Annotated in this window: 56 protein-coding genes and 3 pseudogenes (1 of these 59 only partly in view); 26 read left to right on the forward strand and 33 right to left on the reverse strand. The window is 64.3% G+C overall.

Features of this window, described 5'->3' with window-relative positions:
- Window positions 1–263 precede the first annotated feature (263 nt).
- The gene (locus tag J8I34_RS25390) at window positions 264–1451 is read right to left on the reverse strand and encodes a 4-hydroxybenzoate 3-monooxygenase (RefSeq protein WP_209807265.1); all 1188 of its coding nucleotides are present in this window, start codon (window positions 1449–1451) and stop codon (window positions 264–266) included.
- A 489-nt stretch (window positions 1452–1940) separates the two neighbouring features.
- On the opposite strand from J8I34_RS25390, the gene J8I34_RS25395 reads away from it, so the two are divergent.
- A complete protein-coding gene (locus J8I34_RS25395) occupies window positions 1941–2831 on the forward strand; it encodes a helix-turn-helix domain-containing protein (protein WP_209807266.1) in 891 nt (296 codons plus the stop codon).
- An 11-nt stretch (window positions 2832–2842) separates the two neighbouring features.
- Here the strand turns inward: J8I34_RS25395 and J8I34_RS25400 are convergent, their stop codons facing one another.
- Together J8I34_RS25400 and J8I34_RS25405 are read right to left on the reverse strand one after the other, a co-directional pair.
- Window positions 2843–3439, reverse strand: coding sequence for a short chain dehydrogenase (locus tag J8I34_RS25400; protein ID WP_029048838.1), 597 nt, complete (start codon window positions 3437–3439; stop codon window positions 2843–2845).
- A gap of 66 nt (window positions 3440–3505) precedes the next feature.
- On the reverse strand, window positions 3506–3934 hold the full coding sequence (locus J8I34_RS25405) for an ACT domain-containing protein (RefSeq protein ID WP_029048839.1): 429 nt from the start codon (window positions 3932–3934) through the stop codon (window positions 3506–3508).
- 203 nt (window positions 3935–4137) lie between these two features.
- Between J8I34_RS25405 and acs the strand changes: the two genes are divergently transcribed.
- The 8 genes from acs to J8I34_RS25445 all read left to right on the forward strand — a co-directional run bounded on the left by acs (window position 4138) and on the right by J8I34_RS25445 (window position 13984).
- Window positions 4138–6195 (forward strand): acetate--CoA ligase, encoded by a 2058-nt coding sequence (gene acs / locus J8I34_RS25410; protein WP_209807267.1) that lies wholly within the window; start codon window positions 4138–4140, stop codon window positions 6193–6195.
- A 318-nt stretch (window positions 6196–6513) separates the two neighbouring features.
- Window positions 6514–6789, forward strand: coding sequence for a ribbon-helix-helix protein (locus tag J8I34_RS25415; protein WP_209807268.1), 276 nt, complete (start codon window positions 6514–6516; stop codon window positions 6787–6789).
- A gap of 3 nt (window positions 6790–6792) precedes the next feature.
- A complete protein-coding gene (hyfB, locus tag J8I34_RS25420; RefSeq protein WP_209774421.1) occupies window positions 6793–8814 on the forward strand; it encodes a hydrogenase 4 subunit B in 2022 nt (673 codons plus the stop codon).
- Window positions 8815–8824: 10 nt separating this feature from the next.
- Window positions 8825–9772, forward strand: coding sequence for a respiratory chain complex I subunit 1 family protein (locus J8I34_RS25425; RefSeq protein WP_209807269.1), 948 nt, complete (start codon window positions 8825–8827; stop codon window positions 9770–9772).
- Between the two features lie 10 nt (window positions 9773–9782).
- Complete coding sequence (locus J8I34_RS25430) at window positions 9783–10442, forward strand: formate hydrogenlyase (RefSeq protein WP_029048844.1); 660 nt, start codon at window positions 9783–9785, stop codon at window positions 10440–10442.
- A 4-nt stretch (window positions 10443–10446) separates the two neighbouring features.
- Window positions 10447–11898, forward strand: a complete 1452-nt coding sequence (locus tag J8I34_RS25435; protein WP_209774424.1) for a hydrogenase 4 subunit F — start codon at window positions 10447–10449, stop codon at window positions 11896–11898.
- Between the two features lie 4 nt (window positions 11899–11902).
- Window positions 11903–13453 carry a hydrogenase large subunit gene (locus tag J8I34_RS25440; RefSeq protein WP_209807270.1) on the forward strand — a complete coding sequence of 517 codons (1551 nt, stop codon included), beginning with the start codon at window positions 11903–11905 and terminating at the stop codon, window positions 13451–13453.
- Between the two features lie 6 nt (window positions 13454–13459).
- Complete coding sequence (locus J8I34_RS25445; protein WP_209807271.1) at window positions 13460–13984, forward strand: NADH-quinone oxidoreductase subunit B family protein; 525 nt, start codon at window positions 13460–13462, stop codon at window positions 13982–13984.
- Window positions 13985–14105: 121 nt separating this feature from the next.
- Here the strand turns inward: J8I34_RS25445 and J8I34_RS25450 are convergent, their stop codons facing one another.
- Complete coding sequence (locus tag J8I34_RS25450; protein ID WP_029048848.1) at window positions 14106–14315, reverse strand: ribbon-helix-helix protein; 210 nt, start codon at window positions 14313–14315, stop codon at window positions 14106–14108.
- Window positions 14316–14453: 138 nt separating this feature from the next.
- Between J8I34_RS25450 and J8I34_RS25455 the strand changes: the two genes are divergently transcribed.
- From J8I34_RS25455 to J8I34_RS25465, 3 genes are read left to right on the forward strand one after another with little or no spacing between them, the layout of a single operon-like run.
- Window positions 14454–14717 carry an HPr family phosphocarrier protein gene (locus J8I34_RS25455; RefSeq protein ID WP_348635764.1) on the forward strand — a complete coding sequence of 88 codons (264 nt, stop codon included), beginning with the start codon at window positions 14454–14456 and terminating at the stop codon, window positions 14715–14717.
- A gap of 14 nt (window positions 14718–14731) precedes the next feature.
- Entirely contained in the window at window positions 14732–15562 is an 831-nt protein-coding gene (locus J8I34_RS25460; RefSeq protein ID WP_209807294.1) for a fused MFS/spermidine synthase, read from the forward strand.
- Between the two features lie 39 nt (window positions 15563–15601).
- Complete coding sequence (locus tag J8I34_RS25465) at window positions 15602–16762, forward strand: DUF1275 domain-containing transporter (protein ID WP_209807272.1); 1161 nt, start codon at window positions 15602–15604, stop codon at window positions 16760–16762.
- Window positions 16763–16839: 77 nt separating this feature from the next.
- On the opposite strand, the gene J8I34_RS25470 is transcribed toward J8I34_RS25465, so the two are convergent.
- From J8I34_RS25470 to J8I34_RS25480, 3 genes are all read right to left on the reverse strand, one after another.
- The gene (locus tag J8I34_RS25470) at window positions 16840–17223 is read right to left on the reverse strand and encodes an ABC transporter permease subunit (protein ID WP_371748134.1); all 384 of its coding nucleotides are present in this window, start codon (window positions 17221–17223) and stop codon (window positions 16840–16842) included.
- Between the two features lie 161 nt (window positions 17224–17384).
- Window positions 17385–18332 (reverse strand): ATP adenylyltransferase family protein, encoded by a 948-nt coding sequence (locus J8I34_RS25475; protein ID WP_245176128.1) that lies wholly within the window; start codon window positions 18330–18332, stop codon window positions 17385–17387.
- A 113-nt stretch (window positions 18333–18445) separates the two neighbouring features.
- Window positions 18446–18823 carry a hypothetical protein gene (locus J8I34_RS25480; protein ID WP_051320586.1) on the reverse strand — a complete coding sequence of 126 codons (378 nt, stop codon included), beginning with the start codon at window positions 18821–18823 and terminating at the stop codon, window positions 18446–18448.
- A 424-nt stretch (window positions 18824–19247) separates the two neighbouring features.
- On the opposite strand from J8I34_RS25480, the gene phaZ reads away from it, so the two are divergent.
- The gene (gene phaZ / locus J8I34_RS25485) at window positions 19248–20471 is read left to right on the forward strand and encodes a polyhydroxyalkanoate depolymerase (RefSeq protein WP_209774428.1); all 1224 of its coding nucleotides are present in this window, start codon (window positions 19248–19250) and stop codon (window positions 20469–20471) included.
- Window positions 20472–20501: 30 nt separating this feature from the next.
- On the opposite strand, the gene J8I34_RS25490 is transcribed toward phaZ, so the two are convergent.
- A complete protein-coding gene (locus J8I34_RS25490) occupies window positions 20502–22025 on the reverse strand; it encodes an amidase (RefSeq protein ID WP_209807273.1) in 1524 nt (507 codons plus the stop codon).
- 79 nt (window positions 22026–22104) lie between these two features.
- On the reverse strand, window positions 22105–23100 hold the full coding sequence (locus J8I34_RS25495) for a Bug family tripartite tricarboxylate transporter substrate binding protein (RefSeq protein WP_209774430.1): 996 nt from the start codon (window positions 23098–23100) through the stop codon (window positions 22105–22107).
- A gap of 190 nt (window positions 23101–23290) precedes the next feature.
- Between J8I34_RS25495 and J8I34_RS25500 the strand changes: the two genes are divergently transcribed.
- The 7 genes and pseudogenes from J8I34_RS25500 (at window position 23291) to J8I34_RS25525 (ending at window position 29156) form a co-directional block, all read left to right on the forward strand.
- Window positions 23291–24214: a LysR family transcriptional regulator gene (locus J8I34_RS25500; protein WP_029048854.1), complete on the forward strand. Its 924-nt coding sequence runs from the start codon at window positions 23291–23293 to the stop codon at window positions 24212–24214.
- Window positions 24215–24354: 140 nt separating this feature from the next.
- A complete protein-coding gene (locus J8I34_RS25505; protein ID WP_209807274.1) occupies window positions 24355–25596 on the forward strand; it encodes an NAD(P)/FAD-dependent oxidoreductase in 1242 nt (413 codons plus the stop codon).
- Between the two features lie 141 nt (window positions 25597–25737).
- Window positions 25738–26026, forward strand: a pseudogene (locus J8I34_RS34855) (ArsR/SmtB family transcription factor).
- A 290-nt stretch (window positions 26027–26316) separates the two neighbouring features.
- Window positions 26317–26952, forward strand: a complete 636-nt coding sequence (locus tag J8I34_RS25510) for a nitroreductase family protein (RefSeq protein WP_029048856.1) — start codon at window positions 26317–26319, stop codon at window positions 26950–26952.
- A gap of 196 nt (window positions 26953–27148) precedes the next feature.
- Window positions 27149–27694, forward strand: coding sequence for a carboxymuconolactone decarboxylase family protein (locus J8I34_RS25515; protein ID WP_029048857.1), 546 nt, complete (start codon window positions 27149–27151; stop codon window positions 27692–27694).
- Between the two features lie 139 nt (window positions 27695–27833).
- Window positions 27834–27947, forward strand: a pseudogene (locus J8I34_RS25520) (glutathione S-transferase); the annotation flags it as partial.
- A gap of 252 nt (window positions 27948–28199) precedes the next feature.
- Window positions 28200–29156 (forward strand): AraC family transcriptional regulator, encoded by a 957-nt coding sequence (locus J8I34_RS25525; protein WP_209807275.1) that lies wholly within the window; start codon window positions 28200–28202, stop codon window positions 29154–29156.
- Window positions 29157–29282: 126 nt separating this feature from the next.
- Here J8I34_RS25525 and J8I34_RS35300 read toward each other — a convergent pair whose 3' ends face one another.
- The 17 genes and pseudogenes from J8I34_RS35300 to J8I34_RS25610 form a co-directional block, all read right to left on the reverse strand.
- Complete coding sequence (locus J8I34_RS35300; RefSeq protein WP_500784437.1) at window positions 29283–29447, reverse strand: AMP-binding enzyme; 165 nt, start codon at window positions 29445–29447, stop codon at window positions 29283–29285.
- Between the two features lie 21 nt (window positions 29448–29468).
- Entirely contained in the window at window positions 29469–30581 is a 1113-nt protein-coding gene (locus J8I34_RS25535) for a branched-chain amino acid ABC transporter permease (RefSeq protein WP_209807276.1), read from the reverse strand.
- Window positions 30582–30591: 10 nt separating this feature from the next.
- Window positions 30592–31458, reverse strand: a complete 867-nt coding sequence (locus tag J8I34_RS25540; protein ID WP_209807277.1) for a branched-chain amino acid ABC transporter permease — start codon at window positions 31456–31458, stop codon at window positions 30592–30594.
- Entirely contained in the window at window positions 31455–32162 is a 708-nt protein-coding gene (locus tag J8I34_RS25545) for an ABC transporter ATP-binding protein (RefSeq protein ID WP_209807278.1), read from the reverse strand. The genes J8I34_RS25540 and J8I34_RS25545 overlap by 4 nt, the downstream gene beginning before the upstream one ends.
- 2 nt (window positions 32163–32164) lie before the next feature.
- Window positions 32165–32887, reverse strand: a complete 723-nt coding sequence (locus J8I34_RS25550; RefSeq protein ID WP_209807279.1) for an ABC transporter ATP-binding protein — start codon at window positions 32885–32887, stop codon at window positions 32165–32167.
- Between the two features lie 26 nt (window positions 32888–32913).
- Window positions 32914–34203, reverse strand: a complete 1290-nt coding sequence (locus J8I34_RS25555) for an ABC transporter substrate-binding protein (protein WP_209807280.1) — start codon at window positions 34201–34203, stop codon at window positions 32914–32916.
- Window positions 34204–34340: 137 nt separating this feature from the next.
- On the reverse strand, window positions 34341–34694 hold the full coding sequence (locus tag J8I34_RS25560) for a Rieske (2Fe-2S) protein (RefSeq protein ID WP_209807281.1): 354 nt from the start codon (window positions 34692–34694) through the stop codon (window positions 34341–34343).
- 3 nt (window positions 34695–34697) lie between these two features.
- Window positions 34698–35009, reverse strand: coding sequence for a YciI family protein (locus tag J8I34_RS25565; protein ID WP_209774444.1), 312 nt, complete (start codon window positions 35007–35009; stop codon window positions 34698–34700).
- A 5-nt stretch (window positions 35010–35014) separates the two neighbouring features.
- On the reverse strand, window positions 35015–35887 hold the full coding sequence (locus J8I34_RS25570; protein WP_209807282.1) for an intradiol ring-cleavage dioxygenase: 873 nt from the start codon (window positions 35885–35887) through the stop codon (window positions 35015–35017).
- A 133-nt stretch (window positions 35888–36020) separates the two neighbouring features.
- A pseudogene (locus J8I34_RS34860) lies at window positions 36021–36179 on the reverse strand (maleylacetate reductase); the annotation flags it as partial.
- Between the two features lie 107 nt (window positions 36180–36286).
- Complete coding sequence (locus tag J8I34_RS25580; RefSeq protein WP_209807283.1) at window positions 36287–37750, reverse strand: aldehyde dehydrogenase family protein; 1464 nt, start codon at window positions 37748–37750, stop codon at window positions 36287–36289.
- Window positions 37751–37800: 50 nt separating this feature from the next.
- Entirely contained in the window at window positions 37801–38826 is a 1026-nt protein-coding gene (locus J8I34_RS25585; RefSeq protein ID WP_371748135.1) for a hydroxyquinol 1,2-dioxygenase, read from the reverse strand.
- 75 nt (window positions 38827–38901) lie between these two features.
- Window positions 38902–39399: a cupin domain-containing protein gene (locus J8I34_RS25590; RefSeq protein WP_209807284.1), complete on the reverse strand. Its 498-nt coding sequence runs from the start codon at window positions 39397–39399 to the stop codon at window positions 38902–38904.
- 125 nt (window positions 39400–39524) lie between these two features.
- Window positions 39525–40454, reverse strand: a complete 930-nt coding sequence (locus J8I34_RS25595; protein ID WP_209774451.1) for a LysR family transcriptional regulator — start codon at window positions 40452–40454, stop codon at window positions 39525–39527.
- Between the two features lie 134 nt (window positions 40455–40588).
- A complete protein-coding gene (locus J8I34_RS25600) occupies window positions 40589–41491 on the reverse strand; it encodes a LysR family transcriptional regulator (protein ID WP_209807285.1) in 903 nt (300 codons plus the stop codon).
- 229 nt (window positions 41492–41720) lie between these two features.
- A complete protein-coding gene (locus J8I34_RS25605; protein ID WP_209807286.1) occupies window positions 41721–41993 on the reverse strand; it encodes an H-NS family nucleoid-associated regulatory protein in 273 nt (90 codons plus the stop codon).
- Entirely contained in the window at window positions 41977–43155 is a 1179-nt protein-coding gene (locus J8I34_RS25610; protein WP_209807287.1) for a DNA-binding protein, read from the reverse strand. The genes J8I34_RS25605 and J8I34_RS25610 overlap by 17 nt, the downstream gene beginning before the upstream one ends.
- A gap of 140 nt (window positions 43156–43295) precedes the next feature.
- Here J8I34_RS25610 and J8I34_RS25615 point away from each other — a divergent pair, with 140 nt between their 5' ends.
- Window positions 43296–44552, forward strand: a complete 1257-nt coding sequence (locus tag J8I34_RS25615) for a tyrosine-type recombinase/integrase (RefSeq protein ID WP_209774453.1) — start codon at window positions 43296–43298, stop codon at window positions 44550–44552.
- 62 nt (window positions 44553–44614) lie between these two features.
- Here J8I34_RS25615 and J8I34_RS25620 read toward each other — a convergent pair whose 3' ends face one another.
- Complete coding sequence (locus J8I34_RS25620; protein WP_209774454.1) at window positions 44615–45619, reverse strand: Bug family tripartite tricarboxylate transporter substrate binding protein; 1005 nt, start codon at window positions 45617–45619, stop codon at window positions 44615–44617.
- A 21-nt stretch (window positions 45620–45640) separates the two neighbouring features.
- The gene (locus J8I34_RS25625; RefSeq protein ID WP_209774455.1) at window positions 45641–46657 is read right to left on the reverse strand and encodes a 1-aminocyclopropane-1-carboxylate deaminase; all 1017 of its coding nucleotides are present in this window, start codon (window positions 46655–46657) and stop codon (window positions 45641–45643) included.
- Window positions 46658–46850: 193 nt separating this feature from the next.
- Between J8I34_RS25625 and J8I34_RS25630 the strand changes: the two genes are divergently transcribed.
- The 4 genes from J8I34_RS25630 to J8I34_RS25645 all read left to right on the forward strand — a co-directional run bounded on the left by J8I34_RS25630 (window position 46851) and on the right by J8I34_RS25645 (window position 51358).
- A complete protein-coding gene (locus J8I34_RS25630) occupies window positions 46851–47396 on the forward strand; it encodes an Lrp/AsnC family transcriptional regulator (protein ID WP_064737468.1) in 546 nt (181 codons plus the stop codon).
- Window positions 47397–47796: 400 nt separating this feature from the next.
- Window positions 47797–48264 carry a (2Fe-2S)-binding protein gene (locus tag J8I34_RS25635; protein WP_245176129.1) on the forward strand — a complete coding sequence of 156 codons (468 nt, stop codon included), beginning with the start codon at window positions 47797–47799 and terminating at the stop codon, window positions 48262–48264.
- The gene (locus J8I34_RS25640) at window positions 48261–49238 is read left to right on the forward strand and encodes an FAD binding domain-containing protein (RefSeq protein ID WP_209774460.1); all 978 of its coding nucleotides are present in this window, start codon (window positions 48261–48263) and stop codon (window positions 49236–49238) included. The genes J8I34_RS25635 and J8I34_RS25640 overlap by 4 nt, the downstream gene beginning before the upstream one ends.
- A complete protein-coding gene (locus J8I34_RS25645) occupies window positions 49235–51358 on the forward strand; it encodes a xanthine dehydrogenase family protein molybdopterin-binding subunit (protein WP_209807289.1) in 2124 nt (707 codons plus the stop codon). Before J8I34_RS25640 ends, J8I34_RS25645 begins: the two co-directional genes overlap by 4 nt.
- Before the next feature lie 147 nt (window positions 51359–51505).
- On the opposite strand, the gene J8I34_RS25650 is transcribed toward J8I34_RS25645, so the two are convergent.
- The 5 genes from J8I34_RS25650 to J8I34_RS25670 form a co-directional block, all read right to left on the reverse strand.
- Complete coding sequence (locus J8I34_RS25650; protein WP_209774462.1) at window positions 51506–51730, reverse strand: DUF2798 domain-containing protein; 225 nt, start codon at window positions 51728–51730, stop codon at window positions 51506–51508.
- Window positions 51731–51852: 122 nt separating this feature from the next.
- On the reverse strand, window positions 51853–52683 hold the full coding sequence (gene tcpC, locus J8I34_RS25655) for a 6-chlorohydroxyquinol 1,2-dioxygenase (RefSeq protein WP_209774464.1): 831 nt from the start codon (window positions 52681–52683) through the stop codon (window positions 51853–51855).
- Window positions 52684–52700: 17 nt separating this feature from the next.
- Complete coding sequence (locus J8I34_RS25660; RefSeq protein ID WP_209774466.1) at window positions 52701–53291, reverse strand: malonic semialdehyde reductase; 591 nt, start codon at window positions 53289–53291, stop codon at window positions 52701–52703.
- Window positions 53292–53361: 70 nt separating this feature from the next.
- Entirely contained in the window at window positions 53362–54915 is a 1554-nt protein-coding gene (tcpA, locus tag J8I34_RS25665; protein ID WP_029048883.1) for a 3,5,6-trichloro-2-pyridinol monooxygenase TcpA, read from the reverse strand.
- Window positions 54916–55079: 164 nt separating this feature from the next.
- A complete protein-coding gene (locus J8I34_RS25670; RefSeq protein ID WP_209774469.1) occupies window positions 55080–55631 on the reverse strand; it encodes a flavin reductase in 552 nt (183 codons plus the stop codon).
- A gap of 151 nt (window positions 55632–55782) precedes the next feature.
- On the opposite strand from J8I34_RS25670, the gene J8I34_RS25675 reads away from it, so the two are divergent.
- Window positions 55783–56013, forward strand: partial view of a LysR family transcriptional regulator gene (locus J8I34_RS25675; protein WP_029048885.1) — the 5' end (the start) only. The gene runs 741 nt beyond the window's last position; only the first 231 of its 972 coding nucleotides appear in the window; it begins with the start codon at window positions 55783–55785; its stop codon lies off the right edge, out of view.

Consider the following 56013-nt stretch of genomic DNA (forward strand, 5'->3'; position numbering starts at 1 on the left):
ATGCAGCGAACTATGGACGCCGCGCTCACCATTCAAGCACTGCGGGAAGAGTCATGACTTCTGTATAAGGAAATGGGATTAGGCGACGTCACGGGCCCAGGAATCAGGCGCGCGCTCACCCCTTTGTTGTCCCCTACACACAACGTGCCCTCTCGCGCCCTGTCGTCGGGCACGAGAGGGGCGAGTGCCGGCGCTCAAGGAACGAGCGTCACTCCCTCCCTCTCGAAGGAGTGCTCTGAAAGATGGAAATCAGGAGGCAGGGTCTACGATGCGCACTGCATCGGCAGACCAACGTAGTTCTCTGCAAGGGATGCAGCGCCGAGCGGAGAACTCGTGACATAGTCGAGTTCTGCCATTTGCATTTGATAGCGAAAGTCGTCGTCGCCTGGGGAACGGTGCATCATCGACGTCATCCACCAGGAGAACCGCTGAGCCTTCCAAATGCGCTGCAGCGCCATTTCGGAGTAGCGAAGCAACGGCTCTGAATTGCCTCGGCGGTAAAACGCATCGAAGCCGTTCGCCAGAACCTGAACATCCGCCGCTGCAAGATTGAGTCCCTTTGCGCCGGTGGGAGGCACGACATGTGCGGCGTCTCCCGCGAGGAACAAACGGCCGTACTGCATCGGGTCCGTCACCAGGCTCCGCATGCCTACTATGACTTTGCTAAAGATCGGTCCTTCCGTAGGCAGCCAGCCATCCCTGGTTTCCAGGCGTGCACGGAATTCAGCCCAAATGCGGTCGTCCGACCAGTTCTCAACCTTCTCTGTGGGACCGACCTGGAAGTACATACGTTGAATTTCCGGCGACCGGGTGGAGGCAAGAGCAAATCCGCGTTCGTGCTGGGCGTATATCAACTCGTCCGAAGAAGGAGGCGCCTTACACAGAATGCCGAACCAACCGAACGGATAGACCTTCTCGTGGGTCTTCAACTTGCCATCTGGGATACTGGCCTTCGATACACCGTGGGTACCATCACAGCCTACGATGTAGTCGCAATGAATTTCTTCTACGGCTCCCTGGCTATTCGCGTACTTCAGCCGCGGCGCGGTTGTGTCGAGGTCGTGGAGTGTGACGTTCTTTACCTCGAAGCGAATGTCGCCGCCCAACCGCAGACGGAGCGCCACAAGATCCTTGATGACTTCATGCTGCGGATACAGGTACACCGACTTTCCGCCAGTCAGCTCGGGGAAATCGATGCGCCGCGTCCGACCGTCGAAGCGCAAATGGATGCCGTCGTGTCGGAAGCCCTCGCGCTTCAGGCGCTCCCCAGCGCCAATGCGCTCCATGAGATCGACGGTGCCATGTTCGAGAATGCCAGCCCGAATCGTGGCCTCAATTGCGTCCCGGCTTCTGGATTCAAGGACGACGGACTCAATACCTGCAAGATGCAAAAGCTGCGATAGCAGCAGGCCCGCAGGGCCCGCGCCAATGATGCCTACCTGGGTGCGCACAGATGTCTCCGGCTGTATTAATAATGGCGGCTTGCGTATCGATCGCGCGGCAGATGCGGATGACCTGCATTCGATGCGAATCTGAGGGGGACGCAGCCTCTTGTGTGTTGATGGATTCTTGCACCCGAGAGCATCAACTGGAATGTACGATCAAGACGAAAACTTGTACTTTTCGTGGCCATACCTACAACCTGAAAATGGCTTGCCGAGCTAGGCGTCCACATGAGGTCTGTCGCTCTCTCGGGACCCAAGGCTTCTCCGAAAATTTCTGAACGGCAAGCCCAAAGCGCCTTCGCGCCCACCTTATGGCGCACTTTCCTGGCCAGATATCGACGGCGTATGCAGGAAGACAGTCACGTTTGTCAGGACGTTCGACTTGCACATTCGACCCAATCACTTGCACTTTTCGAACATCCCAGTACTGGCTTGCCTCGATAGGAGTTATCTTCGTCGGGAAACCGCCGCCAAGATCGGAAACGGAGGAGGAACATGAAAAGCACGCGCGTCCCCATCTACATGCTCTACGGCGAACAGGATGTCTGGCCCATGCCGGATATGATGCATTGCGAGTCTATTGAGGCACGAAGCCGCCTTCACGACTGGCACATCAAGCCGCACCAACACGCTGGTCTGCTGCAGGTTCTCTATCTGCAGCGGGGAATCGCGCAACTCCACTTGGATGGAGAGGAGAGCGATATGGAAAGCGGACGAATGCTCCTCGTTCCGCAAAATTTCGTCCATGGCTTCAAGTTCAGTCCTGACGCGCTTGGTTACGTCGTGACCGTCGCCTATCCGTTCGTCGTCAGACTGGCACAGACAATGGAGGGCGGACCAGGCCGGTTCTCACACCCGGTGCTACACACCGTCGGAAGCGACGAGGACAGCACTTGCCTTACCTCTGCGTTTTCTGCCTTCGTTCGCGAGTATCGAGGTAGCGCACCACACCGGCACTTACTGGTGGAGTCATTGCTCTCCACAGTTATCGTGATGTTGGCAAGGAAAATTCAGCAGTGTCGACCGCAAGGTGCGCGCGGAGTCAAGGATAACCCGCTCTATCTACGCTTCACCGACTTGCTGGACCAGTGGTGGGACAAGCACTGCTCGTTGGACAGCTATGCCAAGGAGCTTGGCATTACCACTGCGCATCTCAACCTTTTGTGCCGCCGCATTGCGCAGAAGTCGGCCCTGGACCTGGTTCACGAACGCTTACTCCTCGAGGCCAAGCGGAGCCTGGCGTACACGTCGATGTCTATCAGCGAACTCTCGTACGCCATCGGCTTCTCAGATCCCGCCTACTTCACCAGGTTCTTTAAACGTGAAGCAGGCGAATCTCCTCGGGATTTCCGTCGGCGCATCGAGCAGCTTAGTGGTGAAGAATAGCGAGCACAGGTTCAGTGGGTAACCGACACCACCTGCCCGGAAATGTCTTCCAGAATACATTTCTGGTAAACCTGTGCAACCACCGCTGCCCGAACTCCCTTGGCAGGGTCGCGTCCCATGGCTTCGAGCGTCTCCCACACCCATCCGGGGCTGACGACATTCACACGAATCTTGCCTTGCATTTCGAGCGCTGCAGCCCGCCCGAACGCCTCGATGCCGGCGTTCACGGTGCTCATGGCAGCACCACCGAGCATTGGATGCTGCGCGAGGGTACCGCTGGTGAGCGTTACCGACCCGCCCTGGGAGATGTAGGGAATCCCATACCGCACAAGGTTGACCTGCCCCATCAGCTTATTGGCGAGGCTGAATGAAAAATCATCGTCGGTCAGGGCGTCCAGTGGGGCAAATTTCGCGGTGCCTCCTACGCAGACCACGGCATCAACCGTGCCCAGTTTTTTGTACATCGCCAGAATCGACTCCTTGTCGGAAATGTCCACTGAGAGCGCCGAAGTGCTACGACTGGCCCCTATCACGTCGTGCTCTTCCGATAGCAAGGCCGTAATTTCTTTCCCAAGGAGCCCTGTGGCTCCTATGACCAGTACGCGCATAAGTCCCCCTGATAACAGATGACGGGATGGCTTGGGATCGCCGTTGTTTCGCGCCGCGGGCAAGCTTCAGCCCTTGCCCAGGATCGCCATTGCCTTGTTCGCATCGTCGAGCGAGTCCATCGACACGTACGCGACAAACTGTACCCCGATGACGGAGGCAGAGAATCCGCGCAAATTGATTCCGCCTTCCGCAAGCTGGCGGGTCAGCTCCGCCACGATGCCGGGCCGGTCCCCGCCCATGATCCGCACCGAGTGCAGGCTGTGCGTGACATTGAAGCCGACCTGGGCAGCTGCACGGATTTCCCTGTCGTTCTGCAGCGGTGTCACGAACACGACACCCTTGCCGGGGTCCTCCGGCGTGCGGCGCGCAATTGCGAATTGCAGGTCCGCGCCGGCATCGCGCAGGGTCTCCAGTACCTCGGCGAGGCCGCCGGGCCGGTCCGGTATGGTTGCCGCCCACACGTCCACGCGTTCCACAAGAAGGTCATTGGCCATTGCTCATCCTCCACGCCCCCTATACGAATCTAGCGTATGGCGGCCGGCAGGCAAGCCCTGATCCAGCGCAGGGCAGGCCGATTTCCTGGCAACTCCCCGTGCCCGGACTTAATATGGACTAGTCGTTATTTCAGGCAGCTATCGCAGGATAGTGGCACCGGCACTACCTGGATGGATGTCATGGGAAGTGAAGGGGAATTGTCATGCCTGAAGGCAAATCGCCACGCCATGCTGCACGGCAGGAATCGGCCGATGTGTCCGAGGCCGAAATCGCGGTCCATTGGCCCGAGGAGGACTATGTCCCTCCGCCCGGCCAGTTCATTGCGCAGGCCAACCTGACTGATGCGCGCATTTTCGAACGCTTTTCCCTCGATCATTTCCCAGAGTGCTTCAAGGAGTTCGCAGACCTGCTGGACTGGTACAAATACTGGGAAACGACGCTTGATACCAGCGCCCCGCCTTTCTGGCGCTGGTTTGTCGGCGGCAGGATCAACGCCTGCCACAACTGCGTGGATCGCCACCTCGCTGCGTACAGGAACAAGACCGCGATTCATTTCGTGCCCGAGCCGGAGCATGAGGCGGTGCATCACCTCACTTACCAGGAGCTCTTTGTTCGCGTCAATGAACTGGCCGCGCTGCTGCGCGAGTTCTGCGGCCTGAAGGCCGGCGACCGCGTCACGCTGCATATGCCCATGGTGGCCGAACTGCCCATCACCATGCTTGCATGCGCGCGCATCGGCGTGATTCATTCACAGGTATTCAGCGGCTTCAGCGGCAAAGCCTGCGCCGATCGCATCGCGGACTCCGAGAGCCGGCTGCTGATCACCATGGACGCCTATCACCGCGGCGGTGAATTGCTCGATCACAAGGAAAAGGCCGACATCGCCGTGGCAGAGGCCACCAGCGCCGGCCAGCAGGTCGAGAAGGTCCTGATCTGGCAGCGCTACCCGGGCAAGTATTCCAGTGCCGCCAAACTGGTGAAGGGGCGCGATGTCATTCTTAATGACGTGCTCGCCGGGTTCCGCGGCAGGCGTGTCGAGCCCGAGCCGATGCCGGCGGAGGCACCGCTGTTCCTGATGTACACGAGCGGCACCACGGGCCGGCCCAAGGGCTGCCAGCATTCCACCGGCGGCTACCTGTCCTATGTGGCATGGACCTCGAAGTACATCCAGGATATCCACCCCGAGGACGTCTACTGGTGCATGGCCGATATTGGCTGGATCACGGGACATTCCTACATCGTCTATGGCCCGCTCGCCCTCGCCGCCTCGTCTGTCGTCTACGAGGGCGTGCCGACCTGGCCCGACGCCGGCCGACCCTGGCGTATTGCGGAAAGCCTGGGCGTCAATATCTTCCACACCTCGCCCACCGCAATCCGCGCGCTGCGGCGCAACGGGCCCGACGAGCCGGCGAAGTACAACTACCATTTCAAGCACATGACCACGGTGGGCGAGCCGATCGAGCCCGAAGTCTGGAAGTGGTACCACCGTGCGGTCGGCAAGGGCGAGGCGGCCATCGTGGACACCTGGTGGCAAACCGAGAATGGCGGCTTCCTCTGCAGCACGCTGCCGGGCATCCACCCGATGAAGCCCGGCAGCACGGGCCCGGGGATCCCGGGCATTCATCCGGTGATCTTTGACGAGGAAGGCAAGGAAGTCCCGGCCGGCTCCGGCAAGGCGGGCAATATCTGCATCCGCAATCCCTGGCCGGGTATATTCCAGACCGTCTGGAAGGATCCGGACCGCTACGTACGCCAGTACTATGCGCGCTACTGCAAGAATCCCGACAGCAAGGACTGGCGCGACTGGCCCTACATGGCGGGCGATGGCGCAATGCAGGCGGCGGACGGCTACTTTCGGATCCTGGGCCGCATCGACGACGTGATCAACGTCTCCGGCCATCGCCTCGGCACCAAGGAGATCGAATCGGCCGCCCTGCTGGTGCCCGACGTCGCCGAGGCGGCGGTGGTGCCGGTGGCCGACGAGGTCAAGGGCAAGGTGCCTGATCTCTATGTGTCGCTCAAGCCGGGACTGTCGCCTTCCACCAAGATAGCAAACAAGGTCTCGGCCTCGGTGGTGTCCCAGATCGGTGACATTGCGCGTCCGCATCGGGTAGTGATTGTTCCCGACATGCCCAAGACACGCTCGGGCAAGATCATGCGCCGCATCCTGGCGGCGATCTCCAACCGGCAGGAGCCTGGCGACGTGTCCACGCTCGCCAATCCTGAGGTCGTCGAGAAGATCAGGGAGCTGGCGACATAGGATGCCGTGGCGGTCAATGCCCGACGGGGTCATTCGCGCGGCCGCCGTGCCGGCTCGCATGCGAAGCCTGATTCCACCCGGCTCCCGGCATCCAGGCCTTTAGCGCGCTCGAGTTGGCTCGCGACCCAGGCACACCGGATCTCGGCCCCGAAAGCCACCCCCAGCATGAGCAAACACGGCGGCGTCGCGCGGCCCAGGCGCACCACCAGCGCCCGGGGCCGGCGGTCAAGTGATGATGGCGTCTAGCCCTTTGGATTCGCATGTGCATCATCTATGATGTGATTCATGTAATCATCGTATTGCCATCTTGAGGCTCCCATGGAGCAAAAGACCGCTCGGCTTACGCTGCTCATCGATCCCAACAAGAAGGCTGCCTTCGAGCGCCTCTGTGCACAGCAGGATCTGACTGCCTCGCAGGTGATACGGCGTCTAATCCGCGACTACCTGGCCCAGCATGGCGTCCAGTATGTTCCCAGCGGCGTGGACATGGACAAGGCGGAAGCCATCGGCAATGAGAAGTCACCGGTGGGAGCGCCGTCGCGGCGCGGTGCGGCATCTCCCGCCAAGCGCCGTGCCACCCGCCGCGGAGCCTGACCCATGAGCGGCGTGCCCCCTCTCACGCAATGGCTCCACCTCGACTGGATGCTGATTGTGGTTGGGGCGTGGCTGCTTGTCGGCGTGGCTGGGATCCTGGCATTGCATCGGCTTGCTCTGGTAGCCCACGTGCTATTCCCCATCGGGGGACTATTAGGGCTGGCGCTCTTTGGTCTGGCGCTCCACGCCGTGCTCGGTACACCTGAGGCTGCCGTGCTGCCCATTGGCCTGCCCGCGCTGCCATTTCACGTCCGGCTCGACAGCCTGTCGGTCTACTTCCTGATGGTAATGGGCGGCGCGGCGGCCGGCATATCGACGTTTGCGGCCGGCTACTTCCGCAAGGGGGAAGGCACGCCGCCGGGCCTGCTTTGTCTTGAATACCACCTGTTCCTTGCCAGCATGGCGGGAGTGATCCTCGCTGATGACGCCTACTCGTTCATGGTGATGTGGGAAACCATGGCACTGTCATCGTTTTTCCTGGTGACCGCCAACCATCGCATCGCCGAAGTGCGTGCAGCGGGCTATCTCTACATCACGATGGCGCACATCGGCGCGATCGCGATCCTGCTGTGCTTTGGCGTGCTGCAGGCCAACACCGGCGACTATACGTTCGCCAACATGCGAGCCCAGGTACTGACGCCGTTCTGGTCCTCGGTCGGTTTCCTGCTCGCCTTGTTCGGTTTTGGCGCCAAGGCCGGCATCCTGCCTCTGCACGTCTGGCTGCCGGAGGCGCATCCGGCGGCGCCCTCGCCGGTGTCTGCAATGATGAGCGGTGTCATGCTCAACACCGCCGTCTATGGCCTGCTGCGGGTGTCCTTCGACCTGCTGCAGGTGCGCCTGTGGTGGTGGGGCGGATTGCTGCTGGCCATTGGATTGGCCACGGCGCTGTTCGGCGTGGTCTTTGCCGCGGTACAAACCGACATGAAGCGGCTTCTTGCTTATTCGTCGATCGAGAACATGGGCCTGCTCTTCGTTGCCATGGGCCTGGCCTTGCTGTTTTCGGCCTACGGTATGAAGCCAATGGCCGCCCTGGCCCTGACGGCCGGGCTCTACCATGTTGCCAGCCATGCCTTCTTCAAGAGCCTGCTCTTTCTGGGAACCGGTAGCGTGCTACATGCCACCGAGCAGAGAAGCCTGGGCAAGCTGGGCGGGTTGATTCGCTATATGCCATGGGTGGGCTGGCTTACGCTGCTGGGCGTGCTGGCTAGCGCCGGGCTGCCGCCGCTCGGCGGTTTCGTCTCGGAGTGGCTGCTGCTGCAGAGTTTCCTGTTCACGCCTGGTCTCCCGGAACCGATATTGACCATGCTGATCCCGGTGGTCGCCGCGCTGATCGCGCTGGTGGCAGCACTGGCCGGCTACACCATGGTCAAGTTCTTCGGCGTGATCTTCCTCGGCCAGCCCCGTGAGCCCAAGCTGGCGCACGCGCACGACGCCGGCCGCTGGGAGCGCGCGGGCATGCTGTGGCTGGGGCTGGGCTGTATCGCGCTTGGCCTGCTGCCGACCCAATTCGTCCAGCTGATCGATCCGGTCACGCAGCAGCTGGTGGCGAGCGGATTCGGCGCCCGGGCTGCGGCCGGCGGCTGGCTGCTGGCGCCGAATGGCCTGGCCCAGGCCAGCTATGGGCCGGTCATTTTCCTGTCAGGCATTCTGGCCAGCTTTGCGCTCGCCTACCTGCTGGTGCGCCGCTTCTATCACGGCCGGCTTCGCCGCAGCCCGCCCTGGGCTTGCGGCTTCCCATGGGGCACTGCGCGCATGCAGGACACGGCCGAGGGTTTCGGCCAACCGATCCGCCAGATCTTTGAGCCGTTTTTCCGGATGCGCCGCGACCTGCCGACACCATTCGATGAGCAGCCGCACTACCGGGTCACGGTGGCGGACCATTTCTGGCGCTGGATGTATGTTCCCGTGATCGATCTGGCGTCGTATCTGGCCCGGCTGATCGGCCTGATGCAACAGGGACGCATCTCGGCATACCTGCTGTACAGCTTCCTGACCCTGGCCGCCACGCTCCTGGCCGTGATGTGATGAGGTTGACATGAACCTGGCCGGTATCCTGTCACAGCTGCTGGAGATTGTGATCTCGATCGCGCTGGCGCCCCTACTGATCGGCTGGGTCAACCAGTGGCGGGCCTGGCTGCAGAACAAGTCGGCGCCCAGCCTCTGGCAACCGTATCGAATGTTGCACAAGCTGTTCAACAAGGAATCGATGGTCGCAGATAACGCGTCGTCGCTGTTCCGTGCCACGCCCTATGTGGTGTTCGGCTGCATGGCGCTCGCCTGCTCTATCATCCCTACCGTTTCCACGGACCTGCCACTGGCACCGGCTGCCGACGCTATCGCCCTCGTCGGCCTGTTCGCGCTGGCGCGGGTCTTCATCTCGCTGGCGGCGATGGACGTCGGCACCGCCTTTGGAACGCTGGGCGCGCGGCGCGAGATGCTGATCGGCTTCCTGGCGGAACCGGCGCTGCTGATGGTGCTGTTCTCCGCCTCGCTGATCTCCAAGTCGACCTCGCTCACCACTATTGTCGAGACGATCGCTCACCGGGATCTGGCCATCTACCCGGGCCTGGCGTTTGCGGGCGTTGCGTTCACCATGGTATCTCTGGCCGAGAACGCCCGCATACCGGTGGACAATCCCGCCACCCACCTCGAGCTGACGATGATCCACGAGGCGCTGATTCTCGAATACTCGGGCCGGCATCTGGCGCTTCTTGAATGGGCGGCCAGCCTCAAGCTGTTCGCCTATTCCTGCATCGGCCTGGCGCTGTTCTTTCCCTGGGGCGTTGCCGAAGCGCACGCTCCCCTGGCCATGCTGCTGGCGCTGCCCGCGCTGCTGCTCAAGCTCATCGTGGGTGGGGTCCTGCTGGCGGTGCTGGAGACGGTGAGCGCCAAGATGCGCATCTTCCGTGTGCCGGAGTTCCTGGCCACCGCCTTTCTCCTGGCTGTGATCGGGATGCTGGTCCACTTGCTGCTGGCTCACTGAGAACACGGCAATGACTGCGCTCCTGACCCAGTTCGTCAACCTCCTTGGCGCGGTGCTGCTGATTCTCGCCTTCGCCATGATCTCGCAGCGACGAATTCTGTCGCTGATCAACCTGTTCACGCTGCAGGGGGCGACCCTGGCGTTGGCCACCGCCGTCGTCGGCTACGTGACCGGTCAGCCGCACCTTTACCTGTCGGCCGGCTTGACCCTGATTCTCAAGGTATTACTCATCCCCTACCTGCTGCACCGCGTTATCGATCGTCTCCAGATCCGCCGGGACGTCGAGACGCTGATCAACATTCCCACCACCATGCTGATCGGCATCCTGGTGGTGATCTTCGCCTTCAACCTCACCATGCCGATCTCGCGGCTGTCTCCGAAGCTCGCGAGCGGCACGCTGGGGATCGCGCTGGCCTGCGTGCTGTTGTCTTTCCTGATGATGATCACGCGGTCCAAGGCGGTGCCGCAGGTCATCGGCTTCCTGGCGATGGAGAATGGCCTCTTCTTCGCTGCCACCGCAGCGACCTATGGCATGCCGATGGTGGTCGAGCTGGGCATAGCGCTCGATGTGCTGATCGGCGTGCTGATCCTGGGTGTGTTCATGTTCCAGATCCGCGAACAGTTCGACAGCCTGGACATCCGTCACCTTGAGAAGCTGAAGGAGGATTGAGTTGATGGCGCTGGCATTCCTGCTCGGATTTCCGCTCGTCGGTGGGCTGGTGCTGGCTCTGACGGGACATCGCGAGCGCGCACGCGACATCAATGTCGCCTTCAGTCTGGGCACATTCCTCTCGGCCTGCGTGCTGACGGCGGAAATCATCGCCGATGGTCCCATGCTGGCATGGGGCCGGGAGTTCTACATCGATGCCCTGAACGTCTTTCTGGTCGCGCTGACCGCGTTCGTGGGCCTGACGACTTCGATTTTTTCGCGGCCGTACATGCGGGTGGAGCACGATCACGGCAAGATGACACTACCGCGGCTGCGCCTGTACCACAGCATGTACCAGCTCTTCACCTTCACCATGCTGCTGGCGCTGACGACCAATAATATGGGCATCGTGTGGGTGGCGATGGAGGCCGCCACGCTGACGACGGTGCTGCTGGTCAGTGTCTACCGCACTGCTGCCAGCCTGGAGGCGGCATGGAAGTACTTCATCCTGTGCGGCGTCGGAATTGCACAGGCGCTGTTCGGCACGGTCCTGCTCTACATGGCGGCCGAGAAGGTTATTGGCCCGGAAGGCGGCGCGCTGCTGTGGACCAATCTGGACGCAGTCAAAAGCCAGCTCGATCCCAACATCATCACGCTGGCGTTCGCCTTTCTGTTTATCGGCTATGGCACCAAGGTCGGCCTGGTCCCGTTGCACAACTGGCTGCCCGATGCCCACGCTGAAGGTCCGACCCCGGTGTCCGCCGTGCTCTCCGGCCTGCTGCTCAATGTGGCGCTATATGCGGTGCTGCGCTGCAAGGTGCTGACCGACGCGGCGCTGGGCAACCAGCTCACCGGCCGCCTGATGATGGGCTTTGGCCTGGTATCGGTGGTAGCGGCCGTCTTCTTCCTGATCCGGCAGCGCGACGTCAAGCGCATGTTTGCGTATTCGTCCATCGAGCATATGGGCATGATGACCTTCGCCTTCGGCATGGGCGGGCCGATCGGCAGCTATGCTGGCCTGTTGCACATGACGGTGCATTCGCTGGTCAAGTCAGCGATCTTCTTCGCGGTCGGCCACGCCGCACAGAAGGCCGGTACGCAAGTCATGGACGACATCCGCGGACTGATTCGCGTCAGCCCCACGGTGGGATGGGGCCTGATGCTGGGGGCGCTCGCCATCCTGGGCATGCCGCCGTTCGGGGTCTTCGCCAGCGAGTTCCTGATCGTCACGACCGCCATGCGCGAGCAGCCGTGGGCCACGCCCTTCCTGCTGATCGCGCTTGGACTGGCATTCGCCGCGGTGTTCAGCCGGGTGCAACCAATGGTCTTCGGCGACACGACGCTCAAGCCGCTGGCGCACCCGCCGGCGCTGGTCCCGGTCTTCGCGCACCTCGCCCTGGGGCTGATACTGGGGCTCTACATCCCGCCCTATCTCGACGCCTGGTACCGCCAGGCGGCCGCAATGCTGGGGAACTGAACCGATGACAGCGTCAGATCTCAGCCTCGACCTGGAACGCCTGCCCGCGCCGCTGCCGGTCTGGCATGGTCAGGTCGGGCAGGACGGCTGGATCGCGACGGCCCGTTCGGTGGCGGACGCGGGCGGCCGGGTCGTTGCGCTGTGGGGCGTCGACCGGCGTGCCATCGGCGGTGTGTTGGCGGCATGCGTGACGTACGCCATGCCGCGGGGACTGATCTGGCTCGAATTGCGGCTGGATGGTGCCGCGCTCGCTGTGCCGGATCTGAGCAGCGTATTCCCATGCGCAGGCCGGATGCAGCGTGCCATGACGGACCTGGTGGGTATCAACGTGCAGGGCTGCCGCGATGTCCGGCCCTGGCTAGACCACGGTCTGTGGCCGCCGGGCGCGCGGCCGCTGCAATGCGGCGCGCAGGCGGCCCCGGCTCCGGCCGGCAGACTCCCCGCCGACTACCCTTTCGTGCGCGTGGAGGGTGACGGGGTCCACGAGATCGCCGTCGGCCCGGTGCATGCCGGGATCATCGAACCCGGCCACTTCCGCTTTTCCGTGGTCGGCGAGAAGGTGCTGCGGCTGGAGGAACACCTGGGCTATACGCACAAGGGCATCGAGCGGCGTTTCACCGAACTGGCGCCGCTCGAGGGCTACCGGCTGGCCAGCCGGGTCTCAGGCGATTCCACCGTGGCTTATGCCTGGGCCTATTGCATGGCGCTGGAGTCCGCCTGGGACAATACGCCCCCGCCACGGGCAAATTGGCTGCGCGCCCTGATGCTCGAACGCGAGCGGGTCGCCAATCACCTCGGTGACCTGGGGGCGCTCGGCAACGATGCGGGGCTGGCCTTCGGCCTGGCGCAATTCTCTCGCCTGCGCGAAGACTGGCAGCGGCTGTCGGCAGAGGCTTTCGGCCACCGGTTGATGATGGATGCCGTAGTGCCGGGCGGCGTTGCGCGGGACGTGACGCCAGCCATGGTTGACTGCCTGCGGCAGCAGTGCGACGTCATCGAGCGGGAAGTACACGTGCTGCGTGCAGTGTACGACGAACACGCGGGCCTGCAGGACCGCTTTCTGGGGGCGGGCCAAGTCACGCCCGAGCTTGCCGCCCGGCTTGGGCTGACCGGCCTGGCCGGACGCGCCAGCGGCCACGCGGCCGACCTGCGCTGTGACCATGCCTGGCTGCCCTACGACAGCCTCGCGGTGAAACTGGTCACGTACCGCGGCGGCGATGTTGCCGCCCGCGTGGCTGTGCGGTTCGATGAGGTACTTGAGTCGCTGCGACTGATTCGTGCGATCTGTTCAGCCCTGCCGGAGGGGGCCACGCGAATCGTGCCACAAGCGCCCGCCGGCGCCGCCATCGGCGCGGGATGGGTGGAGAGCTGGCGTGGGGAAGTCCTGGTCGCGCTCGAACTTGCCGATGACAGCCGCATCCTCCGCTGCCACTGCCACGACCCGTCGTGGCAGAACTGGCCGGTGCTGGAGCATGCCATCATCGGCAACATCGTGCCGGACTTCCCGCTGATCAACAAATCCTTCAACCTCAGCTATTCAGGGCACGACCTTTAGACTCCTATGTGGCAAATCCTCAGGCAGATCGCCCGCACCGGCATCGTTACCGAGCCTGCGCCGCCCAGCGCGGCGGGCGAGGCCGCCACCATCCAGCGCATCCACCAGGAATTGCTCGACATTCTCGGCCAGGCGCTCACGATCCGGCAGGTCGATGCCGGATCGTGCAATGGCTGCGAGCTGGAGATCCACGCACTCGGCAATCCTTACTACAACATCGAGGGCCTGGGCATCAAATTCGTTGCCAGCCCGCGCCATGCCGACATGTTATTGGTGACCGGACCCGTCTCGCGCCATATGGAGGAGGCCTTGCGGCGCACCTACGTGGCAACCCCGGAGCCGAAACTGGTGGTGGCGGTAGGCGACTGTGGCTGTACCGGCGGTATCTTCGGGGAGAGCTACGCCAGTTGCGGCCGTGTCGCCAATGTCATCCCGGTCGATGTCACCGTACACGGCTGTCCGCCGCCACCCATTGAGATCCTGCGCGGAATACTCAGCGCCGTTCGGCGGACCAAATCCGCACGGCCCTAGCGATCTTGCTCGCGAACTGAATGCGGCCACTATGGCGCGACGGGCACCACCGCTGGCCTCCGTGCGCGCCGCAGGCGCGTGCCAGCTCCGGTACCCGGGCGCTGGCCGCTTTCCGACTGCGTTACTGCGTGTCGCCCGTGTTCCCTGCCAGCGCAGGCGCTCCGTGCTTCGGCCTGGTGGCGTAGTCCACCTCGTGCTTCTGCAAGTAGTCGCGAATCATCTGGCGAACGATTTGTGATGGCGTCTGGTCCTGTGCAGCACACAGCGCTTCAAAGGCCTTCTTCTTCACCGGGTCAATCAATACGGTCAGGCGTGCGGTCTTGGATTCCATGCGCTTTGGAGTATCACTGTATAATAATTGTATTATCATACTATACAACTACAATGCTACTGCGCCTCCCGCCGGCGCCGCGCGGCGCCAGATCAGTCCTGAGGTGCACAATTTCTTGATGAGGGTTCAGTGGTAGAAGTGACGATCGAACTGAATGCGAGGGACGCATTTCAGGGACGGAATTCCGCCAGGTTGGCATTCACTGCCAATCAGTTCGAGTGCGAGATCCTGCTCGCCAGCGGCGCCTGGGTCGCAAATGCCAAGGACGTGATGGAGGTCATGCGGCTATCCGCGCGGGCGGGCACGCAAATACGCATCCAGACTGTCGGGCCGGACGAGGCGGCCGCCCTGGTCACCATCGCAGCATTGCTGAGGGGGGAAGCGCTCCCCAAGTCACCCTGATGGAAACCGACAAGATGCACGCCGACCGCTCCTCGTTCGAGGCCTATCTGAAATTCCTGGCCGAGGCGAGCAGCGACGGTACGCCCCAGGTCTTGGAAACCCGGCACGCGCTGTCGCTGCATTTCGACGCACTGGCCACCCAAAGCCTCATGTCGCGCAAGGATCCCGACAAGCTCGTGCTGGGTTACACCCGGACGATGATGGGATTCCTGCTGTTGCACCCTACTCCCGCCAGGATCTCGATGATCGGCTTGGGTGGCGGCTCACTTGCCAAATACTGCTACCGGCATCTGGCCAACACCAAGGTTGTGGTAATTGAGATCAATCCGGCGGTCATCGCCTTGCGCGAGCAGTTCCAGATCCCGCCGGACAACGAACGACTCGAGGTGGTCTGCGCGGATGGCGCCGAGTATGTCGCGAACCAGAATGCACGTCCGGACGTCATCCTGGTGGACGGCTTCCTGGCCGACGGCATGCCGGTACAGCTTGGCACTGCGGATTTCTATGCAGCCTGTCATGCCCGCCTGGCCGATAACGGTGTGCTGGTCGCGAATTTTCTCGATAGCGATCCCGATATCCCGCTTTACCTGGAGGAGGCCGGCACCGCATTCGGCCAGTCGATGTCGCTCTCTCTTGCCGAAGACAGTGCCAACTACACGCTGTTCGCCTGGAAAGGACCGCACAAGCTGCCCTCCCTGGATGCACTGTTGGCGCGTGCGCGCGCCCTGGAAACCGCGCATCCGCTGAACCTGACCGCGGCAGCCCGACGGCTGAAACGCGGCGAGCGCGTTGCCCTGGATCGCGCCTCCTGGCCCAGGCCGGCAAAGCTGCAGATCCGGTATTGACAAGCCCCTTCCTGCGCAAGCCTCCTGACCAACGCAACCATGCCAATCCTGTACTTGCGCAAGCTGACCGGGAAGGAGCGCAATCCCGGAAGCAATCGGCAACTGGCCTGCTATCTGGCCTTTGTTGCCGGAGCGACCAATGCCGGGGGCTTCCTGGCGGTGCACCAGTACACCTCGCACATGTCGGGCATCGTGTCCGCCATGGCCGACAACCTGGCACTGGGCAGTCTCTGGCTGATGCTGGATGGCTTGGGGGCTCTGCTGTCGTTCCTGGCTGGTGCCGCCTGCTCGGCAGTCCTGGTCAACTGGGGCCGCCGCGAGCGCCTGCAAAGCGAATACGCGTTGCCGCTCATGCTGGAGGCCGCGCTGTTAGTGTGTTTTGGCCTGCTTGGAAGCAATCTCGAGCATCACGAATGGCTGTTCGTGCCGGCAACGGTCATGGTGCTCTGTTTCATCATGGGCTTGCAAAATGCTCTGGTCACCAAGTTGTCGAATGCCGAGATCCGCACCACGCACGTGACTGGCATGGTTACGGACATCGGCATTGAACTGGGCAAGCTCTTCTATTGGAACCTGTCCAGAGCCGACTCGAGCAAGCCGCCAGTGCTCGCCAACCGGCTCAAGCTGCGAGTACTCATTACGCTGGTTACCTTGTTCTTCGCTGGAGGCGTCATTGGCGCCTTGGGATTCAAGCACATCGGGTTCAGCGCCACGCTTGCGTTGGCAACGCTGCTGCTCGCCCTCGCGGCAGTCCCGGTGCTGGACGATGTCCGTCAGCATTTATGGCGCAGGGACCTGCTGGCTCATCTGGCCGCACGCTCCCGGCGTTGGGCTCGGGTAGTCAAGAATGAGGCGCACGCCGTGTGGCTGGCTGCACAAGATCCCCGCACGCCATGGCATGCGCAAGCGCTAGCCTTGCTGATCGCCGCCTATGCCTTGTCGCCCATTGACCTGATCCCCGATTTCATTCCCGTGCTCGGCTACCTGGACGACGTCGTGCTGGTGCCTCTCGGCCTGTTGCTGGCAATACGGTTAATTCCGCTTGAAGTGATGCGCCAGCATCGCGCAACGGCCGCAGCGACCCTCAACCGTCCCGTCAGCCACGTTGCAGCGCTGGTGATTGTGACGCTCTGGACCATTGCCGCGGTATCGGCATCGATCTGGCTCGTGCACCATCTGCCGGGGCTGGGAGGCACCTAGAACCATGACCCGATCAGGCAGAGCGATCCTGCTGTCGGTGGCGGCGCGGGGGATCAGCAAGCTCCTCTGGTGCCGGATCACTTGATCGCGCCAACGGTAAACCCGGCCACGAAGCGGTCAAGGAAGCTGTTGTAGAGCGCAGCCACCGGCACGCTGACGATCAGGCACGCACCCATCAGCGAGCCCCAGAAGTACCCATCGCCCCGCACCAGGAAGGTCGGCACGCCAACGCTCACCGTGTACTGCGACGAACTTGTGATGAAGGTCAGCGCATAGACGAACTCCTGCATTGCCAGCGTGGCGCTGAAGATGACCACGGTCAGGATCCCGCTCGACGACCACGGCACCACCACTTTCAGGAAGGCGCCGAAGCGGCTCAGCCCGTCCATCATCGCGGCTTCCTCGATGTCGCGCGGCACCGCCTTGAAGAACCCCATCATCAGCCAACTGCAGAACGGCACCGTGAAGCTGGGGTACTGTTCGGCGAGACCCGCTATGTGCGCTGGATGCGTTCATCAGGGCCAAGGCGATCTCGAGCAGCTTCTGCTGGCCGAACGACCACCAGCGTATTGAGCATTGATGTCGCGCAGCAGCGCGATCAGGCTCTCAATCATCACCAGGTTCACGCCAGCGGTGGGTTCGTATCAGCAGCGTATGGTCCCGCCCCACCCGGCTCTCCGGCTGCCGCGGCACGCCGCAGCAGATTCATCGGGCCAAGCTTCTCAACCGCCCGCAACTGCGCCGCATCTCGGACAAACACCGAACCGGCAAACGCCAGAGCATTGATCGAGATGCCTTCCACGCACTCCCTGGATCTGGGTACCACCAGCAGTCCGGCAGGCATGACCAGCAGGTTGTATGGCGCCGACTGAAGCAATGCGCCATCGACAGGCAGCGCCCGCACGCCAACCGCATCGAGCAATATGCGGTAGCGCTCGTAGGCCGCGTGCGCCATCTCGTGCCGTGGCGCTGCGATCAGGTCCAGCGGCGCGAATGCGTGCGCGAATGCGAGGCCGGGAACCGCGCCGACGGTGCCCGGAGCGCCGGCTTGTGCCGACCGCAGCAAGGTTTCGATCGGCATCGACGGACCATCCCGGGCGAGAGGCAGCGGCACGAGGTGCAGATGTTTGTGCCCCTGGCTCGCTCCCGCGGCGGCTCCGCCGTTATAGAAGCCCAGGCTCGGGAACTCCGCCATGCACGCGAGCAGCGCGGCGAAGTCCGGGACGGTCAGCAACGACTCCTGTGCCTGGAAGCAGCGGGTGACGATCAGCAGGTGATGTTCGACGACGTTGAACTTGTTCAGCAGGACCACATGGTCGTCGGAGATATCCGTGACAAACAGTTCAGCGTCATAGGGCAGGAACGGGTTGCCGCCGGCACTGCCCGGCTTGCGCGCCTTGTCCTTGCTCCGCAGGCTCAACGCTTCGCACACCAGGAAACGCACCCCGCCGTCCTCGATTACGGTCCGGACGGTTTCGATCGGACATAACGCCCCGCTGCGCAAGGCGTGCGCTGTCCGTTGGACGATGGCCGGCCAAAGTGTGCCAGGCTGAAGGTGTGGATGGTGCATGTCCGTGGCGCTCCCACTTCAGCATAGCGTCGCCGGAGAGCCCGCTCAACTGGCGACGCACCCGCGGCGCCGCGCTGCTTGCCGTTGCCACTCAGGCGACAGGCCGGCCTTCTTCAGGCTCCATTGCAAGCGTGATGCTCGGCATTCGCATCCCCGGACCCGACGCGTGTCACTGTGCAGACCTTCGAGATCATGTATCCCACACCGGCGATTCGGTGCTGGTGGCGGGGCGCAAAGGCGTTCAGATGGGCGTTGATGCAACGATCGATCGCTTGACAAGCCGCGGCGTCATCGAACTCTGGCAGGAATGAAATCGAGATACCGGGTAACTGGTAGTCGAGCAAGCGCGCCTCTGCCAGGTGGGTGTAGAGATTGCCGTTGCGGAAATCCGCCGGGATGTCGTCCCATGCCGGCAGCAGTTTCATGGTACTGCACTTCACGTCGTCTTCGGTAATGCTGTCCACTTCAGAGCGCGAGAGCGAATAAGTCATGCTGGTTGCCTCCCTCCAATGATTGCGACACAAGACATGCCGGCAACGCCTCGCGGGGCTGGACCCGCATTGCTTTCGGTCATGGCTTACGTAGCGTAGCCTAACGGCGCCAGGAGGCTGCCCGCCATGCAAAGGATGCCAACAACTTTGCATTACATGCCACCCTGTCGATAGTTGTCCATGAAGCACGTCAGCCGGGCACTTGTGAAGTCGCAGCATGGTTTCGCCTGAACCGGCATCACTCCCCGGATAACGTGGCCCGTGATGATGCAGCCCTTCGCGTACCCGCGCTTACAGGGGAGTCATCAGCTGCACCCGCCTGAACTATGCTGGAGTGGTTCGGAGCCGAGGCATCGCCGGCCGAGCTATGTTCTGCGCTCGTAGCGGTGATTGCCTGGCAAATCAAGTTCGACGTGAGGTCGATATGCTCTATCAGATTGTGGAGTATCAGCGGGCAACAATGGCGGCGTTCGCGATTCAATCGAGCCGTGCGTTTGCCAACCCTCTGAGCCCGTTTTCTTATCTGCCTGGCGCAAGCGACTATTCTGCTTGCTGGGAAATGCTCAGTCGAGTCGGCACGCCCTGCAATGAGCCAACGTTTAGCATTACATCTATTCAACTTCGCGGCCGTGTCGTCCTGGTGAAGGAGACGATTTTTTTAGACAGCCCGTTTTGCCGCCTGCGGCGCTTCGCGGCCGTTACCGCCGAACATGAAGCTGGACAACCTTCTCGGTCAATACTTCTCTGCGCACCGTTGGCCGGCCACCATGCCGTCATGCTTCGCGAGGTCGTGGAGTCGTTGCTGCATGACCATATCGTCTATGTTACGGATTGGAGCAATGCGCGTAACGTACCTCTGAGCGATGGCCCCTTCCATCTGGACGACTATGTGCTTTACATCAAGCGCTTTATTCATCAGATCGAAGCAGAGTCGCTTCATGTCCTCGCCATCTGCCAGGCCACCGTGCCGACGCTGGCCGCCGTTGCGCTGCTGGCGAGCGAGGATGAGCCAACACCACGGAGCTTGACTCTGATTGGCGGCCCAATCGATGCGCGTCGCAGTCCTACTGCAATCGGGAATCTCGCGTCGCGTCATTCCCTGCAGTGGTTTCAACGCAATCTGATTCATGTGGTGCCCGAGCCGTACATGGGCGTCGGACGTCAGGTTTGCCCAAGCTTCGTACAAGTCGCCGGCTTGGCCGCGGCGGAGTCATCCTCCCTGACGACACTATATTGGGACTTCTGCTTCAGTCTCGCGCGCGGCGACGCGGAGCTTGCGCACAGGCATTGGCAAGCCTTGGAGACTTATAGCGCTGTACTCGACATGGCAGCAGAGTTCTACCTGGATACCATCAGCACAGTGTTCCAGAACTTCCACTTGCCCCTCGGGACATGGCAGGTGCAAGGGCATGCCGTGCGACCACAAGACATTCGTACGACCGCATTACTCACCATTGAAGGTGAGTGCGATGAAATCTCTGGCTGCGGACAGACCCATGCGGCCCACGATCTGTGCCAAGGTATCGCCCTGCCAGGCAAGCGCCACGTTACGGTGCCACGTTGCGGTCATTATGATCTCTTTTCTGGCCCTTGCTGGCGTACAGAAGTCTTTCCCAGAATATGCAATATGACGCGACTCGGCACCTAGTGTGCGTGTCGGGCTGTCGCGGGCTCGGCGCTATACAGCTGAAACCCCACCCGCCTGCACCCCTGGGCCATCACCCGGCGGTGCCGTGACAATGGAGCGCAGCGCAGGCGTGGCCGGCACGATCCTGGCCAGATCCGGCACCGGCCGCCTCAATACAGGCGACGCGGCAAACGCTGTCTCCATCCCCTGCGCCGCAGCCAGCGTCTCCAGATCCCCCCGGAAGGGCCCGGTCACCTGCAGCCCGAACGGCATGCCCGCTTCGTCCGTACCACACGGCAGCGAGATAGCCGGATGCGTGGTCAGCGTCACGACATAGGTCAATGCCAGCCAGCGATAGTAGTTCTCCTGCTCCTCGCCATTGATGGTGCCGGCATACAGGCTAGTCCATGCAAACGGCGAAACCGGCGTGGTCGGCGACAGGATCAGGTCGTATTGGTGGTAGGCCTGCTGGAAGCGCTGCAGGATCCGGTTCTGCTCCGCCTGCGCCCAGGAACTGTCGGCCAGCGACATTTTCGCGCCCATCTCGTAGTTCGCCCGCGTATTGGGCCCGAGTGCGTCGGGGTCGCGCTGGTAGGCGTCGTGCAGGCCGGCGACGAAGCTTTCCGCGCGCAGCACGTCGAAGCAGCGGTGCACATCGCCCAGATCGAAGCGGACCTCGTCGCAGCGCTTGAACAGGTGGCGCATCGCGGCGATCTTGCCCCGGAACACGCGGCGGATACCGTCGTCCACGGCGCAGCAGCCGAAGTCCTCGGTATAGCCGACGCGCAGCGTCGACAGGTCCACGTGCGGCGGAAGGCGGAAGGACTCCGCGTCCACCGCGTAGCTCAGCGGATCGGTCACCGACACACCCGCCGATGCGGCGAGCTGCAGGCAGGTATCGGCGACCGTGCGCCCCATCGGGCCGACCACCGAGATCGGCGTCCAGCCCAGCAGCTTGCGCGAATTGGGCACGATGCCGGGCGACGGCCGGAAGCCCACCACGCCGCACTTCGCCGCCGGAATGCGCAGCGAGCCGCCGGTGTCCGAGCCCGTGCACACCGGCAGGAAATCCGCGGCCAGCGCCGCCGCCGAGCCTCCCGACGAGCCGCCCGCGTTGAGGTTGGGGTTGAACGGATTGCCGGTCGCGCCCCAGACCGCATTGCGCGAGTTGGCGCCGGCGCCCATCTCGGGGATGTTGGTCTTGCCCACCACGATGGCGCCGGCCGCGCGCAGCCGCGCCACCAGCACGTTGTCCGACGCCGGCACATGGTTGCGGAACAGCGGCGAGCCATAGGTGGTCAGCAAACCCTCGGTCGCCTCCAGGTCCTTGACCCCAAGGGGCAACCCGTGCAGCAGGCCGAGCGGTTCGTTGCGCAGCACGGCCTGCTCGGCCACGCGCGCCTCCTTGCGGGCGCGCTCGAAGCAGGTCGCCGTGATGGCGTTGATGGCCGGGTTGTAGGCCTCGATGCGGGCGATGCACGCCTCCAGCAGTTCTACCGGCGAGATCTCGCGGGTGCCGATCAGGCGGCGGAGTTCGACCGCGGAAGTCGAGGTCAGTTGGTCTTGCGCGTTCATGGGATCAGAATGTCGGTGGCCATGCCTGCCGCCGCAGCGGGCGGCAGGCATCGGGAGAGATAGGGGGTGGTGATCCAGCTCAGTCCAGCTTGATATGCGCGCGCTGCGCGATGGCGCGCATCTGCGGGATTTCCTTGTCGATCATGGTCGCGACCTGGCTGCCGGGCGCGTAGAACGGTTCGATGCCGCTCTCGGCCAGTTGCTTGCGCGTGGCCGGATCGGCGATGGCGTCGGCCAGCGCCTTCTCCAGCTTCGCCTTGACCTCGGCCGGCATGCCGCGCGGCGCAACCAGCGCGATCCAGGTGCTGGTGTCCATCCCGGGGTAGCCGCTTTCCGCCACGGTGGGCACATTCGGCAGCAGCGCCGAGCGCTTCGCCGTGGTGACCGCGATCGCCTTGATCTTGCCGGCCTTGAGTTGCGGGATCGCCGCGGCCACGGTATCCACGCTGAACGGGATCTGCCCACCCATCAGGTCGGTCATGGCCGGCGCGCTGCCCTTGTACGGGACATGCAGCAGCCTGGTGCCGGTAAGGTTGAGCAGTTCCTCGCCGGCAAAGTGAGCGGTGGTGCCGGCGCCGAACGACGCGTAGGAATACTTGCCCGGCGCCGCCTTGGCCGCCGCCACGAACTCCTTGAGGTTGTTCACCGGGACGTCGCGGTTCGCGAGCAGGATCAGCCCCGTCGAACCGATCAGGCCGATCGGCTCGAAGTTCTTCTGCGGGTCGTACGGCAGCTTGGCGTAGACCGCGGGGTTGACCGTGAACGTCGTTCCCGACGTGGCCATCAGCGTGTAGCCGTCCGGCGCCGACTTGGCCACGTAGCTGGCCGCGACGATGGTGCCGGCCCCGGGCCGGTTCTCGACCACCACGGTCTGGCCGAGGCCCTCCCCGAGCTTGCGCGCGATGGTGCGGCCGACCATGTCGGTGGCGCCGCCCGGCGGAAACGGCAGGACCAGCTGGATCGGCTTGGACGGATACCCGCCTTGCGCGGCGACAGTGGCTGGCGCCAGCGAGGCCACGGCGCAGACGCTGCAGGCAGCAAGCAGGAACTGGGTGCGGGGGACGGGGGATCGCATGTAGATGCTCCGGCAGAGTAGGAATTGGCGCAGCGCAGCAAGACTGCAGGGCGCGGCGTGATTCCATCGTACGACCGATCCGGTGTGAAAATCGTAGCAATGTTTCGAAAGATTGATTGCCAAAAACGCAATCGCTAGAATGATTCTGCCGCGTCCAGCCCCTAGCCGCCCTAGCCGCCCCTACCCACCCATGTCCTACCGCATCCTGCAGGAAACCGCCGTGCGCTACTTCCTTGAAGTGGTGCGCACCGGCTCGGTCAAAGACGCCGCCGTGAAGCTCAATGTGGCGCCTTCGGCGGTCAGCCGGCAGATCGCCAAGCTCGAGAGCGAGCTCGACACGCTGCTGTTCGACCGGCGTGCGCGCGGCCTGGTCCCCAACGCCGCCGGCGAGCTGCTGGCGGCGCATGCCAAGCGAGCCCAGCAGGAGATCGACCGCGTCACTGGCGACATCCAGGCGCTGCGCGGCCTGCGCGTCGGCCAGGTGCGGCTGGCCAGCGTGGAAGGCCTGACGCACGATTTCATCCCCGCCCTGGCGGCGAGCTTTCGGGAACAGTACGGTGGCATCCGCTTCGACCTCGACGTCTGTCCGCAAGGCGACATCGCCCGGCGCATCCGCGATGGCGAGGCCGACATCGGCATCACGCTGAGCGGGTTGCCCGAACTGGATATCGAGGTGGAATTGCGCCATCCCGCACCCATACTCGCGGTCATGGCTCCCACCCATCCGCTGGCCGGCCAGCGCCAGCTGTCGCTGTCCCAGGTCATCGGCTACCCGCTTGCGCTGCCGCCCAAGGACAGTTCGCTGAGGCAATTGCTGGACACCAGCTGCAGCCGCCAGGGCCTGAGCTACCAGACCGTGTTCTCCAGCAATCACCTGGATTCGCTGGTCGGCTTTGCCGCGGCCGGGGGCGAGGTCATCAGCTTCTATGGCGAGCTGTCGGTGCGGCGGCGGCTCAAGGCCGGCATCGTTACCGCGATACCGCTGCGCGACCGCGAAATGAACGAGCGCTATATCGAGATCCAGACGCTGGCCCGGCGCAACCTGCCCCCCGCGGGCCGCGCCTTCGTCCAGCACCTGGCGCAAGCCATCACCCGCATCGATGCCGATAAGTGATCGGCAGGCAATGCAGTATCGATTGCCGAAGCAGCAATCGACCATTCAAATAATTGCTCCCGATGCCAGTTTCGCCCGGCACGCCGGCGCTGCAGAATCGGGGCATCGGATCAACGTTGCAGGAAAGGCAGACCCATCGCATGAGCAAGGACATCCTGGTACTCGGCGCCGGCATGGTCGGCGTTTGCACGGCGCTGGCGCTGCGCCAGCGCGGCCACTCGGTGGTGGTGGTCGACCGGCAGGCGCCCGGCCGTGAAACCTCTTACGGCAATGCCGGCATCATCCAGCGCGAGGCGGTGCAGCCTTATGCCTTCCCGCGCGAATGGACCGCCGTGCTGCAGGTGATGGCGCGCCAGGGCAACGATGTCCATTACCATCCGCTGGCGCTCGCGGGCCTGCTGCCGGCGCTGGCCCGCTACTGGCACGAATCGGCACCCAGCCGCTATGCGGCGACGGTCACCGCATACAGCGCGCTGATCCGGCACTGCCTGACCGAGCACGAACGCCTGATCGCGCTGGCGGGCGCGCAGGACCTGGTCAGCAAGCAGGGATGGCTGCAGGCTTACCGCACCAGCGCGGCGTTCGACCGCGAGGCGGCAAAGGCAGCAGCGGTCTCACGGGAGCACGGCCTCGATTGCCGGATCCTGGACGGCGCCGCCCTCGCCGCCGCGGAGCCAGCCCTGCACGGGTCACTGGCCGGCGCTGTCCATTGGCGCGATCCGTGGACCGTCGCCGACCCCGGCGAGCTGGTCCACCGCTACGCCGCCTGCTACGAGAACGCCGGCGGCATCCTCAGCCGCGGCGACGCCAGCACGCTGAAGCCTGCCGGCAGCGGATGGAGCGTGTCGACGGACGACGGCGTGGTCACGGCGCAGCATGCAGTCATTGCGCTGGGCCCGTGGGCGCCGGCGCTGACCCGGCCGCTCGGATACCGGATCCCGCTGTTCGTGAAGCGAGGCTACCACCGCCACTACGCGGCCCCGGCGATGCCCAGGCTGCCACTGCTCGATACCGAGAATGGCCTTTTGCTGGCGCCGATGAAACGGGGCCTGCGCCTCACCACCGGCGCGGAATTCGCCCGCCACAATGCGCCGCCCACGCCGGTGCAGCTATTGCGGGCCGAGCGCTATGCCGGCGAGTTGTTGCAGCTCGGCGCACCTGTCGAGGACACCCCCTGGCTGGGCGCGAGGCCCTGCGTGGCCGACATGCGCCCGGTAGTGGGCCGGGCCCCGCGCCATCCAGGCCTGTGGTTCCACTTCGGACATGCGCACCAGGGCTTTACCCTCGGCCCCGCCACGGCGCGGCTGCTCGCCGAACTGATCGACGGCGAGACGCCTTATGTGGATGCCCGCCCGTATGATCCGGCCCGCTTCGGCAATTGAGAGCAGCGCAAGCATCGCCGATCGGCCCGCGCGCGCTGGATAGCGTTCGTTCGGCTTCCGCGATCTTGCTGTGTTGCGCATGGCAGCGGCGTTCGAAGCGATGGCTTTGCCCTTGAAGCGCTTGCCGCGCTCGCCCATTCGATACGCCTGTCCGTGTTCCGGATGCTCGTGCAGGCCAGCCCCAGCGGACTTCCCGCCGGCCGCAGCGCCGAGTTGATGGAGATGCCGGCGTCATCGTTGTCCTTTCACGTCAAGGAAACACCGCGCCGGCCTGCTATCCCAGTCGCCAGGACTGGTCGCCCGATCATTTACATGGCCCCATTCCGAGACCATGAATGCGTTGCAGGCTTACCTCCCGGAAACCTGCGGCGGCGGCAAGCCGTGTTCCCCTGTATCGATCTGCTCTGTCGCCTCTGAGTCCCAGTCATGAAACGCCAATACACGGCCTGTATTGGAAATTGCACCCCACACGGGGCGACCACTCCTTCGCACGAGCGACTCGCGACGAGCACATCTGAACAGCACCTGAATCTCGATCTCGATGTCGTTCCCGACGAGGCGACTTGCGCCGCGCCGCGGATGCGGATGCGGATGCGGATGCGGGCTGGATTGCCTCGTTGTTTTGATCCTTTTGAGCATCTTATTGATCAAATATAGTCTCGAAATCCGTACCTGGTGGACCTAAAGTGGAGGCTCTTAACCACCTGACGAAAGATACCCATGACCAACGAAACCACCAGGACCAATGCCGTCATCGAATGCATCCTGAGCCGCAGCGCCGCCAAGTACTACGACCCTGCCGCCACCCTGAGCGACGACCAGGTCCGCGAGCTGGTGCGAATCGGCACCAGCGCGCCGACATCCTTCCACATGCAGAACTGGCGCTTCATCGCCGTGCGCTCGCCTGAAGCCAAGGCTCGGCTGAGTCCGATCGCTTGGAACCAGCCCGCGATCACCGAAGCGGCCGTTACCTTCATCGTCTGCGGCCAGTTGGCCGATTCGAGCGTAATACCAGATCGCCTGGCGCCGCTGGTGGAGGCGGGCGTCATGCCGGCAGAGATGGTGCCGGAATGGGAAATCCCCGCACGCAATCTGTATATGGACTACCCGCAGCGCCAGCGCGACGAGGCAGTACGCACCGGCACCTTCGGCGCGGCGGCGATGATCTACGCGGCCCGCTCGCTGGACCTGGGTTCGACGCCGATGATCGGTTTCGATGCCGAAGCGGTGCACCGCGAGTTCGGGCTGGCCGACGACGAAGTGCCGGTCATGCTGTTGTCCGTAGGGACAGAGCGCCCCGGAAACTGGCCGCAGAAGCCGCGCCGTCCGGTGGCAGATGTGTTGGATTTGGTTTAGGTGCGTCGCCGCGGCAGTGATTACGCCGGACGACTAAGCGGCTGCCAAGTGAGAGGCAAACACGCAAACACAAGGTACCTCCCACTTGAAGGCCTGACCAGCTTCGACCCAAGACCTGGGCACGAAGTAAGCCGAGGGATGGTTCCCACATGGACTATCCCCAATGAGTGAAACCAGTAACTTTACAGAGACTACGATGCCAAGAACTGCTGCTCTAAAGCCGGAACAGGTGCCGGCCGATTCGAAACCGACCCTCGATGCAATCACCAGGAACATCGGGTTCACCCCAAATATGATGGCGACTTTCGCGCAGAGCCCGATCGCGTTCAACTCATGGGCCACCCTGCTCGGCTCCTTGAGCAAGGCGCTCGACGTGAAGACGCGTGACAGCATCGGCCTCGCTGTCTCCGAAGTGAATGGCTGCAACTACTGCCTGACAGTTCACAGCTTTACGGCCGAGCATATGGCCAGGCTGCCGGCCGATGAAATCATTCTCGCTCGGAAGGGGCATGCCAGCGACCCGAAGCGCGACGCCGCCGTCCAGTTTGCCCGCAAAGTCATCGAGGCCCGCGGCAACGTCACTGACGCCGATCTGAAAGCCGTCCGCGAAGCCGGCTACACGGACGCGAACGTCATGGAGATCGTCGCGCTGGTCGCCATGTATTCCCTGACGAATTTCTTCAACAACGTGTTCGATCCCGAGAAGGACTTTCCCGCCGTGACGCCGGCTGGCTCGATCTGAACGCTATCCGGTCGCATCGATCCTCTCCGAAGGTGCTCGGAGGTTTGATGCGAACGTAACACGAAAACCCGGATGCACCCAGGCAAGAAGAGATCCATCCGGGCTTTTCGTATGACCCGACAAGTCAAGGAGAAAGAATGTGACACTCGATCACCCAATTTTCACGCGCTGGCCGGTGCAGTACCCCGATCGGCTGCAACTCTTTTTCTTACCGACGCCCAACGGCGTGAAGGTCGGCATCATGCTGGAGGATCAGGACTCGGTCGCGTATCGTCGTCCTCAGTGATCCTGGCGAGGTAGCGACAGATGGTTGCCGTCGAGCAGCCCGGCCGGTGCGCAACGTCTTTGACGTCGATGCGCACGCGAAGGAATCCCTTGCCGTCCAGTTCCCCCGACGGGCTTAGCGCGCTACGTGTCCGATCGGCTCGAGCACTGAGGCCATGAGCGTCGTACACCCGGTGTGCAATTGCAATATGATGCTTGAGGTTCAAGTTCCCGAGGTCCTATGTCCCAAGTCGACTGGCTGAGCCAACTGCTGCAAATGATCACCATCACTGGCCAGCTGGAGGTCCGTTGCGCCTATGGTGCGCCATGGCGTGTGGCCTGGCCTCAGTCCGCGGCGCACGAGATTCCCTACCACGTCGTGCTCAAGGGCCGGGCCATTATCGAGAGTCCGGAGACGGAGACGACCATGGAGCTGGTGGGTGGAGATATCGTGCTGTTGCCTCACGGGTCGGCGCACGTGCTGCACGATGGCAGCGGACATGCGCCGGGTCTTACCTACAATCGCCAAGGTTCTGCAGGATGGATGCTCAGCCAGAATGATGGCCAGGGCGAGCATCTGGACCTGTTGTGCGGACGATTCTTCATCGAGCCGCCCCATGATCGGCTGATTCACAATTATCTGCCCACGAATCTGGTGGTACGGGCCGTGGACGGCCATGGTGAAGAGGCCATCGGGTCCGCTTCGAACCACCTGGCCAGCCTCGTCGGGCTGATGCGCATGGAATCCGCCAGCGACAAACTGGGCGGATACGCCATGCTCAACGCGCTTACCTCGGCGCTGTTCACACTGGTACTGCGCGCAGCAAGCGAATCCGAGCAGGCCCCGGCAGGCTTGTTGGCGCTTGCCGGCCATCCACGACTGGCTCCGGCCATTTCAGCCATGTTCGCCGATCCGGCGCGACCCTGGAAACTGCCTGATCTGGCCGACTTGTGCAGCATGTCACGTGCCACCTTCATGCGGCACTTCCAGGACAAGCTGGGGCGTTCAGCCATCGAATTGCTGACCGATATCCGGATGAGCCTGGCCGCCAACGAACTGAAGAAGCCGACGATGACCACCGAGGCCGTGGCCGACTCAGTCGGGTATCGATCCGTGGCAGCGTTCCGGCGTGTGTTCACCGACACGATGGGAATGACGCCGGGGCAATGGCGCCGTCAGGCGCGCGCGGGCCAGTAATGCCCCCATTCGCTTTGCGCGAGCACCAGGCCTTCTTCCGCGTGTACGACTTCAATGCGTGGTGGCGGCTCGCGTTTAGCCTGTGTCGATTGCGCCATATCGGCCCACCTGCGTAATCAGATACCGTTAAACGCGCAGTGCCCGCCTCAGGATCTTTCCGGAGCCCGTCTTTGGCAAATCGTCCACGAATTCCACTAGTCGTGGGATCTTGTACGCGGCGAGGCGCGTCCTGCAGAAACTGCACCGAAGCGTGCCTCGACTTCGCGCATTTTCCCTATCGTAATGACAGATGTCTCGTCCTGACGTCTGCTGCTATGCTGCGTCCCTTGCCGAACGTGCGACCGATGCACTGTCGGGAAGCCTCCCTGCCGGCGCAGGTCTTTGGGGGACAAGTCCTTCCGCTGCGGCGGGATCGCCCAACACCAACCGCCGCCCGACCGGGAACAACTGCAGGCCGAAGCGTCGCGACAGATAGCCCCAGATGCCCTGCGGGAAGAACAGCGCGACAACAATGGCCACAATGCCCAGCCCGATCAGGTACCAGGTGCCGTAGTCGGACAGGAACTTGTTCAGCAGGAAGAAGATCAGCGCGCCGATGATGGGACCCTCCAGCGTGCCCAGCCCGCCGATCAGCACGATGAAGATGCCGAACGCGGTCCAGTTCACCGAGAACGCGGCATCGGGAGAAATGCGCAGGTTGCCAAGGAAGTAGAGGCCGCCGGCAAACGCGGTGCCACCCGCCGCGACCAGATACACCACGAGCCGCGCGCGCCGGACGTCGACGCCCTGGCTGCTGGCCGCCGCGGCATTGTCACGCATGGCGGTTAGCGCGAGCCCCGGCCTGGCGCGCAGGAACCAGTAGAGCAGCGCAATCCCGCCCGCGACCGCGGCCAGGGCCAGCCACAGCGTCAGCGATTCCCGTGTTGACCGGGGGATGCCTTGCAGCGCCGTCAGGCTGGTGCCCGAGCCACCGCCTAGCGCGGACACATTGGCCACGCTCAGCCGGAAGACTTCCGCGATGACCCAGGTGCCGACCGCGAAATAGCCGCCTTCGAGCCGGAACGCGATGCGCGAGACGGGCACCGCCACCAGCATGGCCAGGCCTGCACCGAGCGGCACCGCCAGGAACGGTGACACGCCGCAGTAATTGGCCAGTACCAGCATGGCATAGCCGCCGATGCCGAAGAATGCCTGCTGGCCGATCGACACCATGCCGCCGTAGCCGGCCAGCAAGTTCCACATCATGGCGAAGAGCAGGTAAGCGGCGATCTGCGTAAAATCGCGCAGCGTGTCGCGCCCGGCCCAGTACGGCATGCTGGCGATGACCACGGCGGCCAGCAGCAGGCCAAGCACCGCAAGCTTGCTGGCGCGCGTGGCGCGCCGCACTTCAAAGCCCTGCGAGGGGCTGTTTTCAGTTCTTTCCATCTCGGCACCTCTATGCAGTCTTTGGCAGCAAGCCCTGGGGTCTGGCGACAAGCACCGCCAGGAACATCACGTGGCCGAGCCAGATGCCCCAGCCTGGATCGAAGTAGAAACCCGCCTGCTGCGCCACGCCCAGCGCCATGCCGCCCAGGAAGGTGCCCCAGAATGAGCCCATGCCGCCGATGATCACGGCCTCGAACGCATACAACAGCAGCGCGGGCCCGTCGGACGGGGAAACCGCCGTGCGCATGGCGTAAAGCGCCGCCGCCACCGCGATCAGGACAAAAGCAATGGCCATGGCCAATGCATAGGTGCGCCGGTGCGACACGCCCACCAGTTGCACGGTCTCACGATCGTCGGAGGTGGCGCGGAATGCGCGTCCGAGTGCGGTCCTGCCAAACAGCCATTGCAGCGCAAACGTAACCGCCACCGTTGCCAGCAGGGTCAGCAGCGGCAGGTAGCCCACGTTGATGCCGCCGGGCAGCAACACGCCTTGCGACTCAAAGCCGCCCGTGGCAATGGCGCGCGGATCGGCTGAGAACAGCTCCTGCAACACGTTCTGGATCACGATTGACAGGCCAAAGGTCACCATCAGCGATGGCAGCGGGTCGCGGCTGCTGACACGGTTGAGCAGCACATACTGCAGCGCGTAGCCGGCGGCGAAGGCGATGGCCACCAGCAGCACGAGCGCCGCCATCAGCGGCAGGTGCGCCATGGCCGTCAGCGCGAACAGCACGAACACCAGCAGTACGATGAAATCGCCGTGCGCGATATTGGTCAGCCGCATCACGCCGAACACCAGCGACTGCCCCATGGCAAAGAGCGCGTACAGCGCGCCGAGCAGCACGCCCTGTACCAGGATGTTGATGAGCGTAGTCATGCCTGGACCCCGAAATAGGCCTGCGTGATCGCCTCGTCCGAAGCGCTGGCGGATTCGCCCTCCAGCGAGACGCGTCCCTCCTGGAAGCAGTAGAAGCGGGAGGAAACCTGGCGCGCCAGCCGCACGTCCTGCTCGACGATGATGGCGCTCATGCCATCGGCGACGATGGCCGGCAGCGCCGCATAGATTTCACGCACGATCACGGGCGCAAGGCCAAGCGAGAGTTCGTCGCACATCAGTAGCTCCGGGTTGCTCATCAGCGCGCGGCCGATTGCCACCATCTGCTGCTGCCCGCCCGACAGCGCGGCGGCCGGATGGTGGCGGCGCTCGCGCAACGCGGGGAATAGTTCGAGCACCGTTTCCAGGTTCCAGCGCCCAGGCCGGCCGCAGTATGCGCCGAGCTGCAAGTTCTCTTCCACGCTCAGGCTCGGGAACAGGCGCCTGCCCTCAGGCACCAGCGCAATGCCCTTGCCGACGATCCGGGCAGCTGGCAGGCTGCCGATCGGCGCGCCCTTGTAGATCACCTGCCCGGGCGCCGCGCGCAGCAGGCCGGCGATGGTCTTGAGGAAAGTTGACTTGCCCGCGCCATTGGCACCGATCAGCGCAATGACTTCGCCGGCGCCGACGGCAACGTCGATGCCGAAGAGCGCCTGGAAGTCGCCGTAGCCTGCGGTCAGGCCCTGCGTTTGAAGCAATGTGGTCATGGTCAGGCCTCCAGGCCAAGGTAGACGCGGCGGACTTCGGGGTTGTCCATGACCTCCCCTGGCGCGCCCTCGGCCAGCTTGCGGCCGAAGTTGATCACGAGAAGCCGGTCGGCCACGGCGAGCAAGGCATGCACCACGTGCTCGATCCAGACGATGCTGACTCCGGCCGCCTTCACCTGCCGGATTTCGTCAACCAGTTCATGCGTCTCCGGCTCAGTCAGGCCGCCGGCAATCTCGTCGAGCAGCAGCAGCCGGGGCTGCGTAGCCAGCGCGCGCGCCAGCTCCAGCCGCTTGCGGTCGAGCAGCGTCAGGCTGCCCGCCAGGCGGTTGGCCTTGGCCTTGAGCCCGGTGCGCGCCAGCACGTCCACGCACACGTCATAGGCAGCGCGCTCGGGCTTGCCCCCGCCAAAGGTGGCGCCCACAAGCAGGTTCTCGAACACTGTCATGCCGCCGAACGGGCGCGGCACCTGGTAGGAGCGGCCGATGCCCGCCACGCAGCGCCGGTGCGGCGGCAGGTGGCCGATCTGCGCGCCATTGAATGAGACAGATCCACTGTCGGCACGGACATCGCCGCTGATCAGGTTGAACAGCGTGGTCTTGCCCGCGCCGTTCGGGCCGAGGATGCCGTAGGTCTCGCCGGCCTGCACCGAGAAGCTGATATCGTCCGTGACTGTCAGCGCGCCAAAGCGCTTGGAGACCCGGTCAAGTTCCAGCACACTGCTCATGTTGAACTCCCCTATCGATCGCCGGATCAGCCGATCAGCTTCAGCGGACCGCTCAGCGGCACGCTCGGCGCGAGCTGGTTGCTGACGATGGCAAGGTCGAACTTGTGCTTCTGCCCCTTGACCCATTGCCCGCCCACCAGCGGCGTCTTGGCCACGTTCCTGACTGGGCCGCTGCCCCAGGCTACGTTGCCGACGATAGTGTTCAGCTTCGTTGCTGCCAGGGCGTCGCGGATGGCGGTGTTGGAATCGATGTCCCTGGCGCGCTTCAGCACATCGATGGCCACTTCGAACAGCGCATGGGCAAAGCCCAGCGGCTGGGTCCACTGCTTTCCGGTGGCTTTTTCGTAGTCGGCGGCAAGCTGCTGCGCTGACTGGCCGGTCACCGACGACTTGAACGGGTGCGACGGCGACCACCAGACCTCCGTCGACAAGCCGTTGCCCAGGTCGCCAAGCGCTTCGATGGCGCTGGGGAACAGCAAGGCCTTGCCGATCGAGATGACCTTGGGCTGAAATCCCTGCTGGCGCGCCTGCACGAGGAAGTTCTTGGCATCGGGCGGAATCACCACGCCGGTGATGATCTGCGCATTGGCCTGCCGAAACGCCGCGATCTGCGCCGAGAAGTCCTGCGTCATGCTCTGGAAGCGCCCGGGATCCTTGAGCGTAAAGCCCTTCTGCGCAAGCACAGGCGGAAAACCCACCTTGGCATCGCCCCAGGCATTGCCGTCGCCGTCATTCGGAAACAGGCCGCCCACAGCCTTGTTTGTCTGCACCGATTGCCACATGGCGGTGTAAACGCTGACGACATCTTCCAGCCCCCAGAAGAAGTGGTAGGTAAAGTCGAAACCCTTCTTCGGGTCGCCCTTGCGGCCGAAGAACCAGGGCTGCCACGGCACGACGGTGGACACGCACGGTGTCTCGTTCAGCTCGCACGCATCGCACACCGGGTTGGCGGTTTCCGGCGTCCCTGAGACCAACATGATGTCGACCTTGTCCTTCAGGATCAGGTCGCTCGCCACCTCGCCTGCGCGGTTCGGGTTCGACTGGCTGTCCTTCACCAGAATGCTGACCGGGTAATTCTTGCCGCCGGCCGTGGTGCCGTTCTTCAGCGCGGCTTGCATCTGCTGGATCATGTAGCGGTCGGCCTCGCCGAACGCCGCAAGTGGCCCCGTCTGTGGCGAGACGTAGCCGATTTTCAGGGTGCGGCTTCCCGCTGCCCGCACCCATGGCGAAAGCAGCGGCGTGGCCGCGGCAACGGCGCTGCCGGCCGCCAGCTTCACGAGGGTGCGGCGCTTTCCGCTGAACTGATGCGCATCCATGGTTTCCTGTCTCCTGTCGTTGTATTAGGGAAAACGCTTCCCTGCGGGGCCAGTTGCGCTGGCTCCGTCCTGCGGGGCTGACTGCCCCTTGCTGCTTGCGTGTGAAGGTTTCGCCCGCCTGCGCGGACGCTATCCGGTCAGGGCACGGCGGGCATGCCCAGTGCGCATTGCACTTCGCCGTCGACCACCCGGATCGCAACGGGCGTCAGCGCGGCGCCGGCACAGGGGCCTTCGATGCAGTAGCCATCCTCGAAGCGGAACAGCGCGCTGTGGTGGGCGCACATCAGCACTTGCGCGTCATAGGTAGGCACATCGCCCGGCGCATATTCCAGGCACACCGAGAAATGCGGGCAGCGATTGATATAGGCCCACGCCTGGGGGCCTCGGCGGACCACCACGACGGCTGAGGTGCCATCGAAGCGATCGGCTTCGACCACGTGCGCGCCGCCATCCGGCACGGCATCGAGGCGGCACAGAAAGACGCGGTCCATGGCCTACACCCGGCGCTCGGGGTTGCCCAGGCTCCAGTCCCACGGGCGGATCTCGATGCGCTCGAACAGGCCCGCGTGCATATAGGGGTCCTCTAGCAAGAAGCGCTCGACGTCCTCGAGGCGCTCTGCCTCGACCACCAGCAGCGTGCCGTTCATTGCATCGTCGTGCGCATCCAGCGTCGGCCCGCCCAGGCGCACGAAGACGCTCTGTGAGGCGGCAGCACGCAGGTAGGCGCGGTGGGCCGGGCGCATGCGTTCGCGCACGGCACGCATGCCGGGCTTGTCGGTGGCGAAAATGGCGTAGAAGCGTGACATGGTGCTCACCGTGGCTCGAGGACGAAGTCGTAGCGCGCCTCCCGGAACGGACCGTCAAGGCCGAAGCGCCGCGCCAGCGGATGATCGGCGGCGCGTTCCTCGTATGCGACCCGCAGCGAAGGCTTGACGCCGAACACGGCATCCGAATCGAGATAGGGATCGCCCTGGTTGAACAGGTGCGTCACCAGCTTGCGATGGCCCGGCGCGTCGATCATGAAGTGCAGGTGCGCCGGCCGCCACGGATGGCGGTTGGTGGCAGCGAGCATGCGGCCGACCGGGCCGTCGGTGGGAATCGGGTAACTGACCGGCACGATGGTGCGTATCGCGTAGTAGCCGTCGGCATCAGTGTGATAGCGGCCGCGCAGGTTGCCGACAGGCTGCGCCGTGTCCTGGCCCGAGTACATGCCGTTCTCCGCGGTCTGCCAGATATCAAGCACGGCGCCGCGCAGTGGCGCGCCGTTGGTGTCGCGCACATAGCCGTGCACCACCGCAGGCGTGCCGGGTGTAACGGCCATGTTTTCGCCGCAGCTACGCTCAGGCATGCCGGCGATATAGAACGGCCCGAACACGGTGGTATCGGTGGCGCCGACGGACTGCCGGTGGTTGATGGCGTCGACCAGCATGGAAATGCCCAGCGTATCGGACAGCAGGATGAATTCCTGCCGCACCAGGCCATCGCACATCTTGCCGGTATCGGTCAGGAATCGGATCGCGGCAAACCATTCCTCCTCGGTCGGTTCCACTTCGCGGACGTAGGCGTGCAGGTGCCGCACGAGCGCCTGCATCAGCGCTTTCAGGCGCGCGTCGGGTGTGTCGGCAAAGCGCGCCACTACCTGATCGGCAAGCGCCGCCTCGACAGCCGTGTGGGGCGTGTTCATCGTTGTCTCCCGGTGATTGGCGGGTTGCGGACCACCTTGCGGCTTATCCGGGCAAAACCGTTGGTTTTCCGGACGCCTTGGCCGAGCCACCGTCAGGCCGGCATCCCGCCGCGCCAGGCACGGCCCAGCAGCGCAAGGATGGGCGCGCGCTCGACCGGCGCCGGATTGTCGATTCCTCCGCCATCAGGCTGATGATCGGGTTCGCATCCTGGGCATACAGGGCTTCCACGGCATGCGCCATCGCGTTCATGCCGGACGCGGCGGAAATATCGGCGGGCAGCGACAACGTGACGAGGCGGACCACCTCATCGGGCAGTTGCGCCAGCGCGCCCTGCCCGAACACGACGCGCGACGGCGCGGACTGGTAGACAAAGGATTCCATCATCGCCTCCCAGCCTCTCAGCGCTTGAAGTGGGGCGGCACCACGGCGTCCACATTGACCCAGACCGAGCGCGCCTCGGTGTAGTCGTGCATGGCCTCGAAGCCCATCTCGCGGCCGTAGCCCGACTGGCCCACGCCGCCAAAGGGGCTGCCCGGGTTGACGCGCTTGTAGCAGTTGATCCAGCACATGCCAGCCTGGATGGCGCCTGCCACCTTGTGGGCACGGGCAAGGTCGCGTGTCCACAGGCCGCTGCCGAGACCGTATTCCGTGGCATTTGCAATGGCCAGTGCCTCGTCGTCGCTGCCGAAACGCAGCACGGTGACAAATGGGCCGAACACCTCTTCCTGCGCCACGCGATCGTGCGGCCTGGCCTCGACAATGGTCGGTTCGACGTAGTAGCCGCCCGACAGCCCGGCACTTGCCGGCGCCTTGCCGCCGGTCAGCACACGCGCACCCTGTTCGCGCGCGATGTCCACATAGGCCAATACGCGGTCGCGGTGTTGTGCAGAGGTGAGCGGCCCCATCTCGGTTTCCGGATCGAGCGGATTGCCCAGACGGATCGAGCCGGCCAGGGTGCCGAAGCGTTCGAGGAATTCGTCCGCGATACGCTCATGCAGCATCAGGCGCGAACCTGCAATGCAGGCCTGCCCCTGGTTGTGGAAGATGGCCCAGGCGGCGCCATTGACAGCGGCATCGAGGTTCGCGTCCTCGAACACGATGTTGGCGCCCTTGCCGCCCAGTTCGAGTTGCACGCGCTTGAGATTGCCCTTGGACGCTTCGACAATGCGGCGGCCCGTGGCCGTGGAACCGGTGAACGCGATCTTGCCCACGCCCGGGTGCTCGGCCAGGCGTTGCCCGGCTGTGTGGCCGTAGCCCGGCACCACATTGACCACACCCTCCGGAAAGCCGACTTCGGCCATCAGCTCGGCAATGCGCAGCGAGGACAGCGGCGTGAGTTCCGAGGGCTTGATCACCACGGTATTGCCCGCAGCAAGCGCCGGGCCCATCTTCCAGCTGGTGAACATCAGCGGAAAATTCCATGGCACGATCTGGCCGACCACGCCGATGGGCGCGCGCTGCACGTAGTTGAGGAAGCCGGTCTCCACCGGAATCACCGAGCCCTGCAGCTTGTCGGCCATGCCGCCGAAATAGCGGAAGCACGCCGCCGTGCGCGGCACGTCCAGCGCGCGCGAATCGCGGATCGGGTGGCCCGTGTCCAGCGATTCAAGCTGCGCCAACGCTTCGGCGTTGGCTTCGATCTTGTCGGCGAGCTTGAGCAGCAGGCGTCCGCGCTCGGCCGCCGCCGTGCGCGACCAGGCCGGGAAGGCGCGGGTGGCGGCTTCCACCGCGACGTCCACGTCCGCGGCTTCCGCTGCGGCGATGGCTGTGATCACGCTGCCGTCGTGCGGGTTCAGCACGTCGATGGTCCCGCCGCCCAGGGCATCGACAAAGCGACCGTTGATAAATAGCTTGTTCTGCATGATGTGTCGTGTTCTTGAAGTCGTTCGGGATGAGCGTCGGAACCCGACCGTTAGAATTCGACGGGATAGGGCTTCAGCTCGCCGCTTTCGTAGCGCTTGGGCAGGTTCGGCGTGGCGTTCTCCCACACCAGCAGCATCGAGCGCTTGGTCGAGTAGCCCTGGTGGCGGATATCGGCGGGCATGGCGCAGATGTCGCCGGCGCGGGCGGTGATGCGGGCCCGCGGGGCGCCGGTGTTCTTGTCGCCGATGTCCCAGATGATCTCGTCGGACAGTTGCAGGAACCACTCGACACGGTCGTTGCCGTGGAAAACCGGCAGGATGAATTCCTCGGTGGTGGGGCAGAACAGGCTCTGCCCGCACACGGAGGTCACCGATGGGTTCCAGGTCACGTCCGAACGCGACAGGTACTTGAACAGGTTGAAGGCATGGAGCTGTCCTTCGAAGCCCGGCTCCACATGTACCTCCGGCTCGTCCTGCGGCACGTCCAGGAACGCGCGGTTGACCGGCAGGTCGTCGCGCAGCGGGGAATCGTCCGGCAGGCCCGGCATGCGGCGCGTGGCGATGCGCGTGCGCTCGATGGCGGCGCCATTCTCGCCGTGCTTGGAGCCGAAGGCCGTGCCGGTTTCCTCGGGCGCGGCAAACGGATCGAAGCCTTCGTTGGTCCAGTCATGCAGAATGGCCTTGAAGGTGGCCATGATCAGCGGCGTGTCGAAGGTCTCGGTATAGTCCACGCCGGCCTCCTTCATCACGCCGTTAAAGGCACCCGCGTAGACATCCACCTTGCCATAGTGGTTGCGCGTGCCGAAGACATGGTCGAAGTTGACCCAGCCGTAGAAGAAGCCCCAGGCGACATCGCGCATCAGCGCGCGCAGGAAGGCATCGGCGGGAATTGCATGGGTGCGGGTCTGGCCGCCGGACGGCCACTGGATGGTGGCAAAGTAGGCATCGCGCGAGAAGCGGAAGGCGCCGAGCGTGAAGCTGCGGTAGCCGGTAACGGCGTCTGGCGTGCTTGCCTGCACCTTGTCGGCGGCAAAGCCTTGGGCAAGGGTTTCGGGCTTATCAGCGAGGTCGAGCATGGCCATGGTGGAGCTCCTGGAAAAACCGTGGATCGGATGCGGGTTCGGGTGCGTCAGTGGAAGGCGCAAAGCAGATCAGTGCAGGCAGATCTCGGCCCACTTCTCCACCGAGAGCGCACCTAGCTTGCTCTGCAGCAGCAGCGTGCACGCCTTGTCCGCGCTGAAGCGGTAGGCGCATCCGGCCGGCAGCAGGCTCTGATGGCCCTGGCGCAGCACCACATGGCCCATCTTGCGGCCGGCGGGCTCCACCAGCACGGCGCCGTCAGCTTGCGCAGGGGCCTGGTCCAGCGCGATGAAGTCGATGCGCACTTCGCCGTCCATGGCAATCGCGAATTCGTCATGCGCGCAGGCAAACCATGGCGACTGTCCGTCGGCGCGCGCGGTTTCAACCACGTATTCCAGGTTCTTGCCGACCACGACCCTTTCGTACGGCACCGATTTCGCGGCGACTTCAAAGACGTTGGAAAACACATAGTGTCGGGCATCGCCCTGCGTGACTTCGATGCCGCCCTTCTGGTAGTTGCCGAGCGAGCCGAATACGGTCTTGTACGCGGTCTTGGATACGGTGTTCATCGCGACTGTCTCCTGATGTTGTCAGTGGATCGTGGAGACACGATAGTGGCTATCGCATTGCAACAACAATCGTGAAATCGGCGAATGCGGCCTTCGCAAAAACGGAGGAATTGCCGCGCAAGCGCTCAGCTCACCCACCCGCGCGCGAGCAACGGCACATCCCACTCCGGCTCTCCGGCAAGGCGCTCAGCAAGGAACTCCACGAGCATTTTGACCTTGATGGCCTGGCGCTGTGTGGTCGGATAGACGGCGGCGAAGGAGAACGGTGCCAACTTGTAATCCGTCAGCACTGGTAGCAGCCGCCCGCTCCGCAGAGCTTCGCTGGCAACCAACGTGGGCAGGCAGACAATGCAGGCGCCGGACTCGGCGTAGTCGCGCAGCAGGTGCACGGAATTGGAGCGAACCTGTCCTGGCAGTTCGAGCGACACCGATTCGTCGCCACGCGTAAACGCCCAGCGGTTGCGTGACGGATATCCGGCGTAGAGCGCCGTCGTATGGTCAAGCAGGTCTGTGGGCACCACCGGCACGCCGTGCCGCTCGAGGTATTCCGGCGTGGCGCAGAACAGCCGCCGCACGGGGAACAGGCGCCGCTCAATCAGCAGGCTTGATATCGGCGGGAAGATCTGGAAGGCTACATCGAAACCTTCCTCGATCGGATCAACTACGCGGTCGCTAACGATAATGTCGAGCTGAATACCGCCGTAGCGCTGCATGAAGCCATTGAGGAGCTCGCCAAAATGCCCGATCGCGTAGCCGGGCAGCATGTGGATGCGCAGCCGGCCAGTGGGCGTCCCCTTAAGGTCGCGCATCTGGTCAGTGAGGCTGTTCAGTTGCGCCACCGCTTCGGCGCATTCTTTGTAGTACGCCTCACCAAGCTCGGACAGGCGCACATGGCGGGTGTTGCGGTGGAAGAGCGGTGCGCCGACGAACTTCTCCAGCTGCTGCACGCGGCTGGTGACAATGGACCCGGCGACTCCCAACTGGCGCGCAGCTTCGGCGAAGCTGCAGGTTTCCGCCACGCGCACGAAGGCCTCGATGGCAATAAAGTGGTTCATATTGTCTCCGACGGCGGCGGGTCTGCACGCCCGCTTTTACTCGATTTTCCAGAATAATATGGCTCGACCGAGCGGCCGATTATTTGAAATTCGGAGCAATCTGATCGGATTAGCCGATATTGGCGGAGGCGGTATTAGAGCGCTTTGGCAAAGGCCTGGGCAGCCTTCGCCAGCACATCGGCAAGGCGTCGAGTGGCAGGACCAGTCACTACCGGTTGACTGTGGACGAGATAGAGCACCACGTGCCGGATGCGGCCTTCACGCAGCGGCAGTGGCTGCACCGCGCCTTGCTCCAGCGGCCCGGTCACCAGGTGCGCTGGCAGCCAGGCAAAGCCTAGCCCGCCAGCCACCAGCATGCGCATGGATTCCATATTGCTCACCGTCCAGCGCAGCGTGGCGCCGAGCCAGCCATCATCGCGCGGATTGGCGTGACCGGAGTCGCGCAGCACCACCTGCATCTCGTGGCTCAGGTCTTCGGCGGTTAACTCGCGGCCAAGCCGGTGTAGCCGGTGGTCGCGATGGGCAACGGCGATGAACGGGATGTCCACCAGCCGCTCGCCGAAATGTCCAGTCGGGACCCGCGTGCCAACGGCCAGATCGACCTGCCGCTCCAGCAGTGCCTGGTCAGCGCCGGAGAGCACCACTTCTGTCAGGTGTACGCGCGTCTGCGGCGCAAATCCCGCGAACTCCTTCAGTGCCGATAGCAGCAGCGTTGGAGGCAGTGCGGCGTCCACCGCCAGCCTGACTTCTGCCTCCCAGCCTTGCTGCAGGTTGTCGGCCAGCTGTTCCAGACGGCAGGCACCATCCAGCAATTCGTTGGCGCGCGCAAGCAGTGCCGCCCCGTTTTCAGTCAGCTTGGCCTTGCGGCCTTCGATAGAGAATAACTCCACGCCGAGCTGCTCTTGCAGCCGGGCCACCATATAGCTCACTGAAGACTGGCTTCTGTGCAGCACCTCTGCCGCTTGCGCATAGCCGCCATGCTCGACAATAGCCTGCACCACGCGCCATTGCTCAAGGGTGGTTCGCGGCATGTTCATGACAGTAGGGCTCCTGCATTGGTCTGCATGATCGCGTCAGCCCCGTTTCCCGCCAAAGTTGTTGTTGTACCGTTCACGTACAACATCCCGACTCTTAAACCTTCAGGAGCATAAGCACCACCGAGGAACTGTGGAATCACGTGTTCGAGGGCTAGCCCAGACAAATACTTCGTCTGCCGACAATAGAGGCCACACTTCATCATACTGCGGTCCTGTTGGTAACCGGCAGCTATCCGACCCGGAAAAACTCCACGCTTTGCCCCGCATTGACCGCCCGCCGCAGCCAGTCCGGCATATCCCCGGTCCCGTCCCAACTGTGGCCCGCGGCATCGCGGTAGCAGACCACAGGCGGTGGCGCGGGTGCGGGTGGAGGCGGCGGTGGGGGCGGCGGCGGCGGATCAAAGCACCCTGCCTCCCGCAGTTCCTCCATGGTCAGGTCGTAGTCGGCCATCTGGTCCCGGATCCAGCGGATCGCCGCCGCCCGCTCAGTTCTTACTGTCATCGTTTTGGTTGTCGTTGCCGTCGCTGCCATCTTCCGGGTTCGAGGCGGTAGGCGCCCCGTGCTCGTCGGCTGGCGTTTCATTGGGTGCTTCGCTATCGGTCGGTGCCGGGCCGGCGGATTTGCGCCGCCGTTCCCGCTCGCGCGGCAGGCGCAATTCTGCCAGCAGCTGGCGCGCGAGCGCCGCCTCGGCTTCGGCGCGCTCGGCCCGGCGCTGCGCCGCGGTGAGGTCCGCCTGCACCGTGGCCAGATCGTTGGCCGATTTGCGCTCGGCGGCGTCGGCGGCCGCGAGCCGCGTGGTGAGTTGCTCGGTGAGCGCCGTGACCTGGGTCTCGAGCCGGGCCCGGGCCTCGGCCTGCGCCACCGCCGCGTCGCGGGCTTCGCCGCGTGCCGCCGCCAGTTCCGTGCGCAGCTCCTCGGTGGCACGCTCGCTCTTCTGGCGCACGGTGCGCTCCTGATCCAGCTCTCGCAGTGCCCTCCGCTCGCTGGCCTCGGCCCGCTCCTGGGCAATGGCCACCTGCTCGCGGGCCCGCTCGAGCTCGGTCGAGAATTGGGTCCGCAGCTCTGCCAGCTGCCGGCCCGCCGCCTCCAGCTCTGCCCTGCCCGCTTCCAGCCGGGCCTGGGTGGCGGCGTGTGCCTGCCGCTCCGCCGCCAGCGCGGCCTGACTTTCCTCGATGGCCTGTCGCGCGGCATCCAGCTGCGCGACCAGCGTCGCGGCTTCCTCGCGTGCGAGCGCGGTCTCGGCCCGCGCCGCATCACGCTCGGCTTCGGCCGCGCTGGACGCCGCGCGAGCCTCGGCGCGCAGCGTGGCGAGTTCGGCGGTGGCGGCCTCGTTGGCCGCCTGCCAGATGGTCTGCACCGCGCCGGCCGCAATGTCCTTCAACGCCTGCGGCAGGTCCGGATGGTCGATGGTGACGCGGGTGCGCCCGCGCAGTTCCTGCCAGAACGCCTGCAGCACCTCGGCGGGCGTGCCCATACTGCCCTTGCGCACCAGCTGATAGAGCTTGTTGGCGGTGGGCGTGATGCCGTAGCGGAAGAACAGCAGGCCGCAGACCTCACGGTAGAGCGCGCGGGTCTCGGGGAAACGGCCGCGCAGCTCGGCAATATCGTCGGCCATGGCGGCCTGCAGCGCAGCGTCGGTCAACTCGGGGTCGGCGGAGGCCATCGGGTAACAAAGTGAATTTCGATTGATAAATATTACTACGTAATAGGTTATCTATCCAACATAATAAGAGATATTTTAGACATAATTGCGCTTATGTCTATAATATCGACCTAGACTAACCTCAGCCACTGCTTCCGAACTTGGACCTTCCTGCCTCGCCGCCCGCCACACCCGCTTCCGGCCTCCTCGCCATCCAGCCGACGCCGCTGGAGCAGTTGCACCTGCCGGCGGCGCTGTCCGGACGCGACGGCAGCAACCGCGCGCCCGCCACCGCCGCCCGCATCGCCGCGGCCGACGACCTGGCCGCCGTCACCGCCTGGCTCGCGCGCTATGCCGACAGCGCGGCGACCGTGAACGCCTACCGCCGCGAGGTCGAGCGGCTGCTGCTGTGGGCCGTGCTGCAACTGGGCAAGCCGCTGTCGTCACTGACGCACGAGGACCTGCTGGTCTATGAACGCTTCCTGGCCGACCCCCAGCCCGCCGCGCGCTGGGTGCTCGCCGGCAGCAAGAAGCTCGGCCGCGGCCATCCGGACTGGCGCCCGTTTGCCGGGCCGCTGTCGCCGGCGAGCGTGCGCCACGCGCTGGTGATCCTGAACGCCCTCTTCGCCTGGCTGACCGAGGCCGGCTACCTGGCCGGCAATCCGCTCGCGCTGGCGCGCCGGCGGCGCGCGCCGACGCAGCCCCGCATCACCCGGTACCTGAGCCACGAACTGTGGGAAACCGTCAAGGACACGGTCGAGGCCATGCCAACGGAAACCGCGCGTGAGCGGCTGCATGCGGCGCGCTGCCGCTGGCTGTTGAGCGTGCTCTATCTGGGCGGACTGCGCGCGGCGGAAGTCACCGGCACCACCATGGGGGCGTTCTTCTGCCGCCGCGATGCCCAGGGCATCGAGCGCTGGTGGCTCGAGGTCACCGGAAAGGGAAACAAGACCCGGCTGGTGCCAGCCACCGACGAGCTGATCGCCGAACTGGCGCGCTACCGCCGCGCCCACGGGCTGGCACCCACCCCGCACCCCGGCGAAACGCGCCCGCTGCTGCTGCCGGTGATCGGACGCGCAGGCCGCGAGCACCATGACAAAGGCCTGTCACGCGGGGCGCTACACCTGATCCTGAAGGAAGTGTTCGGCCTGGCGGCCGCGCGCCTGCGCGCGCGCGGGCCGGAATGGGCGGCGCAGGCCGATGTCCTGGCGAGCGCCTCGGCCCACTGGCTGCGCCATACCGCCGGCTCGCACATGACCGACCGGCAGGTGGATCTGCGCTATGTCAGGGATAATTTTGGGCATTCGTCGATCTCCACGACCAGCGGCTACCTGCACAGCGAGGAGGATGCGCGGCACGAGGCGACACAGGAGCGGCATCGAATCGGCTGGGGCACCTCCAACAAGGAAATCCCCTGATTCGCGAAGATTCGGGTCGCCCGTTTGGATGCTGCTGTCTCCAGGTAAGACCATGGAAACCACTAATTCGGCGTGATGTTCGCACGCTGAGCAGTGGCGCGCATCAGCGGCAGTTCCTTGCTGATCATGGCGCTGACCTGCCCCGGGCCCGCGTAGTTCGGCTCCAGCCCGTTGGCCAGCAGCTTCTGCTGGACCTCATGGTCTTTCATCGCCTGCGCTACCGCTTTTTCGAGCCGGGCGCTGACGTCGGCCGGCAAGCCGCGCGGCGCCGCAATGGCTACCCACGAGTCGGCGTCGAAGCCCGGATAACCCGCTTCCGCGACGGTGGGCACGTCAGGCAGCAGCGTGGCGCGGCGGGCGCCCATGACCGCGACCGGCTTGATCTTGCCGCTGCGGATATGGGGCAGCGACGCGGCGACCGTATCGACCGAGAACGGAATCTGCCCGCCGATCAGGTCGGCCACAGCCGGCGCACTGCCCTTGTACGGGATGTGCTGCAGCTTCATGCCCGTAACGCCCAGCAGCAGCTCGCCTGCGAAATGCCCGGTGGTGCCGGTACCGAAGGACCCATAGACGTACTTGCCCGGCGCAGCGTTGACCGCCGCAACCATCTGCGGCAGCGTATCCACTGGCACCACCTTGTTCGCCAGCACAATCAGCGGTACGCGCGCCACCAGCCCGACGGGCTCGAAGCTTTTCACGGGGTCATACGGCAGGCTCGCGTTGATGGCCGGATTGACGGTGAATGTCGAGCCCGAACTGATCAGCAGTGTGTAGCCATCGGCCGCGGCCTTGGCCACGTAGCCGGCCCCGACGATGGTGCCGGCACCGGCGCGGTTCTCGATCACCACCGGCTGGCCCAGTGCATCGCCAAGGCTCTTGCCGACGAGCCGTCCGATCATGTCGACCGCCCCGCCGGCCGGAAACGGCACCACCAGCGTGACGGGCCGGACCGGATACGCCGATGCCGCGTGGGCCCCGACGGCGGCAACCGCCAGCGCTGGCAGCGCCAGCGCCCGGGCCGCCACGAAGGCTCTGCGCAGGGACGAATGTAGAGTGGGATTCATCGCAGCACCTCCGTGCGTCGGTCAGCCGTTGCGGAACAGGAAGCTGTAGGCGTTCAGGGCCGGTGCTCCGCCGAGATGGGCATACAGCACGCGCGAGCCTTCGGGGAATTCGCCGCGCCGGACCATGTCGATCATCCCCTGCATCGATTTCCCCTCGTAGACCGGGTCGGTCATCATGCCTTCGTACTTGGCGCTCAGGCGGATAGCCTCGAGCGTGCTTTCGGACGGCAGGCCATATTCGGGGCCGCCATAGCGCTCGTCGAGGACCACGTCGGCGTCGACGATATCGCGATCCAGTTCCACCAGCCCCGCAGTATGCTTGGCGATGCGCAGGATCTGCGCGCGGGTCTGGGCGGGCTTGGCGGAGGCATCGATACCGATCACGCGATCAGCCCGGCCGTCGGCGGCAAAGCCCACCACCATGCCCGCTTGCGTGCTGCCCGTGACCGAACACACAACGATGTAGTCGAACCTGAAGCCCAGCTCGGCCTCCTGCGCGCGCACTTCCTCGGCAAAACCGACGAAGCCCAGGCCGCCCAGCGGGTGCTCCGAGCAGCCGGCCGGGATCGGATACGGCTTGCCGCCCTCCTGGCGCACGCTCTCCATGGCCTCTTCCCAGCTCTTGCGGATGCCGATGTCGAAGCCGTCGGCCACCAGGCGCACGTCGGCACCCATCATCCGGGACATCTGGATGTTGCCGACCCGGTCATAGACCGCGTCGGAGTAATTGACCCAGTTTTCCTGGACGAGCACGCACTTGAGTCCCAGGTGCGCGGCCACGGCGGCCACCTGGCGCGTCTGGTTCGACTGGATGCCGCCGATCGAGACCAGCGTGTCGCAGCCTTGCGCGAGTGCGTCCGGGATCAGGTATTCGAGCTTGCGGGTCTTGTTGCCGCCAAAGGCCAGGCCGCTATTGCAATCCTCGCGCTTGGCGTACAGCTCGACCTTGCCGCCAAGATGGGCAGAGAGACGCTTGAGCGGCTGGATGGGCGTGGGGCCGAACGTCAGGGGATAGCGGGCGAAACGCTTGAGATTCATGGTGGCGACTCCAGGGTTAGGGGTGTTGTCCCGTCATCGGTGTGCCTCACAGCAACCCGGCGATGCGGCGATGCGGCGACGGACTCTATCCTAGAAAAAAAGCCACGAAACGTGCTTGCAAAGAAGCGTGCTTTTGAACACTATTAATAGGTATATCTACTCTTAAGCCGTAGAAAATTCTTTTACAGATCAAATGAAAGAAACAAAATTTCGCACCAAATCAGCCCCCGATGCTCCGGTTCGGGCTGCGTCGCAAACGCCCCCATCCGCGCCCCATGTGGACACGCTCGACCGCGCCGACAAGGCGATCCTGCGCGCCCTGCAGCAGGACGCCTCGATCTCCAACGTGGCCTTGGCCGCAAAGGTCAACCTGAGCCCGCCGGCCTGCCTGCGGCGCGTGGAACGACTCAAGGAAATGGGGCTGATCCGTGGCATCGTGGCGCTGCTGAACCCCGCTGCGCTGGATGCGGGAATGCTTGTGATGATCGGCGTGGTGCTGGATCGCTCCACGCCCGAATCCTTCGCGCTGTTCGAGTCTGCCGCGCAAAAGGTATCCGGCTGCATGGAATGCCATGTCGTGACCGGCGAATTCGATTACTTCATGCTGGTGCGCACAAGGGACAGTGAGAGCTTCAACCGCCTCCATGCGGAACAATTGCTCTACCTGCCGGGCGTGAGGCAGATCCGGTCATTCATGGTGCTCAAGCAGGTGCTATCGACGACGCAGTTTCCTATCTGATGGGCCCACGTCGGCTGCGTCGGGGGAAGGGCCAGGTCCCGCCGCGCATCGAAGCATATGAATTAATCCGGTCGAAGTAAACCGGCCTGCACAATCCGCCGGACCTGACGCAAGCCAGGCCGGCCGGTCCCCTTTTTCAATCCTATCATCCAACGCGTCAGCGCAAGAATCGTCCACCGCAGCGCACGGATGTTCTATTGCGATGACCGCCGGTGCCTGTAGCGTTTCGACGACTGTCCCACCAGTCCGAGGTCGCCACACACCTTTCGGTTCCCATGCGGGCCCTGTCCCTAACCGCCCAAGTCGTTGGGCTATGAGAAGAGGAATGTCGACTATGTCTTCTAGTTCTGTTCGTTCCGACGGAAGCCAACCACATTCTGGTGATTGTTGCGGCTCAACCATGCCGCTGCGCCTGACAGTCAACGGCACGCTGCATCGCCTCGATATCGATCCGCGCGAATCCCTGCTTGACGTACTGCGCGAGCGCCTGGACCTCACGGGCACGAAGAAGGGATGCAACCAGGGCGCGTGCGGGGCCTGCACGGTGCTGGTGGACGGGCGCAGGATCAACGCCTGCCTGGCTTTGGCCGCAATGTATGACGACGCCCACGTGAGCACGATCGAAGGCCTGTCATCGGCCGACGGCGACCTGCATCCGCTGCAGGCCGCGTTTATCGCGCACGATGGCTTCCAATGCGGATTCTGTACGGCTGGCCAGATCATGTCCGGCGTCGCTTGCATCAATGAGGGTCATGCCACCTCGGCCGACGATGTGCGCTTCTGGATGAGCGGCAATATCTGCCGTTGCGGGGCTTACCCGGGGGTTGTCGCGGCGATCGCAGAGGTTGGTGGGAGGAAGCTGCCATGATCCCCTTCACACTGCAGAAAGCCGGCTCGGAAGCCGAGGCGTTGGCGGCGGCCGCGGCCGGGGCCCGCTTCATCGCCGGCGGCACCACGCTGGTCGACCTGATGCGCGAGCACGTGGAACAGCCCGCGCAGCTGGTCGACATCAACGCGCTGCCGCTGAACCATATCCGCGTGGAGGGCGACGAGCTGGTCATCGGTGCGCTGGCCCGCATGTCCGATGTCGCCGCGCATGCCGACGTTTGCCGGCTACACCCGTTGATCGCCGAGTCGCTGGTCGAGGGCGCCTCACCCCAGTTGCGCAACATGGCCAGCATCGGCGGCAACCTGCTCCAGCGCGTACGCTGTCCTTATTTCCGCATGCTCGATGCCGCCTGCAACAAGCGCTCGCCGGACAGCGGCTGCGCCGCCATTGACGGCCTGCACGCGGGCAATGCCATTCTGGGCGTCAGCGACCATTGCTCCGCCACGCATCCGTCCGACCTTGCGGTCGCGCTGGTCGCACTGGACGCGGTGGTCCATGTACGGGGACCGCACGGCGCGCGCCACTTCGCCGTGGAAGACCTTTACCTGCTGCCCGGCACCACGCCGCATCTCGAACACGCATTGCGGCCCGGCGAACTGATCGTCGAGGTCCGGATTCCACCGCTCGCTTATGCACGGACAGCGCGCTACCTGAAGGTGCGGGACCGCGCCTCCTATGAATTCGCACTGGTATCGGCGGCGGCGGCATACGAGGTCAGGGATGGAGCGATCCAGGCCGCTCGCCTCGCTTGCGGTGGCGTTGGCACCCGCCCGTGGCGCATGCGCGCCGCCGAACTCGCACTGCAAGGCAAGCCGCCGACGCGCGCCAGCTTCGAGGCGGCAGCGCTTGCCACGATTGCAGGCGCCACGCCGCTGCCAGGCAACCGCTACAAGGTCGCGCTGCTGCAGCGAACCGTGGTACGAGCCCTCGAACTCGCAGGAGAAGGCAGATGAACGCAAACCATATCGGCCAGCCGCATGCCCGCGTCGACGGGCGCGCCAAGGTGACCGGCAGCGCGCGGTATGCCGCCGACTTCAACCAGCCCGGGCAGGCCTACGCGGTGATCGTGGGCGCTTCGATCGGACTGGGTCGCGTGACCGCCCTCGACGCCGAAGCCGCGCGCCGGCTGCCAGGGGTATTGGCGGTACTGACCCACGACAACGCGCCGAAACTGGCGTACGCCCCGCACAAGGGTTTTATCGACCCTGAACACGGCGAACGTCTGCATGTCCTGCAGGACGATCGCGTCCGCTTCTACGGGCAGCCGGTTGCCGTGGTCGTGGCGCAGACGGTGGACCAGGCCGAACACGCGGCTCGGCTGCTGCAGATTCGCTATGCAGAAGAGCGGCCGGTCTCCGACCCGCTGGACCAGCGCGCCGAGGCCGTGGTGCCCGAGGCGGGACGCGAGCCCGGTCCTCATTCGGCGGACCGGGTCCGCGGCGACCCAGAGGCCGCACTGGCCGCGCTGGCCGCGGCGGCCGTCAGCATCGACGTCACCTACGATGCCGCGCGCGAGAATCACTTCCCGATCGAGCCCAACGCCACCGTTGCCGCCTGGGAAGGCGACCGGCTGACGCTCTGGAGCAAGAGCCAGTTCGTGGTGAACGAGCAGGCCGAGATCGCAGCGATCTTCGGCATCCCCGCTGAAAACGTCCACGTCGTCTGCCCGTTCATCGGTGGCGCCTTCGGCACCAGCCTGCGCACCTGGCCGCACGTCACGCTGGCGGCGCTCGCCGCCAGCGAAGCAGGCAGGCCTGTCAAGCTGGTGCTGTCGCGGCGACAGATGTTCCATCTGACGGGACACCGGCCGCGCACCGTGCAGCGCATCGCGCTGTCGGCGACGCCCGACGGCAGGCTGACCGGCATCGTGCACGAAGGCACCGGCGAAACCAGTCGGTACGAGCAGTTCACCGAGGCACTCACTTCGGTGACGCCGTTCCTCTATCGCTGCCCCAATGTGCGCACCCGCTACCGGCTGGTGCCGCTGGACATCGGCACGCCGACCTATATGCGGGGTCCGGGCGAGGCTACCGGCGTCTTTGCGCTGGAATGCGCGATGGACGAACTGGCCCACGCTCTCGAGATGGATCCGCTGGAACTGCGACGGCGCAATGAACCCGAGCTCGACGAAGGGATGCAATTGCCGTTCTCCAGCCGCTCCATGCTGGCCTGCTATGCGCGCGGCGCCGACGCGTTCGGCTGGTCGCGCCGCACGCGCGAGCCGGGCTCGATGCGGGATGGCCGGCTGCGTATCGGCTGGGGGATGGCCTGTGCCAGCTACCCCGTGTTCCATGGCCAGGCCAGCGCCCGCGTGCGTCTGCTTGCCGACGGAACGGCCGAAGTGGAAGCCGCCGCCAGCGACATGGGCCCAGGCACCTACACCTCGATCACCCAGATTGCCGCCGAGACGCTGGGACTGCCGATGGCCAGCGTGCGCTTCAGCCTGGGCCGTTCGGATTTCCCGCCGACTCCGCCACATGGCGGCTCGATGACGCTCGCGTCGGTGGGCTCAGCGGTGCGTTCGGCCTGCCTGGCCGCGCTGGAGCAGCGCCAGGCACGCGTGGATGGCACGGATGGCGCCATCGAAGCCAGCGCCACGGCTGGCCCCGATGCCGAGGTGCGCAGCCGGTTTTCCATGCATGCCTTCGGTGCGGTGTTTGTCGAAGTCGCCATCGATCCCGATGTCGGCACGATCCGTGTCCGGCGCGTCGTCGGCGCCTATGGTGCGGGTCGTATCGTGAATCCGCGGTTGGCAGCCAGCCAATGCACGGGCGGGATGGTCGGCGGCATCGGCATGGCCCTGATGGAGCGAACTGCGCTGGATCCGCGCGATGGCCGACCAGTGAATGCGCACATGGCGGATTACCTCGTGCCCGTCAACCTGGATATCCAGGGGCTGGAGGCGCATTTTGTCGACGAGGTCGATCCCCATGTGAACGAGCTGGGCGTCAAGGGATTAGGTGAAATCGCACTGGTGGGCGTGGCCCCGGCCGTGGCCAATGCCGTGTTTCACGCAACCGGAAAGCGCGTGCGGGAGCTGCCGATACGCATCGAGCACCTGGTCGAGCACTAGTCCGGCAGGTGCGAAACATGCCGCCGACGCCGCCTGCAACGGGGGCGTCGGCGGATCCGCAGGTTCAACGCGATTTTCAGATGTGTGGCTGGTTGCACGACGTGCTGGCCCCTTCGAATCCCAGGGCTTTTAGCGATCCGCCTGCGTTCAACGTGTGATCCGGTTCGCGAGCCAGTGAATGAGCGGTGCCGCGACGATGACGACGGGCAGCACTGCCGCCCAGGAAAGGAAATACGCACGCAGCCAGTGCGAAATAAACGTTCCCTCCGCGACGAACTGCATGCTTGCGATCGCTGATGCCACCGCACACGTTACGCCAGCCTGTATCGCGCCAAACGCAAAATGGCTGTACTCCTTTGGAATCTTCCACATCTTGTATCTGCCGATTTCCAGTTACCCCACGCGCCACCTGACCGCGCGAAACACCGGGCCGGCTGGCGCGGTGCGTGGTTGCAGCCGCGCCGCCCGCGAAGGCGGCGCGCCGGGTTCCGGTGCTAGCGGGCCGGATTGAGCACGAAGTCGAAGTCGAGCCGGTAGGTGCCGTCGGTCAGGCGGACCCAGTCGCCGATCAGGGACTTGCGCACGCCGAACACGGCGTCGGAGTCGAGATACTTGTCGCCGCGCCTGAAGACGTGCGTGACCAGCGTCTCGTAGCCAGGCGCCTTGATCATGAAGTGCAGGTGCGCAGGCCGCCATGGATGGCGGCCGGTGGCGCGCAGCAGCTGGCCGACGGGACCATCGTCAGGAATCGGATAGGCCTGCGCGACGATGGAGCGGAAATGGAAGCGGCCATCAGCGCCCGACTTCAGCACGCCGCGGCCTTGGGCCACTTCAAGCCCTTCGTACTGCACGTCATAGTGGCCGTCAGCGTCCGCCTGCCAGGTTTCCACCACGGCATCGGCAACCGGACGGCCGTCCACATCCGTGACCCGTCCATAGACCATGCAGGGCTCGCCCTTTGCGCCGTTCGCCACATCCGCGCCATGCTCGTAATGCGGCGCGCCTTCGACGTGGAAAGGACCGAACACGGTAGCCTCGGTGCAGCCTTCCGGCTTCTCCTGGTTCATTGCCACGGTCAGCATCGACAGGCCCAGCACGTCGCTGAGCAGGATGAACTCCTGGCGCTTGTCGTCGCACATCTGGCCGGTGGCGGTCAGGTAGTCGATCCCCTGCTTCCATTCGATCTCGGTCAGCCGTACCTCACGCGCGAAGTCGTGCAGGTGCCGCACCAGGCTGGTCATGATCTCCTTCGTGCGCGCCCTGGGCGTATCGGCCAGCCGTGCAATGACGGCCTTGGTCAGGTTATGCTGGTCATACTCTTGCATCGCTGGACTCCCGGCCACTAGGCAAGTTGGCAGGCCTGCTCGAACGACAGGCGCGGACTGCGGGCGAACACCTTTTCGGGGTCGCCGTGCCCAAGGCCGCAGATGAAGTTCGAGCGGATGCTGGTGCCGGCGAAGAAGGCCTGGTCGACGGCCTGGTTGTTGAAGCCGGACATGGGGCCGCAATCCAGTCCCAGCGCGCGCGCCGCGGCGATGAGATAGCCGCCTTGCAGCGTGCCGTTGCGAAACGCCGTGGTGTTGGCGAAATCGACCTTTTCGTCGCCCTCGAACCACGCCTTGACCGCCGGGTTGTGCGGAAACAGCTCAGGCAGCTGCTCGTAGAAGCGGGTGTCGTAGCCGACGATCGCGACGACCGGCGCAGCCATGGTCTTCTCGACATTGCCCGGCGCCAGTGCCGGACGCAGCTTCGCCCTTCCTTCCTCCGTCCGCACGAACACCAGCCGGGCCGGCGAGCAGTTGACCGAGGTCGGGCCAAACTTCATCAGGTCATAGAGCTCCCGCAGTTTGCTGTCGGCCACCGGCGTGGGCAGCCAGCCGTTCTGGCTGCGTGCGCCGCGGAAAATCTTGTCGAGCAGATCATTCGTTTGCATCGTTCCCTCCTTGCATGTTTCAGGTGTTCCGGCCAGGCAGCGCTGGCCGGAGGGTCAGGCGGTCAGGCGGTCACACAGTCATCGTGCCGCTCAGGGCCAGCTTTTCCTGGTGGCGCGCCGAATCCAGCGCCTTGGCGTAGCCGGCGGTGGCCTTGTATTCGCTCTCGTTGCCTTCGCTCAGTTCGATGCCGCAGACCTTGCGAGCCAGGGTGCCGTAGGGGCCCGCGCCCGAGAACTCGGCGCGTTGCATGGTCAGCATGCGGATCGCCTGCAGCGGGGTGCCGTTGAAGTTCTCGAAGACGAACAGGCGGTTGCCCCAGTCGGTCAGGAACAGATCGCGGATCACGCGGCCGATCTTCACGCGGTCGTGCGGCTTGCCCACCGGACCGTTGTTCATGCGTTCGAACCAGCTGTTGAGCGCCTGATCGTTCCACTGGTCTTCGCTCGCGAAGATGAGCGCGCTGCGTCCGGAGAGATCGACCAGCTCATAGATCATCTGCGAGAAGTTCTCGAGGTAGAGCGCCCGGCCGAAGTCGTAGATCAGGATGTTCGGCTTGTAGGCACCACCCGGCGTATGGAAGCCCAGCTCTTCGCTGGCGACGATGTGCGCGAGCATGGCCTGGTGGAAGCCGATCAGCTTGGCCACGCGAGTCTGCACTGCCGGGATCTTGCTGGTACCGATATGCTCGGTGATCAGGATCGCCAGGCCGGCCATCAGCTCGGCGCGCACCGACTGGCGGATGAGGGCGTGATAGTGCAGCCAGTCGAACACACGCTGCGGGTAGAGCTTGGCGTGCTCGGGATTGCCCAGGTGGAACACATGCGACCATGGGATGAAGACGTTCTCAAATACCGTCATGCCGTCCAGTTCGTCGCCCTGCGCGGCCAGAGGGTGCTCGATGGGGTCGTCCTTGACCACGCTCTCACGACAGACGATGGTCACGCCCGGGGTGTTGACCGGCGTGGCGGCGAAGATGACCTGGTCGCCCGGGATACCAGGGCGGAAGAACACGCCGATATGGATCCAGTCCGCAAAGGCGACGCCAGTGCCGATAGCCTTGACCCCTGACACGATGATGCCCTTGTCGTTCTTCTCGATGACGCGCAGGCCGGGCGAGCGCTGCTGGGCATCCGGGCTCGAGCGGTCCATCTGCGGGTCGACGAACTGCGGCGCGCAGTTCAGATCGTGCTTCCTGGCGAAGTCGACGAAGTCGACAATATTCTTTGCCTTGACCTTGCCCTCGGCGCCGATCGTCTGCGTTTCCCACGGCGACGGGTCGTCAATGTAGGTCTGCAGTACGTAGTTGTTGACGTCCGGTGTGCGCGGAAACGAAGCGCCGGCCATCTCGCGCATGATCGTCTCGTGGTACTTGCGCTTGCGGCGCAGCTGTTCCTTGTCGAAGTGGCCGAACCACTGCATGGTGCGGCGTTCGCCGTCGGTGTCGATGAAGGTCATCACGTCCTGCAGGTCGGGACGATGGTGCAGGTCGTAGAAGTCAGCGTGACGCTGCGCGTAGTCCCGCGTCTTGGGGTGCGTCGCGACGTTGTCGATCTTCTCATTGCCGACCCATACGTTGCGGCCGTCGTTGAGCGATTCCAGGTACTGCTTGCCAGTGCGAATCATCGCGAGGTCTCCTTGGTGGTTTTTTCGGGGTGTGACAGTCCCTGCCCGGGGGAAGGGCATATGGACGCGGATAGGAATTTCGGGTGCCGCCTGGCGCGCGCCAGGCCGCCGTATGCGGACTTAAGCCCGCCTTAATCCCGCCTGAAGCCGGCCTGAAGCCGGCCTTACGCCGCGACTGGCTGCGTGGTGGCGTAGCTGCGCCGGCAGTAGACCAGCGGCGTGTCGTTGCTGCTTTCGGCGCCGGAACTGCCGAGCACCTGCGCGACGAAGACGCTGTGGGTGCCGATCTCGAACTGGTCGACGACCTTGCAGTCGAGCGCGACGACGGCGGATTTGCTGTATGGCGCGCCGGTGGCGAACACGTCCCAGCTGTCACCGTCAAAGCGCTGCGCCATCGGCACCGCTCCGGCTCCGGCGAACAGTTGGGACACCGCGGTCTGGCTGGCGTGGAGCCAGTTGATGCTGGCCACGCCGTTGGACTTGATCACGCTGTTTGCCGCGCTGCGGCGATTGATGCAGAAAAGCACGGTGGGCGGCGCATCGCTCACTGAACAGACAGCCGAGCACGTGACGCCGGCGCGGCCGCCTGCGCCGTCGGTGGCAATGACGGTCACGGCGGTGACCGCACGCGACAAGGCGTCGCGGAAGCTGGTGGCGTCGATGGCGGCATCGGTAAAGCGACTCGCGCCGGCTTCGATGAAGGCTGCGGACGACATGGCGATCTCCTCCTTGTTGGGGCCTTCCTCGTTGCCCATGCGACTGGGCCTGGAGGAAGCTTTGTCTCTGGAAACCCTGCTTTCTGATCTGTGCCAGCTGTGTGAAACTAGACTACAGCCGAGCCGGCCCGTTTGCTAATCACCTCGCGTCATGGACACTATTCCCCAGCGTCATGAAGACGAACTCAGCCTGAATCAACTGCTGGTGCTGGATGTGCTGCTGAGCGAGCGCAGCCTCACCAAGGCAGCGCGCGTGCTCAACCTGACCCAGCCTGCGTTGAGCAAGACGCTGGCGCGGCTGCGCCAGTATTTCGGTGATCCGCTGTTCGTCCGCGTCGGCCTGCGCATGGAGCCGACACCCAAGGCACTGGAGCTGGCCGAG

Origin of the sequence: Cupriavidus phytohabitans (genome assembly GCF_017815025.1) — a bacterium.
Taxonomy (GTDB): Bacteria; Pseudomonadota; Gammaproteobacteria; order Burkholderiales; family Burkholderiaceae; genus Cupriavidus.

Bases quoted from the DNA above. Each gene is read 5' to 3' on its own strand.
- J8I34_RS25395 (WP_209807266.1), top strand. From the start codon at position 1,941: ATGAAAAGCACGCGCGTCCCCATCTACATGCTCTACGGCGAACAGGAT.
- J8I34_RS25400 (WP_029048838.1), bottom strand. From the start codon at position 3,439: ATGCGCGTACTGGTCATAGGAGCCACAGGGCTCCTTGGGAAAGAAATT.
- J8I34_RS25405 (WP_029048839.1), bottom strand. From the start codon at position 3,934: ATGGCCAATGACCTTCTTGTGGAACGCGTGGACGTGTGGGCGGCAACC.
- acs (WP_209807267.1), top strand. From the start codon at position 4,138: ATGCCTGAAGGCAAATCGCCACGCCATGCTGCACGGCAGGAATCGGCC.
- J8I34_RS25415 (WP_209807268.1), top strand. From the start codon at position 6,514: ATGGAGCAAAAGACCGCTCGGCTTACGCTGCTCATCGATCCCAACAAG.
- hyfB (WP_209774421.1), top strand. From the start codon at position 6,793: ATGAGCGGCGTGCCCCCTCTCACGCAATGGCTCCACCTCGACTGGATG.
- J8I34_RS25425 (WP_209807269.1), top strand. From the start codon at position 8,825: ATGAACCTGGCCGGTATCCTGTCACAGCTGCTGGAGATTGTGATCTCG.
- J8I34_RS25430 (WP_029048844.1), top strand. From the start codon at position 9,783: ATGACTGCGCTCCTGACCCAGTTCGTCAACCTCCTTGGCGCGGTGCTG.
- J8I34_RS25435 (WP_209774424.1), top strand. From the start codon at position 10,447: ATGGCGCTGGCATTCCTGCTCGGATTTCCGCTCGTCGGTGGGCTGGTG.
- J8I34_RS25440 (WP_209807270.1), top strand. From the start codon at position 11,903: ATGACAGCGTCAGATCTCAGCCTCGACCTGGAACGCCTGCCCGCGCCG.
- J8I34_RS25445 (WP_209807271.1), top strand. From the start codon at position 13,460: ATGTGGCAAATCCTCAGGCAGATCGCCCGCACCGGCATCGTTACCGAG.
- J8I34_RS25450 (WP_029048848.1), bottom strand. From the start codon at position 14,315: ATGGAATCCAAGACCGCACGCCTGACCGTATTGATTGACCCGGTGAAG.
- J8I34_RS25460 (WP_209807294.1), top strand. From the start codon at position 14,732: ATGCACGCCGACCGCTCCTCGTTCGAGGCCTATCTGAAATTCCTGGCC.
- J8I34_RS25465 (WP_209807272.1), top strand. From the start codon at position 15,602: ATGCCAATCCTGTACTTGCGCAAGCTGACCGGGAAGGAGCGCAATCCC.
- J8I34_RS25475 (WP_245176128.1), bottom strand. From the start codon at position 18,332: ATGCACCATCCACACCTTCAGCCTGGCACACTTTGGCCGGCCATCGTC.
- J8I34_RS25480 (WP_051320586.1), bottom strand. From the start codon at position 18,823: ATGACTTATTCGCTCTCGCGCTCTGAAGTGGACAGCATTACCGAAGAC.
- phaZ (WP_209774428.1), top strand. From the start codon at position 19,248: ATGCTCTATCAGATTGTGGAGTATCAGCGGGCAACAATGGCGGCGTTC.
- J8I34_RS25490 (WP_209807273.1), bottom strand. From the start codon at position 22,025: ATGAACGCGCAAGACCAACTGACCTCGACTTCCGCGGTCGAACTCCGC.
- J8I34_RS25495 (WP_209774430.1), bottom strand. From the start codon at position 23,100: ATGCGATCCCCCGTCCCCCGCACCCAGTTCCTGCTTGCTGCCTGCAGC.
- J8I34_RS25500 (WP_029048854.1), top strand. From the start codon at position 23,291: ATGTCCTACCGCATCCTGCAGGAAACCGCCGTGCGCTACTTCCTTGAA.
- J8I34_RS25505 (WP_209807274.1), top strand. From the start codon at position 24,355: ATGAGCAAGGACATCCTGGTACTCGGCGCCGGCATGGTCGGCGTTTGC.
- J8I34_RS25510 (WP_029048856.1), top strand. From the start codon at position 26,317: ATGACCAACGAAACCACCAGGACCAATGCCGTCATCGAATGCATCCTG.
- J8I34_RS25515 (WP_029048857.1), top strand. From the start codon at position 27,149: ATGCCAAGAACTGCTGCTCTAAAGCCGGAACAGGTGCCGGCCGATTCG.
- J8I34_RS25525 (WP_209807275.1), top strand. From the start codon at position 28,200: ATGTCCCAAGTCGACTGGCTGAGCCAACTGCTGCAAATGATCACCATC.
- J8I34_RS25535 (WP_209807276.1), bottom strand. From the start codon at position 30,581: ATGGAAAGAACTGAAAACAGCCCCTCGCAGGGCTTTGAAGTGCGGCGC.
- J8I34_RS25540 (WP_209807277.1), bottom strand. From the start codon at position 31,458: ATGACTACGCTCATCAACATCCTGGTACAGGGCGTGCTGCTCGGCGCG.
- J8I34_RS25545 (WP_209807278.1), bottom strand. From the start codon at position 32,162: ATGACCACATTGCTTCAAACGCAGGGCCTGACCGCAGGCTACGGCGAC.
- J8I34_RS25550 (WP_209807279.1), bottom strand. From the start codon at position 32,887: ATGAGCAGTGTGCTGGAACTTGACCGGGTCTCCAAGCGCTTTGGCGCG.
- J8I34_RS25555 (WP_209807280.1), bottom strand. From the start codon at position 34,203: ATGGATGCGCATCAGTTCAGCGGAAAGCGCCGCACCCTCGTGAAGCTG.
- J8I34_RS25560 (WP_209807281.1), bottom strand. From the start codon at position 34,694: ATGGACCGCGTCTTTCTGTGCCGCCTCGATGCCGTGCCGGATGGCGGC.
- J8I34_RS25565 (WP_209774444.1), bottom strand. From the start codon at position 35,009: ATGTCACGCTTCTACGCCATTTTCGCCACCGACAAGCCCGGCATGCGT.
- J8I34_RS25570 (WP_209807282.1), bottom strand. From the start codon at position 35,887: ATGAACACGCCCCACACGGCTGTCGAGGCGGCGCTTGCCGATCAGGTA.
- J8I34_RS25580 (WP_209807283.1), bottom strand. From the start codon at position 37,750: ATGCAGAACAAGCTATTTATCAACGGTCGCTTTGTCGATGCCCTGGGC.
- J8I34_RS25585 (WP_371748135.1), bottom strand. From the start codon at position 38,826: ATGCTCGACCTCGCTGATAAGCCCGAAACCCTTGCCCAAGGCTTTGCC.
- J8I34_RS25590 (WP_209807284.1), bottom strand. From the start codon at position 39,399: ATGAACACCGTATCCAAGACCGCGTACAAGACCGTATTCGGCTCGCTC.
- J8I34_RS25595 (WP_209774451.1), bottom strand. From the start codon at position 40,454: ATGAACCACTTTATTGCCATCGAGGCCTTCGTGCGCGTGGCGGAAACC.
- J8I34_RS25600 (WP_209807285.1), bottom strand. From the start codon at position 41,491: ATGAACATGCCGCGAACCACCCTTGAGCAATGGCGCGTGGTGCAGGCT.
- J8I34_RS25605 (WP_209807286.1), bottom strand. From the start codon at position 41,993: ATGACAGTAAGAACTGAGCGGGCGGCGGCGATCCGCTGGATCCGGGAC.
- J8I34_RS25610 (WP_209807287.1), bottom strand. From the start codon at position 43,155: ATGGCCTCCGCCGACCCCGAGTTGACCGACGCTGCGCTGCAGGCCGCC.
- J8I34_RS25620 (WP_209774454.1), bottom strand. From the start codon at position 45,619: ATGAATCCCACTCTACATTCGTCCCTGCGCAGAGCCTTCGTGGCGGCC.
- J8I34_RS25625 (WP_209774455.1), bottom strand. From the start codon at position 46,657: ATGAATCTCAAGCGTTTCGCCCGCTATCCCCTGACGTTCGGCCCCACG.
- J8I34_RS25630 (WP_064737468.1), top strand. From the start codon at position 46,851: ATGAAAGAAACAAAATTTCGCACCAAATCAGCCCCCGATGCTCCGGTT.
- J8I34_RS25635 (WP_245176129.1), top strand. From the start codon at position 47,797: ATGCCGCTGCGCCTGACAGTCAACGGCACGCTGCATCGCCTCGATATC.
- J8I34_RS25640 (WP_209774460.1), top strand. From the start codon at position 48,261: ATGATCCCCTTCACACTGCAGAAAGCCGGCTCGGAAGCCGAGGCGTTG.
- J8I34_RS25645 (WP_209807289.1), top strand. From the start codon at position 49,235: ATGAACGCAAACCATATCGGCCAGCCGCATGCCCGCGTCGACGGGCGC.
- J8I34_RS25650 (WP_209774462.1), bottom strand. From the start codon at position 51,730: ATGTGGAAGATTCCAAAGGAGTACAGCCATTTTGCGTTTGGCGCGATA.
- tcpC (WP_209774464.1), bottom strand. From the start codon at position 52,683: ATGCAAGAGTATGACCAGCATAACCTGACCAAGGCCGTCATTGCACGG.
- J8I34_RS25660 (WP_209774466.1), bottom strand. From the start codon at position 53,291: ATGCAAACGAATGATCTGCTCGACAAGATTTTCCGCGGCGCACGCAGC.
- tcpA (WP_029048883.1), bottom strand. From the start codon at position 54,915: ATGATTCGCACTGGCAAGCAGTACCTGGAATCGCTCAACGACGGCCGC.
- J8I34_RS25670 (WP_209774469.1), bottom strand. From the start codon at position 55,631: ATGTCGTCCGCAGCCTTCATCGAAGCCGGCGCGAGTCGCTTTACCGAT.